The 55,703-nt window shown below is 66.2% G+C and carries 49 protein-coding genes and 4 pseudogenes (1 of these 53 running past the window's edge); 27 read left to right on the top strand and 26 right to left on the bottom strand.

What is annotated here, in order from left to right:
- The 4 genes in view from GOAMI_RS06300 to GOAMI_RS06315 are tightly spaced (at most 10 nt apart) and all read left to right on the top strand, a layout consistent with a single transcriptional unit that may run on beyond the window.
- Nucleotides 1–171: the end of an alpha-ketoacid dehydrogenase subunit beta gene (locus GOAMI_RS06300; RefSeq protein ID WP_006435582.1), read on the top strand. It extends 804 nt beyond the left edge of the window; only the last 171 of its 975 coding nucleotides appear in the window; its start codon lies beyond the left edge, outside the window; it ends in the stop codon at nt 169–171.
- 10 nt (nt 172–181) lie between these two features.
- Complete coding sequence (locus GOAMI_RS06305; protein ID WP_006435583.1) at nt 182–1,429, top strand: dihydrolipoamide acetyltransferase family protein; 1,248 nt, start codon at nt 182–184, stop codon at nt 1,427–1,429.
- A gap of 9 nt (nt 1,430–1,438) precedes the next feature.
- On the top strand, nt 1,439–1,684 hold the full coding sequence (locus tag GOAMI_RS06310; RefSeq protein WP_006435584.1) for an acyl carrier protein: 246 nt from the start codon (nt 1,439–1,441) through the stop codon (nt 1,682–1,684).
- On the top strand, nt 1,681–3,705 hold the full coding sequence (locus tag GOAMI_RS06315; RefSeq protein WP_006435585.1) for an erythromycin esterase family protein: 2,025 nt from the start codon (nt 1,681–1,683) through the stop codon (nt 3,703–3,705). Before GOAMI_RS06310 ends, GOAMI_RS06315 begins: the two co-directional genes overlap by 4 nt.
- 31 nt (nt 3,706–3,736) lie before the next feature.
- Here GOAMI_RS06315 and GOAMI_RS06320 read toward each other — a convergent pair whose 3' ends face one another.
- Nucleotides 3,737–4,594, bottom strand: a complete 858-nt coding sequence (locus GOAMI_RS06320; protein WP_006435586.1) for a slipin family protein — start codon at nt 4,592–4,594, stop codon at nt 3,737–3,739.
- A 61-nt stretch (nt 4,595–4,655) separates the two neighbouring features.
- The gene (locus tag GOAMI_RS06325; protein WP_174324709.1) at nt 4,656–5,543 is read right to left on the bottom strand and encodes a universal stress protein; all 888 of its coding nucleotides are present in this window, start codon (nt 5,541–5,543) and stop codon (nt 4,656–4,658) included.
- A gap of 245 nt (nt 5,544–5,788) precedes the next feature.
- On the opposite strand from GOAMI_RS06325, the gene GOAMI_RS06330 reads away from it, so the two are divergent.
- Nucleotides 5,789–6,382: a hypothetical protein gene (locus tag GOAMI_RS06330; RefSeq protein WP_040004606.1), complete on the top strand. Its 594-nt coding sequence runs from the start codon at nt 5,789–5,791 to the stop codon at nt 6,380–6,382.
- A 58-nt stretch (nt 6,383–6,440) separates the two neighbouring features.
- On the opposite strand, the gene GOAMI_RS06335 is transcribed toward GOAMI_RS06330, so the two are convergent.
- The 3 genes and pseudogenes from GOAMI_RS06335 to GOAMI_RS06345 form a co-directional block, all read right to left on the bottom strand.
- Nucleotides 6,441–7,166 (bottom strand): ABC transporter ATP-binding protein, encoded by a 726-nt coding sequence (locus GOAMI_RS06335; RefSeq protein WP_006435589.1) that lies wholly within the window; start codon nt 7,164–7,166, stop codon nt 6,441–6,443.
- Nucleotides 7,163–9,927: pseudogene (locus GOAMI_RS06340) on the bottom strand (ABC transporter permease subunit). Before GOAMI_RS06340 ends, GOAMI_RS06335 begins: the two are co-directional and overlap by 4 nt.
- 47 nt (nt 9,928–9,974) lie before the next feature.
- The gene (locus tag GOAMI_RS06345) at nt 9,975–11,216 is read right to left on the bottom strand and encodes an ABC transporter substrate-binding protein (protein ID WP_006435592.1); all 1,242 of its coding nucleotides are present in this window, start codon (nt 11,214–11,216) and stop codon (nt 9,975–9,977) included.
- A gap of 168 nt (nt 11,217–11,384) precedes the next feature.
- Here GOAMI_RS06345 and GOAMI_RS06350 point away from each other — a divergent pair, with 168 nt between their 5' ends.
- Nucleotides 11,385–11,630, top strand: a complete 246-nt coding sequence (locus GOAMI_RS06350; protein WP_006435593.1) for a hypothetical protein — start codon at nt 11,385–11,387, stop codon at nt 11,628–11,630.
- A gap of 81 nt (nt 11,631–11,711) precedes the next feature.
- On the opposite strand, the gene GOAMI_RS06355 is transcribed toward GOAMI_RS06350, so the two are convergent.
- On the bottom strand, nt 11,712–12,491 hold the full coding sequence (locus tag GOAMI_RS06355) for a hypothetical protein (RefSeq protein ID WP_006435594.1): 780 nt from the start codon (nt 12,489–12,491) through the stop codon (nt 11,712–11,714).
- 150 nt (nt 12,492–12,641) lie between these two features.
- A complete protein-coding gene (locus GOAMI_RS06360) occupies nt 12,642–13,187 on the bottom strand; it encodes a YceI family protein (protein WP_040004608.1) in 546 nt (181 codons plus the stop codon).
- A gap of 66 nt (nt 13,188–13,253) precedes the next feature.
- Between GOAMI_RS06360 and GOAMI_RS06365 the strand changes: the two are divergent.
- Nucleotides 13,254–14,053, top strand: a pseudogene (locus GOAMI_RS06365) (crotonase/enoyl-CoA hydratase family protein).
- A 43-nt stretch (nt 14,054–14,096) separates the two neighbouring features.
- On the opposite strand, the gene GOAMI_RS06370 reads toward GOAMI_RS06365, so the two are convergent.
- Nucleotides 14,097–15,674, bottom strand: coding sequence for an FMN-binding glutamate synthase family protein (locus GOAMI_RS06370; RefSeq protein ID WP_006435598.1), 1,578 nt, complete (start codon nt 15,672–15,674; stop codon nt 14,097–14,099).
- A 214-nt stretch (nt 15,675–15,888) separates the two neighbouring features.
- Between GOAMI_RS06370 and GOAMI_RS06375 the strand changes: the two genes are divergently transcribed.
- Complete coding sequence (locus GOAMI_RS06375) at nt 15,889–16,293, top strand: VOC family protein (protein WP_006435599.1); 405 nt, start codon at nt 15,889–15,891, stop codon at nt 16,291–16,293.
- A gap of 7 nt (nt 16,294–16,300) precedes the next feature.
- Here the strand turns inward: GOAMI_RS06375 and GOAMI_RS06380 are convergent, their stop codons facing one another.
- From GOAMI_RS06380 to GOAMI_RS23770, 3 genes and pseudogenes are all read right to left on the bottom strand, one after another.
- Nucleotides 16,301–17,071 carry a DUF6319 family protein gene (locus GOAMI_RS06380; RefSeq protein ID WP_006435600.1) on the bottom strand — a complete coding sequence of 257 codons (771 nt, stop codon included), beginning with the start codon at nt 17,069–17,071 and terminating at the stop codon, nt 16,301–16,303.
- A gap of 116 nt (nt 17,072–17,187) precedes the next feature.
- Nucleotides 17,188–17,772, bottom strand: a complete 585-nt coding sequence (locus GOAMI_RS06385) for an SDR family oxidoreductase (protein WP_312028955.1) — start codon at nt 17,770–17,772, stop codon at nt 17,188–17,190.
- 76 nt (nt 17,773–17,848) lie between these two features.
- Nucleotides 17,849–18,271 (bottom strand): annotated as a pseudogene (locus tag GOAMI_RS23770) (SDR family NAD(P)-dependent oxidoreductase); the annotation flags it as partial.
- Between GOAMI_RS23770 and GOAMI_RS06390 the strand changes: the two are divergent.
- Together GOAMI_RS06390 and GOAMI_RS06395 are read left to right on the top strand one after the other, a co-directional pair.
- Entirely contained in the window at nt 18,163–18,411 is a 249-nt protein-coding gene (locus GOAMI_RS06390; protein WP_006435602.1) for a zinc-ribbon domain-containing protein, read from the top strand. The pseudogene GOAMI_RS23770 and the gene GOAMI_RS06390 sit on opposite strands and share 109 nt — an antisense overlap.
- Nucleotides 18,412–18,501: 90 nt before the next feature.
- Nucleotides 18,502–20,007: a protein adenylyltransferase SelO gene (locus GOAMI_RS06395; RefSeq protein WP_006435603.1), complete on the top strand. Its 1,506-nt coding sequence runs from the start codon at nt 18,502–18,504 to the stop codon at nt 20,005–20,007.
- A 100-nt stretch (nt 20,008–20,107) separates the two neighbouring features.
- Here GOAMI_RS06395 and GOAMI_RS23775 read toward each other — a convergent pair whose 3' ends face one another.
- Complete coding sequence (locus GOAMI_RS23775; RefSeq protein ID WP_006435604.1) at nt 20,108–20,353, bottom strand: hypothetical protein; 246 nt, start codon at nt 20,351–20,353, stop codon at nt 20,108–20,110.
- 190 nt (nt 20,354–20,543) lie between these two features.
- Between GOAMI_RS23775 and GOAMI_RS06405 the strand changes: the two genes are divergently transcribed.
- The 4 genes from GOAMI_RS06405 (at nt 20,544) to GOAMI_RS06420 (ending at nt 24,131) form a co-directional block, all read left to right on the top strand.
- Complete coding sequence (locus GOAMI_RS06405) at nt 20,544–20,915, top strand: TraR/DksA family transcriptional regulator (protein WP_006435605.1); 372 nt, start codon at nt 20,544–20,546, stop codon at nt 20,913–20,915.
- Between the two features lie 132 nt (nt 20,916–21,047).
- Nucleotides 21,048–22,091 carry an NAD(P)-dependent alcohol dehydrogenase gene (locus tag GOAMI_RS06410; protein ID WP_006435606.1) on the top strand — a complete coding sequence of 348 codons (1,044 nt, stop codon included), beginning with the start codon at nt 21,048–21,050 and terminating at the stop codon, nt 22,089–22,091.
- A 128-nt stretch (nt 22,092–22,219) separates the two neighbouring features.
- A complete protein-coding gene (locus GOAMI_RS06415) occupies nt 22,220–22,957 on the top strand; it encodes a 1-acyl-sn-glycerol-3-phosphate acyltransferase (RefSeq protein ID WP_040004609.1) in 738 nt (245 codons plus the stop codon).
- Nucleotides 22,958–23,039: 82 nt separating this feature from the next.
- On the top strand, nt 23,040–24,131 hold the full coding sequence (locus tag GOAMI_RS06420; protein WP_006435608.1) for a YihY/virulence factor BrkB family protein: 1,092 nt from the start codon (nt 23,040–23,042) through the stop codon (nt 24,129–24,131).
- Nucleotides 24,132–24,135: 4 nt separating this feature from the next.
- Here GOAMI_RS06420 and GOAMI_RS06425 read toward each other — a convergent pair whose 3' ends face one another.
- Nucleotides 24,136–24,921: a thioesterase family protein gene (locus GOAMI_RS06425; protein ID WP_006435609.1), complete on the bottom strand. Its 786-nt coding sequence runs from the start codon at nt 24,919–24,921 to the stop codon at nt 24,136–24,138.
- Nucleotides 24,922–25,014: 93 nt separating this feature from the next.
- Nucleotides 25,015–25,443 carry a DUF1622 domain-containing protein gene (locus GOAMI_RS06430; RefSeq protein ID WP_006435610.1) on the bottom strand — a complete coding sequence of 143 codons (429 nt, stop codon included), beginning with the start codon at nt 25,441–25,443 and terminating at the stop codon, nt 25,015–25,017.
- A gap of 172 nt (nt 25,444–25,615) precedes the next feature.
- Between GOAMI_RS06430 and GOAMI_RS06435 the strand changes: the two genes are divergently transcribed.
- On the top strand, nt 25,616–26,830 hold the full coding sequence (locus GOAMI_RS06435) for a cation:proton antiporter (RefSeq protein WP_040004626.1): 1,215 nt from the start codon (nt 25,616–25,618) through the stop codon (nt 26,828–26,830).
- Nucleotides 26,831–27,287: 457 nt separating this feature from the next.
- A pseudogene (locus GOAMI_RS06440) lies at nt 27,288–28,417 on the top strand (NtaA/DmoA family FMN-dependent monooxygenase); the annotation flags it as partial.
- On the opposite strand, the gene GOAMI_RS06445 reads toward GOAMI_RS06440, so the two are convergent.
- From GOAMI_RS06445 to GOAMI_RS06455, 3 genes are all read right to left on the bottom strand, one after another.
- Nucleotides 28,376–29,851 (bottom strand): flavin-containing monooxygenase, encoded by a 1,476-nt coding sequence (locus tag GOAMI_RS06445; protein WP_006435614.1) that lies wholly within the window; start codon nt 29,849–29,851, stop codon nt 28,376–28,378. The pseudogene GOAMI_RS06440 and the gene GOAMI_RS06445 overlap by 42 nt on opposite strands.
- A gap of 100 nt (nt 29,852–29,951) precedes the next feature.
- Entirely contained in the window at nt 29,952–31,748 is a 1,797-nt protein-coding gene (locus GOAMI_RS06450; protein WP_006435615.1) for a thiamine pyrophosphate-requiring protein, read from the bottom strand.
- Between the two features lie 114 nt (nt 31,749–31,862).
- On the bottom strand, nt 31,863–32,657 hold the full coding sequence (locus GOAMI_RS06455) for a hydroxymethylpyrimidine/phosphomethylpyrimidine kinase (RefSeq protein WP_006435616.1): 795 nt from the start codon (nt 32,655–32,657) through the stop codon (nt 31,863–31,865).
- Between the two features lie 161 nt (nt 32,658–32,818).
- Between GOAMI_RS06455 and GOAMI_RS06460 the strand changes: the two genes are divergently transcribed.
- The 7 genes from GOAMI_RS06460 (at nt 32,819) to GOAMI_RS06490 (ending at nt 40,058) form a co-directional block, all read left to right on the top strand.
- The gene (locus GOAMI_RS06460) at nt 32,819–33,967 is read left to right on the top strand and encodes a zinc-dependent alcohol dehydrogenase (RefSeq protein ID WP_006435617.1); all 1,149 of its coding nucleotides are present in this window, start codon (nt 32,819–32,821) and stop codon (nt 33,965–33,967) included.
- Nucleotides 33,968–33,979: 12 nt separating this feature from the next.
- The gene (locus GOAMI_RS06465) at nt 33,980–34,561 is read left to right on the top strand and encodes a hypothetical protein (RefSeq protein ID WP_006435618.1); all 582 of its coding nucleotides are present in this window, start codon (nt 33,980–33,982) and stop codon (nt 34,559–34,561) included.
- A 183-nt stretch (nt 34,562–34,744) separates the two neighbouring features.
- Nucleotides 34,745–35,932: a lipase family protein gene (locus GOAMI_RS06470; RefSeq protein ID WP_006435619.1), complete on the top strand. Its 1,188-nt coding sequence runs from the start codon at nt 34,745–34,747 to the stop codon at nt 35,930–35,932.
- A 68-nt stretch (nt 35,933–36,000) separates the two neighbouring features.
- Nucleotides 36,001–36,654, top strand: a complete 654-nt coding sequence (locus GOAMI_RS06475; RefSeq protein WP_006435620.1) for a UdgX family uracil-DNA binding protein — start codon at nt 36,001–36,003, stop codon at nt 36,652–36,654.
- A gap of 352 nt (nt 36,655–37,006) precedes the next feature.
- Entirely contained in the window at nt 37,007–37,441 is a 435-nt protein-coding gene (locus GOAMI_RS06480) for a nuclear transport factor 2 family protein (protein ID WP_006435621.1), read from the top strand.
- A gap of 146 nt (nt 37,442–37,587) precedes the next feature.
- The gene (locus GOAMI_RS06485; RefSeq protein WP_006435622.1) at nt 37,588–38,910 is read left to right on the top strand and encodes an NAD(P)H-binding protein; all 1,323 of its coding nucleotides are present in this window, start codon (nt 37,588–37,590) and stop codon (nt 38,908–38,910) included.
- Between the two features lie 131 nt (nt 38,911–39,041).
- Entirely contained in the window at nt 39,042–40,058 is a 1,017-nt protein-coding gene (locus tag GOAMI_RS06490) for a YihY/virulence factor BrkB family protein (RefSeq protein WP_006435623.1), read from the top strand.
- 4 nt (nt 40,059–40,062) lie between these two features.
- Here GOAMI_RS06490 and scpC read toward each other — a convergent pair whose 3' ends face one another.
- The 4 genes from scpC to GOAMI_RS06510 all read right to left on the bottom strand — a co-directional run bounded on the left by scpC (nt 40,063) and on the right by GOAMI_RS06510 (nt 42,961).
- A complete protein-coding gene (gene scpC, locus GOAMI_RS06495) occupies nt 40,063–41,577 on the bottom strand; it encodes a succinyl-CoA:acetate CoA-transferase ScpC (RefSeq protein WP_006435624.1) in 1,515 nt (504 codons plus the stop codon).
- Between the two features lie 140 nt (nt 41,578–41,717).
- Entirely contained in the window at nt 41,718–42,044 is a 327-nt protein-coding gene (locus GOAMI_RS06500) for a DMT family transporter (protein WP_006435625.1), read from the bottom strand.
- A 2-nt stretch (nt 42,045–42,046) separates the two neighbouring features.
- Nucleotides 42,047–42,394 carry a DMT family transporter gene (locus GOAMI_RS06505; RefSeq protein ID WP_006435626.1) on the bottom strand — a complete coding sequence of 116 codons (348 nt, stop codon included), beginning with the start codon at nt 42,392–42,394 and terminating at the stop codon, nt 42,047–42,049.
- Nucleotides 42,395–42,496: 102 nt separating this feature from the next.
- Nucleotides 42,497–42,961, bottom strand: a complete 465-nt coding sequence (locus GOAMI_RS06510) for a DoxX family protein (protein WP_006435627.1) — start codon at nt 42,959–42,961, stop codon at nt 42,497–42,499.
- A gap of 115 nt (nt 42,962–43,076) precedes the next feature.
- On the opposite strand from GOAMI_RS06510, the gene GOAMI_RS06515 reads away from it, so the two are divergent.
- Nucleotides 43,077–43,550: a MarR family winged helix-turn-helix transcriptional regulator gene (locus GOAMI_RS06515; protein ID WP_006435628.1), complete on the top strand. Its 474-nt coding sequence runs from the start codon at nt 43,077–43,079 to the stop codon at nt 43,548–43,550.
- 59 nt (nt 43,551–43,609) lie between these two features.
- On the opposite strand, the gene GOAMI_RS23870 is transcribed toward GOAMI_RS06515, so the two are convergent.
- The 5 genes from GOAMI_RS23870 to GOAMI_RS06535 all read right to left on the bottom strand — a co-directional run bounded on the left by GOAMI_RS23870 (nt 43,610) and on the right by GOAMI_RS06535 (nt 52,309).
- Nucleotides 43,610–44,221: a hypothetical protein gene (locus GOAMI_RS23870; RefSeq protein ID WP_006435630.1), complete on the bottom strand. Its 612-nt coding sequence runs from the start codon at nt 44,219–44,221 to the stop codon at nt 43,610–43,612.
- Nucleotides 44,166–47,075, bottom strand: a complete 2,910-nt coding sequence (locus GOAMI_RS23875; RefSeq protein WP_006435632.1) for a serine/threonine-protein kinase — start codon at nt 47,073–47,075, stop codon at nt 44,166–44,168. The genes GOAMI_RS23870 and GOAMI_RS23875 overlap by 56 nt, the downstream gene beginning before the upstream one ends.
- Before the next feature lie 161 nt (nt 47,076–47,236).
- Nucleotides 47,237–48,250: an NAD(P)H-dependent flavin oxidoreductase gene (locus GOAMI_RS06525; protein ID WP_006435634.1), complete on the bottom strand. Its 1,014-nt coding sequence runs from the start codon at nt 48,248–48,250 to the stop codon at nt 47,237–47,239.
- A gap of 18 nt (nt 48,251–48,268) precedes the next feature.
- On the bottom strand, nt 48,269–49,735 hold the full coding sequence (locus GOAMI_RS06530) for a sugar porter family MFS transporter (protein ID WP_040004628.1): 1,467 nt from the start codon (nt 49,733–49,735) through the stop codon (nt 48,269–48,271).
- 177 nt (nt 49,736–49,912) lie between these two features.
- Complete coding sequence (locus GOAMI_RS06535) at nt 49,913–52,309, bottom strand: EAL domain-containing protein (RefSeq protein ID WP_247603076.1); 2,397 nt, start codon at nt 52,307–52,309, stop codon at nt 49,913–49,915.
- 319 nt (nt 52,310–52,628) lie between these two features.
- Between GOAMI_RS06535 and GOAMI_RS06540 the strand changes: the two genes are divergently transcribed.
- The 3 genes from GOAMI_RS06540 to GOAMI_RS06550 all read left to right on the top strand — a co-directional run bounded on the left by GOAMI_RS06540 (nt 52,629) and on the right by GOAMI_RS06550 (nt 55,693).
- Nucleotides 52,629–53,792: a beta-ketoacyl synthase N-terminal-like domain-containing protein gene (locus tag GOAMI_RS06540; RefSeq protein WP_040004610.1), complete on the top strand. Its 1,164-nt coding sequence runs from the start codon at nt 52,629–52,631 to the stop codon at nt 53,790–53,792.
- 94 nt (nt 53,793–53,886) lie between these two features.
- The gene (locus GOAMI_RS06545) at nt 53,887–54,777 is read left to right on the top strand and encodes a hypothetical protein (protein ID WP_006435640.1); all 891 of its coding nucleotides are present in this window, start codon (nt 53,887–53,889) and stop codon (nt 54,775–54,777) included.
- Nucleotides 54,778–54,826: 49 nt separating this feature from the next.
- Entirely contained in the window at nt 54,827–55,693 is an 867-nt protein-coding gene (locus tag GOAMI_RS06550; protein ID WP_040004630.1) for an LLM class F420-dependent oxidoreductase, read from the top strand.
- The last annotated feature ends 10 nt before the right edge of the window (nt 55,694–55,703 follow it).

The raw sequence follows: 55,703 nt of genomic DNA on the forward strand, positions 1-55,703 counted from the left end.
GAAGTGATGGCCCAACTCGTCGAGCAGGCCTTCTACGACCTCGATGCACCTCCCGCACGTGTCTGCACCGCCGAGGTACCCATCCCCTACGCGCGCCAACTCGAACAGGCCGCACTCCCACGACGAGAGACAATCGAAGCCGCGGTGCGCTCCGTCATGGGATCGGAGTAGGTGAGGCACCGTGATCGAGTTCCGGCTTCCCTCACTCGGTGCCGACATGGACGAGGCGAAGCTCACCGAGTGGCAGATCGCCCCCGGAGACACGGTTCAGAAGGGGCAAGTCGTCGCCGAAGTGGAGACCACCAAATCCGCAATCGAGGTGGAAACCTGGCACGACGGCACCGTCGCCGAGCTGAAAGTCGAAGTCGGCGAGACCATCCCGGTCGGAACGGTGATGGCCACCTTCTACGAACCGGGCGAGACACCGTCCACGGTGAAACAACCAGCGCAAGGCGATGCCGGGGCGCCATCGTCGACGCCCCCACCCGCAGCACCTGCCGAACCGGATCTGGTGACCGCTCGAACCACCCCGTCGACCGGGCCGGCCGCACCCTCCGTCCCACATACGACCACTGGCGCGGCCCCGACCGGCCCCGTGGCGCCGAACCGAGTACGCATCTCCCCCGCCGCCCGGCGTCGTGCGCGAGAGCTCGGACTCGATCCCGACCGCTTGCGCGGCACCGGACCCGGAGGCGCGATAACACTGGACGACGTCGAGCAGCATGCCCGAACCACTGCGCCCGACAGTCGATCCCCCGACAGTCGAGCACGAGAAATGCGTCGCACCATCGCTGCGGCGATGAGCCGGTCCAAAAGGGAGATACCGCACTACTACCTCGCCGAGACGATTCCGATGGAGACGGCGTCGAGGTGGTTGTCCGAACGCAACGCCCAACACCCGGTCGAAGAGCGTCTTCTCCCGGCCGTCCTGATCTTGAAGGCCGTGGCCGTAGCCGCGCGCAAATGTCCGGCGATGAACGGATTCTGGACCGACGACGAGTTCACGACGCAAACACGCGTCCACGTGGGAGTCGCGATCGCGTTACGGGGCGGCGGACTGATCGCACCCGCGATCCATGACGTGCCCGACAAGTCTCTCGACACCCTGCAGTCCGATCTCGTCGACCTGGTGGCGCGTACCCGCAGCGTTAAGCTGCGCAGCTCCGAGTTCACGGACTCGACCATCACGGTGACCAACCTCGGCGACAACGGCGTCGAGGCCGTCTTCGGCGCGATCTATCCACCGCAGGTCGCGCTGGTCGGCGTGGGCACGATGACCCAGCGTCCCTGGATCGTCGACGGCGAGATCAAACCCATCCCGGTGGTCACCGTCTCGCTCTCAGCCGACCACCGAGCCAGCGACGGACGCCAAGGCGCAAAGTTTCTCTCCACCATCCGAGAACTGCTGCTGCGGCCGCACGAACTGTGAGGAGCAACCATGGACGATGAGACGACCACCACCGCGGTCGTGGACGCACTGCTCGAGGTGGCACCCGAATTATCCGACGGGGATCTCGCTTTCGACGAGCCCATTCGCGAACAAGCCGACCTGGACTCGATGGACTGGTTGAGCTTCTTGACCGGCATCAAGAAGAGACTCGGGGTCGATGTGCCCGAAGAGGACTACGCCAAGCTCCGAACCGTCGCCGATGTCGTTCGCTACGCACAGGAGATCAGACGATGAACACGCCGGTGACAGCGAAAACGACGGCACCGCAGCTGTTTCGTGACCGTCGGGAGGCCGGGCGCGCCCTCGCCGAGCTGCTGTCCGGTTTCCGCGATCACGACGACGTCGTCGTCCTCGGCCTGGCCCGCGGTGGAGTTCCGGTCGCCTTCGAGGTCGCCGCATCGCTTCGACTGCCGTTGGACGTGTTCGTCGTGCGCAAACTGGGACTGCCCGGGAACGAAGAGTTCGCCTTCGGGGCAATCGCAGCCGGCGGACGCATCGTGCTCGACGACGACGTGGTGCGAGCCGGCCGAGTCACCCAAGAACAGTTGCGGACCGTGGTCGAACGAGAGACCCGCACGCTCGAGAAGCGAGAGAGGCTGTACCGAGGGGCTCGTCCGCCGCTGGAGATCGCAGGCACGACCGTCATCCTCGTCGATGACGGACTGGCGACCGGAGCCAGCATGCGTGCAGCGGTGAGTGCGCTACGCGAACGCGAGCCGGCCGCGATCATCATCGCGGTCCCGGTGGCCCCCGAATCCACCTGTCTCGCACTCGCCGGTGCGGTCGACGAAGTCGTCTGTGCCTCCATGCCAACACTGTTCGCAGCCGTCGGCCAGTCATACCGGACCTTCCCGCAGGTGCCCGACGACGAGGTCCGAACCCTACTGTCCACACCCACCACCACGCCCTCAGAACTTCCACACGAACAAACCCTGGCGGAAGTCGTCGCGCGATCGGCGATCGAGTGCAGATACGGTGTCCCGCCGGATGCAGTGCTGGACGACTTCATCGGCGACGCGGAATTCGTACTCATCGGCGAGAGCTCTCACGGCACCGAAGAGTTCTATGACTCCCGCGCTCGAATCACCCGGTGGCTCATCGAGAACAAAGGCTTCACGGCTGTGGCTGCGGAGGCCGACTGGCCCGACGCCTACCGAGTCAATCGCTGGGTCCAGGGGACGGGAAGTGACGGATCCACCGACGAGGCGCTGTCGGGGTTCGAACGGTTCCCGGCGTGGATGTGGCGAAATACCGTGGTCAAGGACTTCGTCGACTGGCTGCATCGATACAACGCGGGCCGAGCACAGGATCTGGACCGCGTCGGTTTCTACGGGCTCGACCTCTACAGTCTGCACCGCTCGATGCAGGATGTGATCGCCTACCTGGACACTGTCGATCGCGAGGCGGCCCGGCGTGCTCGCGCGCGATACGCATGCTTCGATCACTCCACGGCTGCGGATGGACAGGCATACGGGTACGCGGCTGCGTTCGGTGCAGGACAGTCCTGCGAACAGCAGGTCGTCACCCAACTGGTCGAGATGTACGCCGCGACCCTGGAACGTCTCCGCGGCGACGGCGCGGAGGCCGATGAACTGTTCTGTGCCCGGCGGAATGCCGTGGCGGTGAAGGACGCCGAACTCTACTACCGCACCATGTTCCGGGGTCGGGTCACGTCCTGGAACGTGCGCGACCGCCACATGGCCGAAACCCTCGACGCGCTCGCCGAACATCTGTCTTCACGTTCGTCCAGCCCGGCGAAGATCGTGGTGTGGGCACACAACTCGCACGTGGGCGATGCACGGGCGACCGAAGTCGGAGCCGACGGTCAGCTGACCCTGGGGCAGCTGGTGCGTGAACGGTATGGGCGACGCTGTCGGCTCATCGGATTCTCGACATTCGAAGGAACCGTCACCGCCGCAGACGAATGGGGCGGACCGGCTCGACGCATGACGATTCGCCGAGCACTCCCCGGTAGCGTCGAGGAAGCCTTCCACCAGGCAGGAGTGCAGTCGTTCTTCTGGTCGTCGCAGGCGACCGGAGCGGCCGATTCGGTCGACTCGATTCGCCTTGCTCGCGCAATCGGTGTGATCTACCTGCCGGAAACCGAACGCCAGAGCCACTACTTCCACGTCCGTGTTCCCGAACAGTTCGACGCGTACATTCATCTCGATCGGACAGAAGCGATACGTCCCCTCGAACCCTTCAGTATGTGGGAGGAGAGTCAACACCCCGAGACGTACCCGACCGGTCTGTGACGAAGGAGAAGATCGCCACGCAGGGTGGACGTCAGACGAATGGTCCGGACGAGATGGTGCTGTCGACCGTGTCAGATTTGTCCGAGCCGTCTCCGCGCAATCCGGGAGCGTCTCGTGCGTCGTTCTCGCGGGACAAGAAGGCGGTCAGATCGGCGAGCGAGGCCATCAGCGGCGCCGGGAACACCACCGTCGTGTTCTTCTCCACGCCGATCTCCATAAGTGTCTGAAGACTGCGGAGCTGCAGCGCGATCGGGTTCTCGGCCATGGTCTTCGCTGCGGTGGAAAGCTGATGCGCGGCAACGGCTTCCCCTTCGGCCGCGATGATCTTGGCGCGCTTCTCCCGCTCGGCCTCGGCCTCGCGGGCCATGGCGCGTTGCATCCCACCGGGCAACTGGATGTCCTTGAGTTCCACCAGTCGAACCTCGACGCCCCATTCCTGCGCGGTCATCTCGAGGATGCGAAGGATGTCGTCGTTGATCGAGTCGGTATGTGCGAGCACATCGTCGAGAGAGTGTTGCCCGACGACTTTGCGCAGCGTCGTCTGGGCGATCTGGTTGATCGCCGCATGGACGTCTTCGATTTCGACCACCGCCTTCACCGGGTCGACGACGCGGTAGTAGGCGACCGCGGAGATGTCCACGCTCACGTTGTCCCGGGTGATGATTCCCTGCGATTGGATCGGCATCGTCACCACACGCATGGAGACCTTGATCATGCGGTCGGCGACGGGGATGATCAGGCGCAGTCCTGGTTTCCGTGTGCCGGCGAGTTTGCCGAAGCGCAAGACGACGCCTCGTTGGTACTCGGGAACGATCCGGATGGCCGTGGCGGCCACGAGCAAGATCGCGACGATAACGCAGCCGATCACGACCCACGTGGTTGTGGTCATCTTCCCACTCCCCTCTGAGACGCCTCCCCACCAGTCAAGACCTCGGGCGACTCCCAACCGGTCAGGGCTTCTTGTGCACCACCATCACCGGACACGGCGCCACCTCCATGACCGCCCGGCTGGTCGATCCCAAGAGCAGACCGCGGAAACCACCGCGACCCCGCGTTCCCACCACGACCAGTTGTGCTGACTGTGCGGCGTCCACGATCTCTTCCGCCGGTGAAGCGATCCCGACCCGCCGCTCGATCTTGACGTCCGGAAAGTCCTCCGGATAGCCGGCGAGCTGTTCACCCAGCAACTCTTCGGCTTCGTCTTCGAACTGCCGAAGGGTCCTCTGATCCGCGCCGTAGAACGCGGCTCCCGACGAGCCTCCGTACGCATGCACCCCGAGCAGAGGCGTCTTCAACAGGTCCGCCTGACGAAACGCGTGGCCGATCGCAGCCGTCGACGTAGGAGACCCGTCGACACCGACGACCACGGGTCCGGTCGTCGGAGCAGGGCCGCCGACCACCACCACCGGACACTCTGCGTGCGCTGTCGCGTCATTGCTGACCGATCCGAAGAGCAGTCCGCGGACTCCACCCAGCCCACGTCTACCGATGACAAGCATGTGGGCCCAGGTAGACGCGTGCCGGAGCGCGAGCGTGGCCGATCCGCTCACGGTCTTGCCCTCGACGTCGACGTTCGGGGCGACGTCGGCCGCCACCTGCGTCGCGGCGTCGATGGCACGCGCCGCGCCGGCATGCATGGCCTCCACCACAGCCGGGGAAGTCATCGTCGGTGCCGGCGCGTATGCGCCGGGCAGGATGCCCACCGCGGAGAGCAGACGCAGATCTCGCTTCTCCCGGACGGCGGCGCCGGCCGCCCAGCGAACCGCCATCAGAGCGCAGTCCGAACCGTCCACACCGACGACGATCGGTGCCGTCGCATCGGTCACTGAATCAGTCATGGTTGTCTCCCAGGTGTGGCGCCGCCAGTTCCCCTCCGGAACCTTCATCGTCGTACCAACCCGACGAGAACGGCGGGGTCAAAAGTCACCAGTAGAACGGAAAAGGTCCTGCCGCGTCGGGCATCGTTCCGGGGCCGGAGGCCTGGTCGACCTGCGACCCTTCGTGCCGGCGAACCCGATTTCGATTTGAAAAGCTTTGTGCCGTAGTCTTTTCACCCGTGAATCCCGCTGCTGCCGATACTCTCGTGACCGATCTCACTGCCCACGCATGCGTATGGTGCTCATCCAGCGAGGACATCGCGGAACTCCGCGGGGAACCGCGATGCGGACGCTGCCGCACCGCAGAACAGACCATCGCTGCGGCTCGCGAGTTCGTCGGATTCTATGGTCTACGACCCCTGGGTGGGTCGCTGACGTCCGACGATGAAGAAGAACGCGAACACCGGGTCGCAGCTCGCGAGGCCTGGGCGGTGCTGAACCAGACCCGTACGCACACTCCACCGCGTGGTGCATCCCGGTCCGGGCAGCGTGGCGTCGCCCGATCCGCGTCCACCGCCACGAAGACAGGTGGAAAGGCTGCGCCCGTCAAGGCGCAGAACGTCAAGTCCGGGGGCACCCGACCCGCCGACGTCTCCCGACCCGACCGTGCTGCGCTCATGAACCGCGCCGAGTCCCTGCTGGCACAGCTCGCCGAGATCGAGGAACGCCTGGCAGTCGCTCAGAAGGATTCCGGTTTGAGCGGCAAGGCGAAGGTGTCCGACTTGACCGCCAAGCGCGATTCTGTGTTGCGTACGCTCGCCGCGTTGGAGAAGGCCAAGCGGGCGCTAGAGCCGGCCTGACAGTCGGCCGGTTCAGGACTGGATATCGGAAGGGTCTGACCTGCAGTTCGATTTCCGCTCAGGACGAAGCGAACGCCTCCCCCATGTACGCGTTCTCGATCACGTCGGGCGTCGCGGCGAGTTCGGCGGCATCGCCTCGGAGCACCTGGTTGCCGTGGCGCATGACCATGGCGGTGTCCGCGACCTCGAGGGCGAGCTGGACATGTTGCTCGACGAGGATGACCGCAGCGCCGGTGCTGTCGGCGACGGCACGCACCACGGGTAGGAGACGTTCGACGATGACCGGCGCCAGACCCATGCTGAGCTCATCGATCAGCAGGACCTTGGGGTGCTGAACGAGAGCCCGCCCGATCGCGAGCATCTGTTGCTCACCTCCCGACAGCGCCCCGGCCGGCACCTTGAGCCGGTCGGCCAGCTGCGGGAAGGTCTCCAGGATCGAATCGCGTTCGGCCGGCCAGGAACGTCGCGATCGGACCGAGAGCCGTAGATTCTCCTCGACGGTGAGCGAGGTGAACAACGAGCGGTCGTCGGGAACCAGGACCAGTCCGGCCTTGGCCGCGCTCCGAGCGTGTCCGGACTTCACCTGGTGTCCGTCGACGAACACCGTGCCGGCCAAGGTCGGCAGCAGGCCGGCCAGCGACATCAGCACCGTGGTCTTGCCTGCCCCGTTCGGGCCGAGCAGCGCCAGCACCTCCCCCGCGCCGAGCTCGAGATCGAATCCGCGAACGCACGGCCGACCGTTGTATCCGGCGTCCAATCCGGTGCAGCTGAGTACAGGGCTCATGCCTTCAGCTCCTCTCCGCTGTGGGTGGCGCCGAGATAGGCGCTGGTAACGGTCGGATCGCTACGGATCTCGTCCGGGGTTCCGATCGCGATCACCTTGCCGAGGTCGAGAACGACGATCCGGTCACAGACGGCGAGAACCAGTTCCATGTCGTGGTCGATCATCACGACGGTCACCCCCGCATCGCGGATCGCTCGGAGCCGGTGCCCGAGCCACAAGCTCTCGGTGCTGTCGAGTCCGGCGGCCGGTTCGTCGAGGAGGACCACCCGCGGACGCCCGGCAAGTGCGCGAGCAACCGAGACAAGCTGCCGCTGTCCCTGCGAGAGTTCCTTCACCTGCCGATCGACCACCGGGACGAGGTGCAACAACTCGAAGAGCCGGTCCAACTCGTCCTCCCCCAGCGTCGCCGTGTCCGGGCGGTGCCGGGCGGCGGTGGTGCCGACGGCCACATTCTCACGGACCGAGAGGTCGTCGTACAGTTCGATGCCCTGGAACGTGCGACCCAACCCGTGGCGGCTGCGCTGGAAGGGGCGCTGCCCGTCGAGGCTGTGGCCCTCCAGGTTCACACTGCCGGTCGAGTCCGCGAATCCGCTGATGGCGTCGATGAGGGTGGTCTTGCCGGCTCCGTTGGGTCCGATGAGGCCGATGATCTCGCCTTCGCGGACGTCGAACGACACGTTGTCGACGGCGGCCACGCCGCCGTAGCGGACGCCGATCTCCTTCGACGACAGGATCACCTCGCCGGGGGCGCGGGGTGCCTCGATAGTCGGCGAATCGGTGCCGGGTGAGATGGCCAGTTCGAGTTCGGCGACGGTGTCCTTGCGGCCAAAGGCCCTGGTGCGCAACCAGTTCGTCGCCTTGTGTACCTCGGAGATGATGCCCTCGGGGTTGGCGATGATGGTGATGACCAGGAGGATGCCGGTGATGACGTGGTAGTACGTGCCCAGGTTGACCGCACGGTCGAGCAGGACGAACAGGATGCCGCCGGCCCCCATGATCCCCGCGAGAACGCCGCCGGAGACACAGGTGACACCGGCCAGGTACACCAGTGCGAACATACCGATTCCGGCGATGGCGGCATATGACTCGGGAACCACGACGGTCTGCTGATAAGCCATGAGTGAGCCGCCGATCCCGGCGATGAACGCGCCGATGGCGAACGCCACCAGCTTCGTTCGTGACACGTTCACTCCGGCCGCCGCGGCCGATCGTTCATTCGCGCGTACCGCCAGCATCGAGGCGCCCAACCGACTGGTCCGCAGCCGGGCGACACCCAGGCCGACCAACGTCAGGACGATGAGGCACAGGACGCCGAACGCGATGTTGGGGTAGGTGTTCCCGGAACCGATGCCGAGATCCAGGCCGAACAGCGACGGATCCTTGACGGCAGCCCCGTCGATTCCTCCGTTGAACTCGTTGTTGCGGAACCAGAACGCCTCCAGGAACACCGCGAGACTGAGTGTGACGACCGCGACCGGCAGACCCCGGATACGCAGTGCCGGCAGTCCGACGACAACACCCACCACCGTCGCCGCCACGGCCGCCAGCACCGGTGCGATCGGGAACGGAACACCCCAATCGGTGGTCAGACGCGACATCATGAACGCTGCCACTCCCGCAAGGGTCAACTGCGCCAATGAGATCTGACCGGCGAACCCGGTGACCACCACCTGGGACAGGGCGATGATCGCCACCGTGAACGTGACAATGACCGCGCCCCGGACACTGCCCTCGGTGAAGATCAGGAACCCGAGTGCGACCACGACACCGGCGATGCTGGGAAGCAACAGATTTCGTGGACGAGGTGCGGCGCCCAGAGTGTTCTGGACGATGGCGCCGCGGGTGGGTAGGGGTTTGCCGCGCAGCACCAGGAAGATCAAGATCATCGCCAGGGGTATCAGCTCGGCCATCCCTGATTACGGCATCCAGCTGACCGTCGCCTGCAGGTGTGTCATCTCCGACTGCAATACTCCGATACCCAGCCCGGCCGCCACCGCCGGCCCGATCGCACTGAAGTTGCCGACCAGCGCAGCGGCCAGTGCGGCACGATGAACAGCGTGTAGGACACCGGGATCAGCGGGACGATCGGGGCGATGAGGATGCCTGACAGACCCGCGATCATCGTCGACAGTGCCCAGTTGGCGTAGGCGATGCGTTCAGGTGACAGACCTGCGACGATCGCACCTTTCTCCGATTCGGCGGCCGCTCGGGTCGCGAGACCGAAGCGGGTCAGACGGAACGCCAGGATCAACAGCACCGTCAGCACCACGACCAGCGCCGCAATCCAGACGCGATCAGCCGGGACCCGGATGTCGCCGATCTCGATGATCTCGGTGGGCAGGATCGCATCCACCGACACCGGGCTGGTGCCCACCCGCGCGGCGAGCACGGCCTGGATCACCGACATCACGGCGATCGACGCCACCGCCTTGGCCGTCGCTGGTGCGGTCCGCAACATCCGGAACACGCAGAGGTATAGGAGAGCGCCCAACCCGGCGGCGATCAGCAGAGCGATCGCCATGGCGGGCGCCAGTCCCAGGGGTCCCCCGAGATCAATTGTCTTGGGAAATCCCGGGATCGGGATGAGGAGTTCACCATCGCGCAAGTACGCGTACGTGTACGCGATGTAGAGCGCGATGGCCCCGGTGGCGAAGTTCACCACACCCGAACTCCGGTAGGTCATGACCAGAGCCAGCGCCAATGCTGCGTAGACAGCGCCGTTGCCGAGCCCTAGGAGCAAGAACTGGATATCTTGGGTCATCTACCGACTTCCGGTCATCGTGCGGGTGTGGTGAACGTTCGCCGTGTTCAGACGAGCTTCGGGTCGACGAGCTCGCCGTCCTTGAAGGTGACGATGATGCCTCCGCTGCCGCACACCGACGGCATGCCCGGCATCGCCTTGCCGTCGCAGGTGAACGTCAGCCCGTAGCCGGCTGGGAGCGGAACATCCTTGGCGCTCTTGATCGCGGCGGTAAGGGCGGCGGGTGAGGTGTCGGTGCCCTGCACCGACTCGGTTGCGCGGACCAGGCCGAGCATGCCCTGATAGCCGATGATCGCGAAGCCCTCGATGTCGGTGTCGGGCGCGTACTTGGCCATGATCGCCTTGTAGAGCTGGGTCTCCGGGTCATCGGAGTTGATGACCGAAGCGGTCGAAACCTTCGTGTCGCTGAGGTTCTCGGCACCGACCGCCTCGACGACCGCCGGATCGGAACACGGCTGGATGGTCATCTTCTCGGCGGTTGTCGACACCGTGCTCAAGGCTTTGAACACCGATGTGCAGAGGGTGGATTCACCGATGACCACCACACCGTCAGGCTTGTCTCCCAGCCCGGCACTCACCTGCGGGGTGGCGTCCGGGGTGCCCGGCGGGATCGGCACGACCTTGAGGTTGACTCCCGCGGCCTGGAAGGCGGGTGCGCCCATCGCCTGGACACCGGCAGTCGCTGCCGGGACGTCGATCACATAAGCCGTCACGTTCTTCATGCCCTGTTGGGCGGAGTACTTCGCCATCGAGGTCATGGCACCAGGCAGACCTGCGGTCCACATGAAGGCGCCCGGAGTGGTCAGCTCCGACGACGCCTGACCGGCCGCCGAAACGTAGGGGATCCCGGCACCGGTGATGATCGGAACCATCGAATTTCCCTGGCCGCTGCTGGTCATGAGGACTGCAGAGACCTTCGCCTCCACCATCTTGTTGGCGCAGTCGCGGGCCTGGTTGGCGTCTTCGCCTTGCTTGCAGGTGACCAGTTCGATGGGCCGGCCACCGATGCCACCGAGGTTCTCGTTCGCGTACTGGACGACGGCCTCGGCCGATTCCCGGTTCTCGGGCATCGAGATGGCCTGCCCGCCTTCGTTGTTGATGAGACCGATCTTCACGGGCTCGCCACTGGCCGCATTCCCGGGGAACGAACCCTCCGGCGCGGCGACGCTCTCGGACGCGGAGCCGTCACTGCCGTCGTCGCTGCTACATGCGGCTGTCGCGCTCAGCGCTACCACCGCTATCGATGCGGCCACCATCTGGGCGACGCGCGAGCCTCTGAACGGTTTCATCGGTGTCCTTTTCAGTTGGGGATAGAGACGGCGCTGCCATCCTCTGTCACTTAGATGACTAAGTGGCATTGGGTAACTATATGGCCCCGAGTGATCTGTGTCACCGAATTCGGGTCATGGTCGATTGACCTGGTTCGGTTGTCCCCGTTCCTGACGCCGAGATCGCGCATGATCCTGCGGACCCGCACCAGGGTGTGGGACCCGACCTGCGTCGGACCCGGTTCGAGCAGGCCGCCCGAGCTCCATCCGGTCCACGCATCATCGGGCCCGGCGGACAACCCCCGCCGCTACCGCAGCCGACTGGCCGCCAAACAGGTCCGCGGGCGGGCTGAACGCGCCCGCAACAGGCGGGAGCGGGAAGCACTCCGCGACGCCGAACGCCGCGACCACCTGGAAAGCCGGCTACCGTTCTGAGGCGCTGTCCGATGGTGATGACGCACGGCTACGACCCTGCCGCGAAGGGAACCCGCCGCGGGTTTCGACGGATCGGCGGGATCAGAAATCGAACCCGCCGCCGAAGTCGCCGCCGCCGAAATCGCCGCCGGCATCGCCCCCGCCGAAGTCGTCTCCGCCGAAGTCATCCCCGCCGCCGGCGTCGCCTCCGTCGATGGCGCCCAGGTCCGAACCGTCGCCGACGCCGCTCTCGAAGCCCTGTGCGTCATACGGGACGCCCGCCATCCCGGAGAACATTGCAGAGAACAGGAACATGGACCCGACGCCCCAGGCACCCGCGACGAGAGCCGGCCGCCACCAGGGCTCCGAATACCAACCGGCTGGGACCGGGCGACCGGCGACGCGGCCACCCGGGTAGTAGTTCGGCGTCCGATCAGACGGGTTGGGTGACGCCTCGACCTTGCGTCCTTCGAAGTCGACCTGCCGATCTTCGGTGACCCTGCCCGCGCTCTGCTGACCATCGAGTTCCGGGATGGCAGGACCGGGATCGAGGTCCATCGCGACCCGAGCCGCACGGATGTAATAGAGGCCTTCGAGGGCGGTCTGCTTGGCCAGTCGCGCCTGTGCGGGCGAGTTTGCCTGCTCGATCTGCGAACCGGCTGCGGTGTACCGCTCCCCCGCATCGGCGAGCGCCTGCTTCGACGCCGGACCGTCGCCGACCAACATGAACACTTGCCCGCCGAGGCGTTCGATGGCTTGCCGTGCGTCAGCCTTGGCGTCGTCGAGCGTGCGAGCGGCGTTCGCCCCGGAGCGCTGCTGTGCGATCACCACCACCCCGACGACGACCAGGACGATGACGGCGATCAGGATCAGTGCTTCCATGGTTCTCTCCAGCTCGTGCGTGTCCGACGGACTCGTCAGGCTGGAGCCTTCGCGAGGCCTCGGGCCCGGCCGACAAATCGGGCACCTTCGAGCGTACCGATCGGGAGGAGGGGCGGACCGCCGCCGAGTCGGTCGACATCCACACCACGGTCACCGAGCGCGGGCGACGTCGACGACCACTCGAACGTCGTCGGCGACCTTCAGCGTGCCCATCATCAGCGAGTACGGCTTGATCCCGAAGTCGCTCTGAGTGATCGTCGCGTCGGTGGAGATCTGCCGGCCCGCCGCGGTCTCGACGACTTCGAAGTCCAACGAAAGCGGGCGTGTACGGCCGTGGATGGTCAACGTGCCGTCGGCTCGGTACCCGTGTGCCGTCGCGGTGAGTGCCTCGGATTGATAGGAGATCTCGGGGTACTTGTCGGCGCGCATGGACTTCAAGGCGTTCATACGGGCGAGCGACTTCTCGGCTCCCGTCATCGGGGTGAGTCCGCCCTCGCCGGCTTCCACTTGCATGGAGTCCACTGAGATCGTCGCCGCGATGCGGTTGGGTACCAGGTCTTTCAAGGTCACGACCGCGGTCCATGCACGCATCGCGATCGTCAGCCGATGGCCGGTGCGTGCCGCCGGTCCGGTGACCCCGGTGTGCACCACGACCGAGCCGTCGGATTCGCTGAACTTCCAGACCGATTCCTCCACGGCCGTAGTGTAAGCGCTCGGGTACATGCCCGTGGCCCGACGACAGGTGGAGAGGTGACGAAGATGGTGACTGCACAAAGGATCCTGCTCGATGTCGACGAGGCGGGGGTCGCGACGGTCACGCTCAACCGCGCGGAGAAGCACAATGCGCTGGACCCCGCGATGTTCGACGCGTTGCTCGATGTGACCGGCGAACTGGCGGCTGACCGTCGCGTGCGGGCCGTCGTCGTTCACGGGGCCGGAAAGAGTTTCTGTTCCGGCCTCGACATCTCGTCTCTCGGTGGCGAGGGGTTGGGCGGCTCGTTGCTGGAGCGTGACGACGCCGACCGTGGAAACCATGCGCAGCGGGTGTCTCTCGACTGGCGGCGCGTGCCGGCTCCGGTGATCGCGGTGCTACACGGCAACTGCTTCGGAGGCGGACTGCAGGTCGCTCTCGGTGCCGACATCCGCTACGCGACGTCCGACGCCCGCCTGTCCGTGATGGGGTGAAATGGGGTCTGGTGCCGGACATGGGCATCACCCAGACGCTTCCCGGGCTTCTTGCGGCCGACGTGGCCAAGGAACTGACGTTCACGGGCCGCATCCTGTCGGGCGCCGAAGCCCACGAGGTCGGGTTGGTCACCGGAATTGCCGACGACCCTCTCGCCCGCGCCTTGACGCTCGCCCATGAGATCGCCGCGAAGTCGCCACATGCCGTGCGCGCCGCGAAACGCCTCTACGACGAGACCTGGAGTGGCGCCGATCCGGCGGCGGCACTGTTGCTCGAGAGCACACTGCAGGTCGAGTTGATGGGGTCGCCGAATCAGCTCGAGGCCGTGCGCGCCGGCATGTCCGGACGGGAACCCCGCTTCGCCGACCCGGAGTGAGACCGTCATCCGACCGCCGCTCCGTCGATTAGGCAGGTTCTCCTCAGCTCGCGCTCGTCGCCGAAGGCGGAGCCGAACCGCCCTGGCGCTGATCGCTCATCAGACGTGTGATCTCCGCACAGTCGGCGTCCGACGGAAGACCCATACCCGGCGAGTACCCGTACACCTCGGTCATCGGTCTGGAGCTTCGCCGGCCGTCCAGAATCTCCACCGACTCGGTGGTGATGAGTCCCGGGTGGTCGACGCCGCAGGCCTGCGCGACCCTCGCCAGGTCACGGCGTAGCGTCGTGATGTAGTTCGCCGCTCGGGGCGCCTTATCGTCGGGCACCAATCCCCTTGTGAGCCAGCTGTTCTGCGTGGCAACACCCGTCGGGCAGGTGTCGGTGTGGCATTTCTGGGACTGGATACAGCCGACGGACAGCATCGCCTCGCGGGCGACGCTGATCATGTCGCATCCGAGTGCGAAGGCCTGGACGGCGTTGTCGGGTAGGCCGAGCTTGCCGCTACCGATGAACGTGATCTGCTGATGTAGGTTCCGCTCGGCAAAGATCCGATAAACCCTGCTGAACGCGAGGAAGAACGGGAGCGAGACGGTGTCGGCGAAGAGCAACGGTGCTGCGCCCGTGCCGCCTTCTCCTCCGTCGATGGTGACGAAGTCGACTCCGCGGCCGGTCGTCGCCATCAGGTCGGCGATCTGATGCCACGAGTCGAGGTCTCCGACCGCGGATTTGATGCCCACCGGCAGCCCTGTTTCGGCGGCGAGAAGTTCGACCCAGTCGAGCATGCTGTCGGCGTCGGAGAATTCGGCGTGCCGTGATGGACTCACGCAATCACGTCCCGCCGTGACGCCGCGCGCCTCTGCGATCTCCGCAGTCACCTTGGGGCCGGGTAGCAACCCACCCAGATTGGGCTTGGCGCCCTGGCTGAGTTTGATCTCGAGCGCGCGTACCGGAGCTCCGGCGACGACGGCTTTCAGGCGGGCGAGGTCGAAACGACCGTCGGCGTCTCGACAGCCGAAATAGGCGGTGCCGATCTGGAAGACTAGGTCCCCACCGTGGCGGTGATAGGGCGAGATCCCGCCCTCGCCGGTGTTGTGGAGCGCGCCGGTCATGGCGGCCCCGCGATTGAGTGCCTCGATGGCGTTCCCGGACAGGGCTCCGAAGCTCATCCCGGAGATGTTGACAACCGACGTCGGGCGAAACGCACCTGGTCGTCCACGTGCTGCGCCGACCACCTTCGCGCAGGGCAGGACCACCTCGTGGCCGGCCTCGGGTGCCGAAGCCGGCGCAGACGACTGGCTGAACGTCCGATGTTTGATCACCGGGAATCCGCTCGTGAACTCGACGTCGTTGTCGGTGCCGAACCCGAAGTAGTTGTTCTCTTTCTTGGAGGAGGAATAGATCCACCGGCGTTGATCGCGGGTGAACGGACGCTCTTCGTCGTTGGCGGCGACAATGTACTGACGTAACTCGGGTCCGAACGTCTCGATCCAGTAGCGCGCATGTCCGACGAGCGGGAAGTTGCGCAGCAACGAGTGCTCGCGCTGAAACAGATCTCGAACGACAACGGCCGCCGCTGTGGTGGCGGCACCGACTGCGACAGCAGACCTCTTGCGGCTCATCTGTCGAGTGTTCACCAGACGGGCCGGGTAGCGCCACGAATCACAGAGCCGGGATCCCGATTCGGGGCCGGCGATATACTGATCGACGCGTTGCGCTTCTTGATCCGCTCATCGGCGCGCTGTCCCCGACGACCTCCGGTCTCGCGTAGGTCGCCGTGGAACCGGCTGTCCCTCAACGGAAAACCAAATCTTGCAACGTCAGGAGAAGGCGACGATGCCGAACTTTCCTGCACTCACCCACGTCGCGATCACTGTCAGCGATCTCGACGCCAGCACTGCGTGGTACCAGAAATTGCTCGACGCCCAGCCCGTTCTGGACGAAGACGAAGAGTCCGGCAATTTCCACCACACGGTCTTCGCGCTCGGCGGTGGAACACTGTTCGGCCTCCACACCCACACCACGAATTCTGGCGGTACGCATCCGTTCAGCGAACTGAACGTGGGACTGGACCATATCGCGTTCGCCTGCACGCAATCCGAACTCGAGGACTGGGTCGCACGCCTCGACGAGGCTGGAATCGAGCACAGCGGAATCAAACACGCGCACTACGGGTCGGGGATCTCTTTTCGCGACCCGGACAACATCGCGCTGGAGTTCTTCGCCCCACCAGCCGGCTGACCTCGCGTCAGTCGTCCGTGGAGTCTCCGTCGAGATGGGCCAGAGCAGCCCGCGCGCTCTCCAACTCGCGGGTGAGCTCATCGATCCGCTCCTGAGCCGCGGCACGTGCGGACTCGATCACGCCGTCGACTGCCGCGACCGCGGTCTCGTCACCCAGTTCGCGCATCGCACGCGCCACCCGGTCTGCGGTCACCTCGGTTGCCTTGCCCTTCCTGCTGCCGTGCGAGACGGACACCGTCCACGTGTTCTCGCCCGCCGATGCCACGGTGACGCTCACCACCGACGCGGTCTTCGGGCGTCTGGGTGCCTTGGGCGGGACGGGTCTCGGCTTCACCGTGTCCGTTTCCGGTTCAGCGCGCGATGAGTGTTCGGTGCGCACCGCAGGTGCCTGAGGTGACTCCGCCTTCGGTTTCTGCGCAACGGGTTTCGGTGCAACGGGTTTCGGTGCCTGTGCGGGTTTCGGTGGCTGCCCGGGATTCGGCGCCGGTGTCGCCCTGGCAGCTCGCTGACGTGCGGAGGACACAGAGGTCGCTGCTCGGGTCTTCTGCAGTTCGTCGGCCTCGAACGGTAGCTGGTCGTCGACGCCCTTGGGGCTCACCATCACCGTGGATCCGTCGATCGACACGACGCGTGCCGATGCTCCCGCGTCGAGCCCCAGCGACGGCATCGGATCGCGTAGGTACACGGTGGCCCGCTTGCCTGCGGCGAGCGCCGCGGAGAGAGATTCCAGATCGTCGGGAGTCAGTCCCGGCCTTCGATGCGAACTCACACCGACCATCTTCGCACACGCGTGCGAAGAGAACACCCCCAGCCGAAGCGGACGGGTGCCAGGCCCATCGAAGCGGTCGATTCAACTCGTCGGCAGGTGCGCCACACGCGGGTGCAGGTCTGGATTCAGGCGCCGCGAGTCATTGCCAGCATGCCTCTGATGCCCAGTCCGGCCTTGGTGCCGCCGTCGCACAGGATGTCGGTGCCGGTGAGATAGCCCGGTTTGTCGCCGGCGCAGAAGGCCAGCAGTTCCGCGATCTCGTCCGGGCGGCCGAATCGTTTGAGTGCGGCGAACTCCAACAGTCTGGCCGACCCGCTCTTCTCCTCGAGCCGGCCCATCTCGGTGTCGAACGATCCCGGCGAGACGGACAAGATGCGGGCACCCCGAGCACCGAACGCACCGGCTCGGTCCGCCGAGTGACGGATGACGAAGTTCTTGCTCAGCGAATACGCCGAACCGGGATGCATCCTGGCCGGACCGCGGGATGCGTTCGCGATCATCTTGCGGGTGAACTCCTCGACGTCGCGCGTCGCCAGCCGGTAGGTGCGCCGCGGCACCATGACCGACGGCAGCATGTGCCCGGCGATGGACGCGACGTTGACGAGGGCGAATCCCTCGCCTGCGGCGGCAAGGGATGCCTCGGTGATGTTGATGGTCCCGACGGCGTTGATCTTGATGATCTTCTCCGCCGACCCCATCTGTGGACTCACCCCGGCGGCGTGCACCACCGCGCGTACGGGGCGCGGAGGCGGCGGAGGTCGCGAAGAGGGCGTCCACGGATCCGCGGTCGGTGATGTCGGCGACGACGTACCGAGCGCGGATCCCGCTCGACTCGAGATCGGCCACGGCGGAGGCCAGCGGATCCTCTCTGACGTCGGTGAGCACCACATGGTGGTCGCGACCCATGATCCTGGCGGTGGCCAGTCCCATCCCGCCGGCGCCGCCGGTCACGATCACAGTCCTGTCCATCGGTGTCGGGTCCCCTCTGTTGATATTCGGCGAGCCCAAGCCTAAGGCGTCTCGGACCATGCTGCTGGTCTCCGGAAGCAGTTGTGGCATGGAACTTCTCAACGGGCGGAGCCTCCGGTTCGGGGCCCGTGATGGTGGAAACGGTCGCCACGTCCTCCTTCTGGCACGATGGCGACGTGTTCTTCCTTTTCGGATTCGGTCGCAGGCAACAACATCTCGGTGCGGGACACACGAGGACATGCCCGCGATGCCACAACACCACCCAGTGGGCCAGGATGCGGGAGTACAGCCAATTCACGCTCTTCTTCATCCCGGTGGCGCGCTGGGGCCGTCGGCAGTTCGAGGCGTGTGGCATCTGCGGTGCCACCGTCGCGGCCTGAGCGATGTCGGAATCGGACGTGATCACACGCTGAAGGCGTCCCGGACGCCAACGTGACCAGGCGATACGAGGAAGTGGTTACGCTCGGGGAGTGGCTGCCACCGACTCCCCTGCACGCACATCCGACGCGATCACCGGCTTCGAGAGCACTTTCGCCGACGAACTGACGCCTCTTACCGTCGAATGGCGAGGCGCCGACGTCCCCGATCCGCGCCTTCTCGTCGCCAACGACCAGCTCGCGGCCTCGTTGGGTCTCGACGTCGATTCCCTGCGTACAGAAGACGGGATAGCGATCCTCTCCGGCGCGGCCGTGCCCGCCGACGGCAAGCCGGTGGCGACGGCGTACAGCGGTCATCAGTTCGGTGGGTATGCACCGCTGCTGGGAGACGGACGCGCCCTCCTACTCGGCGAGCTCGTGGACGTCGAGGGCCGTCGCGTCGACCTCCAGTTGAAAGGTTCAGGGCCGACACCGTTTTCACGAGGCGGGGACGGTTTCGCGGTGGTCGGGCCGATGCTTCGCGAGTACCTGGTCAGCGAAGCGATGCATGCACTCGGCGTACCCACCACGCGATCGCTGGCGGTGGTGGCAACCGGCCGCGGGATTCATCGCAACGGCGTCGAGCCGGGAGCGGTACTCGCCCGGGTCGCGGCGAGCCACCTGCGTGTAGGGACCTTCGAGTTCGCGGCGCGGAACGGGAGTGTTCTGCAGCCGCTCGCCGATTATGCAGTCGCGCGCCACTATCCCGACCTCGCCGAAGTGCCCACGACCGGTGGCGGGAACCGCTACGCGAAGTTGCTGGAGCGTGTGGTCGAGCGGCAGGCAGCGCTCGTCGCCCAGTGGATGCTGGTCGGGTTCGTGCACGGTGTGATGAACACCGACAACACCACCATCTCCGGAGAGACCATCGACTACGGTCCGTGCGCGTTCATCGACGCCTTCGACCCCGCGGCCGTGTTCAGTTCGATCGACCACGGTGGACGCTACGCCTTCGGGAACCAGCCCGCCGTCCTGAAGTGGAACCTCGCACGTTTCGCTGAAACGCTCCTCACGCTGATCAGTCCGACGCCGGACGATGCGATCGCCGTCGCGACGGCAACGCTGTCGACCTTTGACGCGCACTACGAGCGCCATCTCTACGACGGTTTGTCGGCAAAGCTGGGCCTGGCCGACACCTTCGTCGAGCACGAGGTGATCGACGACCTCCTGACGCTGCTGGCAGCCCATCGGGCCGACTGGACAGGTGCCTTCCGGGCGCTTGCGGAGGAACTCCGTGGACGAAGCACCCCGCTCGACATCCTTCTTCCGCGAGAGGCCTCGACGCAGTGGCTCGCGCGCTGGCGGGAAGCCCTGGCCCGACACGGTCGCGACGAGGCGGCCACCGCTGATGCGATGGACCGCGTGAACCCGCTCTACATCCCACGCAATCATCTGGTCGACGAAGCGTTGCAGGCTGCGAACGGCGGTGACCTCACGTTGTTCGCGGAACTGCTCGACGTCGTGACCAACCCGTTCGAGCGCCGCGTCGAATGGGTGAAGTACACGTCGCCCGCCCCCGACGAGTTCAACTCGTCGTTCCAGACGTTCTGCGGAACCTGAGCGTCCAGGAGTGTTCCGCGGAACACTCCGGCGGTCCGAAACGGGCTCACGCGTCGGCCGGTTGCGCGACCATGGACGTCATGTGGACGCTCACGAGGGTTCAGACCAGCGTCGGCGACTCGCCGGCAACGCGGAATTCGACGGCGGTGGCCCGCTCCATCGGGACGGTGTCGAGCATTGCGGTGGCGAACTCGGCGGGCACTGTCGCCAGCGCGGCTGTCGCCAATTCGGCAGGTACGGCCTCCAGCGCGGCCGTCAGCTCCTCGGCCGGGACCGTCGCGAGTGCGATCGTCGCGGGTTCGGCGGTGACGGCCGCCAGTGCGGTCGTCGCCGGAAGTATGGGCACAGCACTCAGTTTCGGGATCGCCGGGAGCCTCGGCGTCGTGGCGAGCCTGCTGTGCCGCGGGTGCGTCGGGTGTGTCGGTTGTATCCGGTGCACCGATTGCATCGGTTGTGTGGGGTGCATCAATTGCTCCGGCCTGCGCGGTGCGGTCGGTCTTCGTGACGTGCATGCGTGATTCCCGGGGTCGGTCACGGTGAACAGACCCGACCCGACCGAATCGGAGACATCGCTGATCATCGAACGCGCCCGAACGACGGCGCTCATCGAATCGATGTCCGCTCGGTTGGCCGCCGTCATCGAGGCGACAGCGGACGCTGCCTCCGACGACGAGCACGATCCCGAAGGGACGACGCTCGCCGTCGAGCGAGGCCAGCTGGTGGCCCAGCTCGAGCGGTCACGGGTTCGTCTGGACGAGATCGACGCTGCGCTCGAACGCGTCGGTCGCGGATCGTACGGACGCTGTGAGACCTGCGGCACGGTGATCGACCCCGAGCGGCTCGAGGTTCTTCCCGCGGCCCGGCAGTGTGTGCGTTGCGCGGCGCGGAATCCGTCCCGCCGATGGTGAACCCGACGATGGTGAACTCCACGACGCCAGGTCGAGAAGTTCATGTCGAGTTCGCCGGAAGATACATGCCGTTGCGCCCGGCCGAGTAGACCGGAGGTCGGGTCACTCTCTCCCGGATCGAAAGGTATGCGCATGAAGGCCATTCAGATCGTCAAACCAGGTCAACCCCCGCAATTGCGGGAAGTGGACAAGCCGGTGCCGGGTCCGGGCCAGGTGTTGCTGAAGGTGACGGCCGCCGGAGCGTGCCATTCGGACGACTTCGTGCTCAATCTGCCCGAAGAGGGTTTCGCCTATCCCCTGCCCATGACGCTCGGCCACGAGGGTGCGGGCGTGGTGGCCGAAGTCGGCAGCGGCGTCACGGGTGTCTCCGAAGGCACATCGGTCGCGGTCTACGGGCCGTGGGGCTGCGGCGTCTGCCACTTCTGCTCGCGGGGTCTGGAGAACTACTGCAGCCGGGCGGGCGAACTCGGTATCGCACCACCGGGGCTCGGCAACCCTGGTGCGATGGCCGAGTACCTGCTCGTCGACAACCGGCGGCACCTGGTTCCCCTCGGCGATCTGGACCCGGTGGCCGCGGTACCGCTCACCGACGCCGGACTCACGCCGTATCACGCGATCAAACCGAGCCTTCCGAAGCTGGTGGGCGGCACGACTGCGGTGGTCATCGGCGCCGGCGGCCTCGGACACGTCGGCATCCAACTGCTTCGTCATCTGACCCCCTCACGGGTGATCGTGCTCGACGTGAACGACGAGAAGCTGGCCTTCGCGCGCGAGGTCGGCGCCCACGAGGTGGTGCTGAGTGACGCCGACGCCGTTGCCAATGTCCGCAAGATCACCGGCGGTGAGGGTGCGACCGCCGTCTTCGACTTCGTCGGTCTGCAGCCGACGCTCGACATCGCGATGGGCGTCGTCGGCACCATGGGCGACGTGGTGATCGTCGGTATCGGCGACGGTGTCGCGGCCGCGAAGGTCGGCTTCTTCACCCAGCCCTATGAGGTGTCGGTGCGCGCACCGTACTGGGGAGCGCGCGATGAACTCATCGAGGTGCTCGATCTGGCACGGGACGGAGTTCTCGAGGTGGCGGTCGAGAAGTTCTCACTCGACGACGGCGTCGAGGCCTACCGACGACTGGCGGCGAATGACCTGCGCGGCCGGGCGGTCGTGGTGCCGGACTGAGCACGGTCCGGCTAAACACCTTCCGGACGCCACCACGGACGTGTCACCTGCGGTTCTCGTGCTCGAGGCCGCGGGTGACTTTCGTCGTTCGTTGGGCGAAGCCGCTAACCTACGGTACCGTAACTTCCGTGGATGTAGAGCTCGCCCAGTCTGAAGCCGTATACGCGCACTACCTGGATCACCAGCAGGACCGCGTACGCGCGAGGCTGATGTACGGGGTGCTCGCCGCCAGGATTCGGCCCGTCGTGCGCTTCACGTCCCGCGATCGTCTGGTTCGTACGGTCCGAAGCGGCAAGCCGTTGCTGATCGCCGCCAACCATGTCTCCCAGCGCGATCCGCTGGTGCTGGCGGCCGCGGGGTTCCGCTCCCCCATTCGACCCCGGATCGGCCACCTGCGCGTGTTGGCGAAAGACGAACTCTTCGAGGATCCGGAGCAGCGACGAAAGATCGACACCCTGGGCGGTATCCCGGTGTTCCGTCCGAAGGACCACGGCGTCCGAGCGGCTGCGGAGGCCGGACGGCAGATGTTCGGCGTCTGCGTCGAGCGAATGGTCCGCGGTGACAGCATCGCGGTCTTCCCGGAAGGGACCTGCAACGAGGGCGACGTCACCCGTCTGCAGAAACTCGGCACCGGCATCGGTCACATCGCCTACCGGGCGCTGAAGGCGGGGGTCGACGTCTCGCTGGTGTCCGCCGGGATTGCCTACCCGGACGACGGCGACCGTGCACGTCCACGCGTGACCTTTGGGGAACCCGTTGTCCTGGCGGGCTTCAAGGACGAAACGCCGGCTGCACTGACCAGGATCATCCAGGGGGATCTACAGGGCGTCGTCGACGAGGTGAGTCGGGTCGCTGCCCGGGCCTGAGGTCAGTCCGCCGTCGCTCACCAGTCCCCACTGGTCGCGGCATGAAGGGTTTGGTCCGCGAACCCCGCGGCTACACCGGGGTATGAGCAAGGATGAGCAGACCAAGGAACCGGACCGGGACGTCGATGTCCGCGACGTTGATGTCCGCGACGACCCGGAGCATGCCGATCCCGACGATCCTCGCAAACCGGAGTCGCCCACCGACCTGACGAAACCGTCGTTGATGTTCGTCCTGCGCAAGACGGCCCGCGAGTTCTCTCGCGATCAGTGCACCGACCTCGCCGCCGCACTCACCTACTACTCGGTGCTGTCGCTGTTCCCCGCGCTCCTCGCCATGGTGTCTCTGCTCGGTGTCTTCGGGCAGGGCGAGAAGACGGTCGACGCGGTGTTGACGATGGTCGAAGACCTCGGTCCCTCGGACGCGGTGGACACCCTCCGCGCACCCGTCGAGCAACTGGTGGCCGCACCGAGTGCCGGTCTCGCGCTCGTGCTCGGTCTCGCCGGCGCCCTGTGGTCGGCGTCGGGGTACGTCGGTGCGTTCGGGCGGGCGATGAACCGCATGTACGAGGTCGACGAAGGCCGGCCGATCTGGAAACTGCGGCCCGCCATGCTGTTGGTGACGCTCCTGGCCCTCGTCCTGGCTGCGGCAGTGGCGCTGATGCTTGCCGTCAGCGGGCCGATCGCGCGGTCCATCGGTGACGCCATCGGTTTCGGCAGCACCGCGCTCACGGTGTGGAACATCGTCCGCTGGCCGGTGGTGTTGTTGTTCGTCGTGGTGATCGTCGCGGTCTTGTATTGGGCCACACCGAATGTGAAGCAACCGAAGTTCCGCTGGATCAGCGCGGGCGCGGTCCTCGCGATCGTCACCTGGATCGTGGCGTCAGCGGCGTTTGCTCTCTACGTGTCGAACTTCGGCAGCTACAACAAGACCTACGGAGCACTGGCGGGCGTCATCGTCTTCCTGCTGTGGTTGTGGCTGACGAATCTGGCCCTGCTGTTCGGCGCCGAGTTCGACGCCGAACTCGAGCGGGGTCGACAGCTCCAGGCGGGTATGGCAGCCGAAGAGCGCCTGCAACTTCCGCCCCGCGACACCACTGTCTCGGACAAGAACGAGAAGATCCACCAGGAGTACATCGAAAAGGGGCGCGAACTGCGGAACTCCCGCGGTGGCTGACGGGTCAGGCGAACACCGCGACCGTCTGTGAGGCCTGGATGATCGGCCGGGATGCGCTGTCCCAGAGCGTCATCGACTGGTGCGAGTAGCCGTCGCGGGTGAACGTGCTCGACGATTCGAGCAACAACCACTCCGTTGGCTTGGGCACCTCGTCCGTGCAGATGTGCAATGTCCAGCTCATGGTGCTGATGGGTGCCCAGTCGGTGAACACCGCGGTTGTCGCGGGCGGCAGCGCGTCGGCCAGGGCGACGAGCGCGGTCGCCGGGTCGACCCCCTCGGCGCCACGGTGGCGGACCCAGGCGAGGAATCGCGGCGGCCCGTCGTTGGACATGGGGCCGGCGCCGCCCGCCTTGCGGATGTCGAAGTTGTCCACGAACGCGGGCCGGAGCGAGGACGCCTCCGAGAATGCCTGACAGTCGTCCGGGCCCGGAACCTCGGGTGTCACGACGAAATCGTGGGCGATCGCGCTGGGCCGCGGGGCGGCGAAGATCAGCGACGCGTGGGCGGCGACCTGTCCCCCGCTGACGGTCTCCACCGCGACACTCGTGGCCGAGCGGCCCTCGCGAAGACGGCGGGCGGTGATCGTCGCGGTGTCGACGACCGGCGCGCTGAGCAGGAACTGGGCAGACTTGAGCGGCGGGAGCGGGCCCCCCTCGGTCAGCTGCGCTGCGTGCACGGACAGTGCGGCCGTCAAGCCTCCGTAGGCGGTACGACCCTGCGTCCATTCGGCGGGCACGACGAAGTCGCATGTCGGATCGAAACGGGAAACGAGTTCGGCGAGTGTGGGCACGAGCAAGCTCCCTCACGCAATTATGACGGTCGGTATACCCGGCGAACGCTACGCTATGACGGTTTGCATAGGCAACCGCACTCCATCGGTCGGCTACTCCTCGACCGGCGAATGGGCAGACCTGGCCGCGGCGGCATCGCGCGCCATTGCCTCGCGCATGAGTTGCCCCCCATTGGTGAGCACCGCACGCCGCCACGGCAGCGTGCCCTCGATCTCGATCTGGATGGACATCGACAACACCGTCCGGATGACCACGATGATGCCGAGGATGACGGCGTCCTCGATGGACGGCTTCGAGGTGATCGTCCGGATGAGATCCGCGGCGACCAGGATCTCGAGACCGAGGAGGATCGCGGACCCCAGTGTGGTTCGTAGCACCGAGAAGGCCTCGCCGCCGCCCTCCTTGCGGGAGAGCGATCGTGCGCCGAGGACGATGGCGATCACAAACCCCACGATCATCGCCAACGCGCCGAGCCCCTCGAAGGCGACGGCGACGGCGGTGAAGACGTCCTCGAAATCCATGTGCGCCAGCCTATCCACGTCCGGGCGTTTCCAGAGGATTTCAAGGCCTGCGTGCTTCACGCCTCCGATCGTGTGGTTCGGTGTGCACTTGCCACTGACCGACCTTGAGCGAGCGTGATGGCCGACAGCGGTCGGGATACGATTCGTCGGTGTTGGTACGAGAGCGGTGTCGATGACCTCCGCATTGATCGCCATTCTGGTGATCGTCGGGTGGTCGTTTGTGGCGGGCGGGTTGTCCCGGGTCAGGATCTCGGGTGCGTTGCTGATGGTGATCACCGGCATGGTCATCGGACTGACCACCAGCAACCCGATCGGCTACGCACTCGACACCGACGATGCCGAACCGGCGGTCGAGCTGATCCTGGCGTTGCTGTTGTTCGTCGACGCGATCGAGGTCCGGGGCGGCTACTTCGCCGGCGAACGCCGAACGTCGTTCCGCCTGTTGCTGATTGCGATGCCATTGTCGATCGCGGCGGCCACGCTACTCGGCCTCGCACTGCTTCCGACCATGTCGGTGGGTGTGGCACTGGCCATCGCCTGTGTCGTTATCCCGATGGACCTGACGCCCGTCTCATCGCTGGTACGTGACCAGCGAATCCCCTCCAGGGTGCGTCACCTGTTGAACATCGAAAGCGGCTACAACGACGGGATCATCGCGCCGGTCTTCATCTTCGCGCTCACGCTCGCCGGCGACCACAAACACGCCTCCTCGCCTGCCGACGCACTGGAACAGGCAGTGCCCTCGGCCCTGTGGGCCGCGCTGGCGGGCAGTGTGATCGGATTCGTCGCGGCTCGGCTGACGAACATATCGGCGCGTCGCGGGCTCGCCACGGAACAGTCGATCAGGATCAGTCTCGTCCTCATCCCGATACTCGCCTACGGATGTTCGGTGCAGCTCGGCGGCAACGGCTTCGTGGCGGCGTTCATCTGCGGTATCGCCTACAAGGCAGCCCGCGAGGACGGGCCCGGTGACGAGCAGCTGCGCCTGGTCGACGACGTCAGCGGCCTCGCCGCACTCACGATGTGGTTCGTGTTCGGTTGCGCAGCCGTCCTGGTCTTCGAGCTCGGGTTCGTCTGGCAGCTGGTCGTTCTGGGGATCGCTGCCCTGACGGTCCTGCGGATCGTTCCCGTGTACCTGGCGCTCCTGCGGACCGACCTCGGTCGTCGCGATCGATTACTGGTCGGCGTTCTCGGCCCGCGTGGCACCGCGTCGATCGTGTTCGGTCAGCTCGCATTCAACGAACTCGACGGTCTGGTCGCCGACCAGACCCTCTACGCGATGACGGTCACGGTCCTGGCGAGCGTCCTGTTCCACGGTTTCGGCGCGGCTCTCATCGCTCATCGTCTCGGCCGGCGGAACCCGGCTCCGGAGTTGAAGTCCGACTGATTCTTTGACTTGCACGGCGGGTCGATCGCCCGGAGCGGCCGGTCGCTTGCCGGACCGTGACCGTTCCCCTGGGAGCATCACCGCTGCTCGCATACGGTCTGGGCGTCCGGACGGACGCAGCGTGGTCCTCTCTGCAGTGGATGAATGGGTCGCATGTCCAGAGTTCCGCTGTCTCACAGCAGCCTTCGTGGATGTGAGAAATGCGTAGAGTTTCTGGCCTATTGGAAATCCATCCACTTCGTCCAGAGGAATACCGATGACACAGACCTCCCACGCCATCCCGCGCGACGCCTTCGGTCCCGACGCCCACAGCGTCGATACCGAGGTGCTCGACTCTCACATCCACCACATCGAGCACGGCGATGGGAATCCCATCATCTTCTTGCACGGCAGCCCCACCAGCTCATACCTCTGGCGTCACGTGTTCACGCGTCTCACCGGACGCGGTCGCCTGATCGACGTCAGCCATGGCCGATCGTCGCCAGATGAACCTCAATAACGCTGGCGACCGTCGCCGGCGGGACCGAACGCATCGGACTCATCGCGACGGCCTCCACCACCTACTCCTACCCGTGGCAGCTCGCCCGAGCCCTCTCGACACTCGACCATCTGTCTCGCGGCCGTGCCGCGTGGAACATCGTCACCACCGACTCCCCCGACGCCGCAAGGAATTTCGGGTTGAACGGGAATCCCGACGCCGCGCTGCGGTACGAACGCGCGGAAGCCTTCGTCGAGGCGGTCGAAGCGCTGTGGGACTCATGGGACGACGACGCGGTCGTGCTCGACCGAGCGGCCGGACGGTACGTGGACACGAGCCGCATCCATCATCCGAACATCGCCGGTCCCCATCTGAAAGTCGCCGGCGCGCTCACCACGCCGCGTCCGCCGCAAGGACACCCCGTCCTGGTACAGGCGGGTTCGTCCGACCATGGCCGCGTGTTCGCGGCGCGACATGCCGAGGCGATCTTCACTGCTCAGCAGCGCATCGAGGATGCGCAGGCCTTTTACCGGGACGTCAAGAGCAGAGCCTTCGATCTCGGCCGAAACCCCGACCACATCAAGATCCTGCCGGGACTCAGCCCGTTCATCGGCGGCACCGAGGAGGAGGCTCGCCGACTCGAGCGGGAGTTCAACGAACTGACGATTCCCGCTTTCGGTCTCATGCAGCTCAAGGACTTCGCCTACGTCGACCTCGACGATCTGGACCTCGACACGCCCGTACCGATCGAGGCGTTCGGCGACGCGGGCGACGTCACGAACAACAAGAAGTCACGAACGCAGGTGTACGCCGACATCGTCCGTCGCGAGAAGCCGACACTTCGGCAGTTGCTGCACAAGCTCGCCGGTGCCCGCGGTCACCGCGTCGTCGCCGGTACCCCCGAGCAGATCGCGGACACGATGGCGGACTGGTTCCACAACCGCGCGGCCGACGGCTTCAACGTCATGCCGCCATTCCTGCCCGGTGGGTTCGACGTGTTCGCCGAGACCGTGGTACCGATCCTGCGCCGCCGTGGCCTGTTCCGAGAGGGCTACGAAGGCACGACGCTACGCGAGCACCTCGGGCTGCCGCGCCCGGGCAAACCGTAGGTTCTCGTCGGCGACACCGCCTTTGAACAGACGACGGTCGGTGTAATAGCTCATCGACATCACCCACGGTGCGCGTGGTCCCTGTTTCGGCAGGGTGTCGAGAGCACGCTGGACGTAGCCGGCGCCGAAGTCGAGCAGCGGACGAGTGGGCATGTCCGGGTCGGCGACCGCCCACACCGCGTCGTGGCCGTGAGAGTCCATGTAGCCGAGCAGCTTACAGAAGTACTGGCAGAGCAACCCGATCTTCAGTGTCCAGGACGCATTGGTGTAGCCGATCGCCAGCGCGAAGTTCGGCACACCGGACAACATGATCCCGCGGTACACGACGGTGTCCGGCAGTGAGACGGGCTCTCCGTCGACGGTGAGCTCGATACCGCCGATGATCTTGATGTTGAGACCTGTTGCGGTGACGATGATGTCGGCCTCGAGTTCGGTGCCGCTCTCCAGGAGGATGCCGGTCTCGGTGAAGGATGCGATCCGATCGGTGACGATCGAGGCCTTGCCCGCCCGGATGGTGCGGAATAGATCGGCATCGGGCACCACGCACAGCCGCTGATCCCACGGGTCGTAGGGCGGATTGAAGTGCACGTCGACCGGAAAGTCGTCCGGCAGCTGAGACTCGTTGATCTTCCGGATCATCCGCCGGGCGACCCGCGGGAACCGCTGGCACAGTTCGAACAGGATTCGCTGCTGCGCGACGTTCTTCTGCCGGGTCAGTGCGTATCCGCGCTTGTCGCCGAAGATCCGCTTCAGAGCGTTGGCGAGGGCGTCCTCCCGCGGCAGCGGGATGACATAGGTGGGCGTGCGCTGCAGCATCGTCACATGCGCGGTCTCGTCGGCCATCGCCGGGAGAAGCGTCACGGCGGTCGCGCCGCTTCCGATCACCACGACTCGCTTGCCTGTGTAGTCGAGATCCTCCGGCCAGTGTTGCGGATGCACGATCTGACCGCGGAACCGATCCTGTCCGGCGAAGTCGGGACTGAACCCTTCGTCGTAGTCGTAGTAGCCGGAACCGCAGAAGATCCAACGCGCGCTGATCTGCGTCCGTTCACCGGTATCGGCCCGTTCGATGTCGACCAGCCAGCGTGCGTCGTCCGAGGACCAGGCGGCGGACACGACCTTGTGGTGGTACCGGATGTGGCCGGCGAGGCGGTTGTCCTCGATCGTCTCGTGCAGGTAGTCGAGAATCCGCGGGGCGTCGGCGATCGCCTGCTTGTCCGTCCACGGTTTGAACTCGTAGCCGAAGGTGTGCAGGTCCGAGTCCGAGCGAATGCCCGGATAACGGAAGAGGTCCCAGGTGCCTCCGGCGGCCCCGCGGGCCTCGACGATGGTGAACGTCTTCGACGGCTGCTCGGATCGCAGATAGTGGGCGGCGCCGATCCCCGAGATCCCGGCTCCGATGATGAGGACGTCGACGTGGTCTGCTGCGGTCACGGATACTCCTGGCTGTGCGGCGTGGTGCTGTCTCCAGGATGCCTCAGTCGGCCGCGCGGCAGGACCGATCCGCTCGCGTTCAAACCGGTCGGCCGAAGCTTCACGCCTTGGAACCTCTCCATGGCAGGAACTGCTCAAGGCTGTGCTTGGCGACGTTCTTCGTCACCTCCCAGGCGTCCTCGTCACCCTTCACGAGCGCTTCGCTCAAGGCCATGGCCTGCTCACGGGTGGAGTGCGGCGGAATGGGAGGCACGGTGGGATCGCACCGCACGTCGAGCAGAGCGGGACGGCCGGCGGCGAGGGCTTCGTCCCAAGCCTCACCGAGTCGATCGGGATCGTCGACGTTGATCCCGGTCAGACCGAGACCGCGCGCAAACGCGGCATAGTCGACGTCCGGAAGAGTCTGCGAGGGTGGGAACTTCGGCGACCCGGACATCGCCCGCTGTTCCCACGTCACCTGGTTGAGATCGTTGTTGTGCAGCACGGCCACGATGAATGTCGGGTTCTCCCACCGCTCCCAGTAGTGGGCAACCGTGATCATCTCGGCCAGACCGTTCATCTGCATCGCGCCGTCGCCCTCGAAGGCGATGGTCGGCCGGTCGGAGTGCGCCCATTTGGCGCCGATGGCATAGGGAACCGCCGGACCCATCGTGGCGAGCGTCCCCGAGAGCGATCCGCGCATGCCCTCTCGGAAGACGATGTGCCGCGCGTACCAGTCGGCTGCACTGCCCGAGTCGGCGGTCACGATCGAGTCGGCCGGTGCTCGCAGTGAGAATTCGTGAAAGATCCGCATGGGGTTCACCGGATCCGCGGCGGTCATCGCCTGATGCTCCGCGGTCGACCACCACCGCGTCACGTCGTTCTCGACCTTCTCCCGCCACGAACGATCAGCCTTCTTCTCCAGCAACGGGATCAGCGCACGCAGGGTGGCGCGGGCATCGCCGACGACGTTGAGCTCGTTCGGGTATCGCATGCCGATCAGCTTCGGTGAGCGATCGATCTGCACTCCCCTGGCCTGACCGAACGGTGGAAGGAACTGCGAGTACGGGAAATTGGATCCCACGGTGAGGAGTGTGTCGCAGTCGGTCATCATGCGGTGACTGGCGGTGGTCCCGATCAGGCCGATCGAACCGGTCACCCAGGGCAAGGTGTCGGGGAGGACATCCCGTCCCAGAAGGGCTTTCGCGCAGCCGGCGCCGAGGAGGTCGGCGACCTCGGTCAATTCGGGAACACAGTCGCGGGCACCTTGCCCGACGAGCATGGCGACACGCTCACCGGCATTGAGGATGTCCGCGGCGCGGGAGAGCGCCTCATCGTCGGGTACCGACGTCGCCGGCTCGACACCGAAACTCGACGGCACCTGCTTGAACGCCTGCTGCGGCGGATCGTAGTCGAGGTCGAGGACATCCGACGGAAAGATGATGGCCGTCGGCGCCCGTTCGGCGAGCGCGACCCGAATCGCTCGGTCGAGGAGATTCGGCAACTGTTCGGGCACCGTGCACATCTGCACGAAGTCACTACACACATCCTTGAACAACGCGTGCATGTCGATCTCCTGCTGATACGCGCCGCCGATCGCGGAGCGTTCGGTCTGACCGACCAGCGCGACCACGGGAACATGATCGAGCTTCGCGTCGTAGAGACCGTTGAGCAGATGGATCCCGCCCGGACCGCTCGTGGCCGCGCACACGCCGACCTCGCCGGAGAACTTCGCGTACCCGACCGCCTGGAAGGCGCTCATCTCCTCGTGCCGCGATTGCACGAACTGCGGGTCGTTGTCAGCGCGCACCCAGGCGGAGAGCAACCCGTTGATTCCGTCTCCCGAGTAGCCGAAGACCTGCCGAACTCCCCATTCGCGTAGGCGTTTCAGGACGACGTCGGCGACTGTCTTCGCCATGGTTCTCCTCTGCGTTCGACTCTGCCATCATCGGCTCGGGTGCCGAGGGCTTGTCGTCGCATACCCGGGACGCCGGGTCCCGACACGTCAACCGGGCGGCGCCGGCGGAGCCGGTTACAGCTGTCCGTGCCAGACGGCGTCGAACGGTGCGGTCGAGCCGAGGCGGCCGACGATCCCACGGTGGGTGTACTCCTTGGCCGCGCGCACCGCGTCGAGGACATCGGCCCCCTTGGTCAGCTCGGCGGTCGTCGCTGCGGCGAACACACATCCCGCACCGGAGACCCGCTCGTCGCCCACCTTGGGTGCGCGCAGGATGGTGATGTCGGTGCCGTCGAAGACGACGTCCACGGCCTCGTCGCCGGTGAGCCCGACGCCGCCCTTGACGATCACGTATTTCGGTCCGAGATCGGCGATACGACGGGCCGCCTCGGCGAGCTCGTCGACGCTGGTGAGCTCGTCCATACCGGCGAGGGTTGCGGCCTCGAACATGTTGGGTGTCACGACGGTGGCCAGCGGGAGGATCTCCGCGCGCAGCGCATTGTCCGTGTCGAGTGCGGCACCGGGTTCCTGACCCTTGCAGATGAGAACCGGGTCGACGACCACGTGTCGCCACGACCTCGACGCCAGTGCCTCGGCAACCGTCGAGATGGTCGCGGGCGTGCCCAGCATGCCGATCTTGACGACCTCGGGCTCGTGCGCGACGGTGGCGGCCTCGATCTGGTCGGCGATCACGCCGGCCTCGATCGGGACGAAACGATGACCCCAGCCGGCCTTGGGATCGAAGGACACAATGCAGGTGATGGTCCCGACGCCGTAGGTGCCGAGCTGGGCGAAGGTCCGGAGGTCGGCCTGGATTCCCGCGCCACCGGTCGCCTCGGAACCGGCGATCACATACGACACCACTGACATGCTCGATCCTTTCGTGGTTCTGGATGAACCGGGTCCTTTTGTACACCCCCGGCTCGATCCGAGGAGACGGGAGTCGGTGCCGACGGTCTCGACCGTGACGTTTGCCCGAAAAGCGATGGGGTATCCGACGCCGCATGACAGCGTCGACCAGTACCGACACGATGCGTGCAATGGTCTATCGCGGGCCGTGCAAGGTCCGCGTGGAACAGCGACCCCTGCCTCGCATCGAACATCCCAACGATGCGATCGTCCGGGTCACGCACGCGGCGATCTGCGGTTCCGATCTGCACCTCTACCACGGCATGATGCCCGACACGCGGCCCGGCATGACCTTCGGGCACGAGTTCATCGGCGTGGTCGAGTCGGTCGGCGGATCGGTGCAGAACCTGAAGGTCGGCGACCGCGTGATGGTGCCGTTCAACGTCTACTGCGGCACCTGCTACTTCTGTGCGCGGGGCCTGTACTCCAACTGCCACAACGTGAATCCCAACACGACCGCGGTCGGTGGTATCTACGGGTATTCGCACACCTGTGGGGGATACGACGGCGGGCAGGCCGAATTCGTGCGGGTTCCCTTCGCCGACGTCGGCCCCAGTGTGATCCCGGACTGGATGGACCCCGAGGACGCACTACTGCTCACCGATGCCCTGGCCACAGGCTATTTCGGTGCGCAACTCGCCGATATCCGTCAGGGCGAGACGGTCATCGTGTTCGGCGCCGGCCCGGTCGGGCTGTACGCGGCACGCTCGTCCTGGTTCATGGGCGCCGGTCGGGTCATCGTCATCGATCACCTGCAGTACCGACTGGACAAAGCCGAGACGTTCGCGCATGCGGAGACCTACAACTTCGCCGACTACGACGACATCATCGTCCACTTGAAGAACATCACCGACAACATCGGTGCCGACCGCGTGATCGATGCGGTCGGCGCCGAGGCCGACGGACACTTCCTCCAACACGTCACGGCCACCAAGCTCAAACTCCAGGGAGGATCACCGGTCGCCTTGAACTGGGCCATCGACTCAGTGCGCAAGGGTGGCACGGTCTCGGTGATGGGCGCCTACGGACCGATCTTCAGCGCCGTCAAGTTCGGCGACGCCATGAACAAGGGGCTGACGCTCAACATGAACCAGTGCCCGGTCAAGCGACAGTGGCCGCGACTGTTCGAACACATCCGGAACGGCTACTTCAAGCCGAATGACATAGTGACGCACCGTATTCCGCTCGAGCACATCGCCGACGGGTATCACATCTTCTCGTCGAAGCTGGACGGATGCATCAAGCCCATCATCGTCACCGACGCCGGCTGAGGAGACGACCATATGCCTGCCTACCCCCCAGACCGCCCCAATGACCCGGACACCTCCGACCTTGTGGACCGCATACCCGGTTGGGGCGTCGACGCCGACCCGGCCACGCGGCCCGCGGTCCCGAAGGAACTGCCGGTCGGGCCCGCGCCCGGTGTCCACTGGGACGTACCGGAGGACCAGCCCGACGGTGGGTCGAGAGAACGGTCCAATGAACATGCCTTCCTGACACCGGTTTTCGGTACGTCGACGCCGCCCAGCGGTCTGTCCGGAGTCATCCGCCGGTCCGCGTACCGATTCAGCGAGGGTCGGGCGGCACACTGGCTGATCCTGATCGGGGCCGATCGCGTCGCGGCGGTCGAGGCGCACCTCCGGTCCTTCGCCACCGGCCGACCCGACAATCCGATCACCGAGACCGGCATCGGGGCCGAGCTCAGCCACCGCGGATTGTCGTCGCGGGCCGGGCGAAAGCGCGTGGACGACAACCATGCCTGGCTCGATCCGATCCTCGTCGGGGGACCGTGGGTCGCCGCGATGGCGGCAACCGGAGTGGTGACACGCGCCGTCCTCCGGCGCGGGCGTTCGCGAGGTCGCTGACCAACTCCCGGTTTCCCGACGCCGGCGCACGGATTTTCTCAAACCCCGGACATCGGGCGCCAACATCGAACTAATTGATACATGTCCATCGGGGGTCGTCGAAGCAGCAGGTCCGTTCGCGAACACTTTCGCGGTTCATCTCCACGTCGTCGGCGTCTGTGGGCCCTGCTCGCGGCCTGCGCAGTGGCGTCGGGGGCGTCGCTCACCGGCATCGGTCCGGCGACCGCCGACCCGTACGCCGGCTTCTACGACCCACCGTCGACCTTCGACACCCGCCCCGGATCGCTGATCCGGTCGGCGCCGTCGTACGCGGCGATCATCCCGTTCACCGGCGCGAACATCGACGCCCGGACCACCACGGTGATGTACGCGAGTACCGGCGCGCGGAACCGTCCGACTGCCGTGACCGGCAGTGTCCTCGTCCCCCGATCACCCTGGGCCGGACGCGGCGAACGTCCGGTCGTGGTGGTCGGGTCCGGGACCATCGGTGCCGGCGACCAATGTGCGCCCTCGCGACTGTTGCGGTACGGGCAGGCGTACGAGGAGCTCGCGATAGGGGCGCTCCTCGCGAACGGTTATGCGGTGGCGCTGACCGACTATGAGGGACTCGGCACGCCCGGTGATCACCCCTACCTCAACCGCAGGTCGCTGGGGACGTCGATGCTGGACATGGCGCGGGTGGCACGCAACCCGAAGTTCGGGGTGAGCGCCCGGGCCCCGGTCGCGTTGTGGGGCTACTCAGAGGGAGGCTTCGCGGCCGGTTCCGCCGCCGAACTCGCCGGGTCGTACGCTCCCGAACTCCCGATCTTCGGCGCCTTCGCCGGTGCCCCGGCACCGGACCTGGCAGATCTGGCCCGACTCGGGGACGGGAGCCTCCTCGGAGGTGGCGTCGGCTGGGTGGTCAACGGCTTCATCGCCGCCTACCCCGAACGACGTGCGGAGTTCCTCTCCGTGTTCAACCCCCTCGGCCGGAACGTTCTGCGACAGGTCAACTCGTACTGTGTCTTCGATGTGCTCCGGATGAATCCGTTTGTGCCCACGACCTTCTACACCCGGGACGGCCGCCCCATCGCCACCCATCTGCGCAACGAGCCGTGGCGGACGGCGGTGAACGACCAACGTCTGGGCCGTGTCGCGCCGCGGATGCCGATCCTGGTGAGTCAGAACCGTGGCGACGACGTGGTCGATCCGCGCGGCACGGATCGGATGGTGCGGTCCTGGCGTGCACAGGGAGCGGATGTCACCGTCGAGACGATGTATCTCCCGCTGGTGCTGCCGGGGACGTTCCTCGGACACGGGATCGGATTGACCTCGGAGCTCGCGGCCCTGTCCTGGCTGAATGGCAAGGCGGCCGCCCTGCCGGCGCGATGACCGAGGTGTGAGGTCCTACGCCTCCGGGTATGTCCACTTCCGGTCGCACAGCCGCCGGAAGGAACGTCATGGCATTCCCTGGGGCAGAACGGTTCCTGCCGGACTCGCACGATCTCGGCGACCTGGTCGAGGCCGCCCGTACGTGCCGCGGCTGCGACCTCTACAAGGCGGCTGATCAGACCGTCTTCGGAGCCGGATCGCCGGGTTCGACGATCATGTTCGTCGGCGAACAACCCGGGGATCAGGAGGATCGGGCGGGTAAACCGTTCGTCGGTCCGGCGGGGCGGGTGTTCGATCGTGCCCTCGACGCCGCCGAGATCGATCGCGAACTCACCTACGTCACCAACGCGGTGAAACATTTCAAGTTCACCCGCGCGGCCGGCCAGAAACGTCGGATCCACGACAAGCCGTCGCGAACCGAAGTGGTGGCGTGCCGACCGTGGTTGCTGGCCGAACTCGACGCCGTCGCACCCCGAATCGTGGTGTGCCTCGGTGCGACCGCGGCCCAGGCGTTGCTCGGGAGCACGTTCCGGCTGACCCGGCACCGGGGCGAACGATTCGATCTGGCCGCCGACGGTGATGTCGGACCCGACTACGCCGTGGACGTGCTGGCGACCGTCCACCCGTCGTCGCTCCTGCGTGGACCGTCGGACAAACGTGACCGGGCCTTCGACGAGTTCGTCGCCGACCTACGGATGGTGCGGGAACTGCTGCAATCCTGATCTTCCATCGCCGGCCGAACGGTGACGACCGAGCGAAGCGGCCGTATCTACTGCGAAACGTCCTCCAGCACTGTGTAACTCGGGTCCTCGCGATGAAATCCATGAAGCCTGTCCCTGGAAGGTTGCGCCGAACTCCCGGACAGGAGTCTGGAGGTGTCTATAGTCGGCAGGGTGCGGCCATGACGTGGAGGAATGGCCGTCGCCCGTCGATTGGTTCGAGATGTCTGACCTGGTGGCAGATTGGCCGGGTCGACGACCGAAGTGCCTCTGCCCCACCGCGGATCGTCTTCCGTCCGAACCACTGACCACGACCCGGCATCGCCCCGTGGCGGTGCGCACAGAATGGAGAGCCGTGAACACCTCAGAGATCGCCGACCGGTTCGAGATCGCCGACACGCTCTACAGATATGCCCGTGCGGTCGACACCAAGGACTGGGATCTGTGGCGCTCCGTGTTCACTGCCGACGCCACGGTCGACTATTCCTCGGCGCCCGCCGGTCGATCGGGAAGCCGCGACGAGATCGCCGCGTGGCTGGAGGAGAGCTTCGCATTCGTCACGGTCAGCCAACACTTCATCACCAACATCGAATACTCCTTCGAGGGCGACCGCGCCCAGGTCCGCGCGATGTTCTACAACCCCATGCAGTTCGTGGGGATGGCCGAACTCAGCACGTGCGGCGGGAACTATCACCACTCGATGGTGCGCACCGAAACGGGCTGGCGGAGCGAACGCCTGCACGAAGAGAGCATCTGGTTCGTCAATTCGCCCCTTGCGCAGGACGACTGACGACGCCACGCGACGCGACGCCGTCCGGCGTTACCGACCTGTCGCCCGAGGGAACGATCCGGGACCAACACTCGGCGACGGGCCCGGCGTCGACGTTTCCACTCCTAGCGTGAGGGGTAACGCCCGAAGACACACAGAGGAGTCATGTGAACGACACGCGAACCTGTCTGGTCACCGGAGCGACCGGCTACGTCGGGGGCCGGCTGGCACCCCGGTTGCTCGACCGCGGTCACCGTGTCCGTGCGCTGGCCCGGACACCGTCGAAGCTGGCCGACGCGCCGTGGACGGCCGACCCACGTGCAGAGGTCGTCCAGGGTGACCTGTCGGACCGTGACTCACTGGTGGCGGCCTTCGCCGGCGTCGACGTCGTCTATCACCTGGTTCATTCGATGAGCACCGACGCAGACTTCGCAACCGAAGAGCGACGCTCTGCCGAGAACGTGGTGGCAGCGGCACAGGAGTGCGGCGTGTCCCGGATCGTCTATCTGGGCGGGTTGCACCCCGAGGGAACCGAACTGTCCGAACACCTGGCATCGCGGGCCGAGGTCGGCGACATCCTCATCGAGTCGCCGGTCGAAACCGTCGCGCTGCAGGCCGGAACCCTCATCGGGTCCGGATCGGCGTCGTTCGAACTCATCCGCCACCTCACCGAACGGCTGCCGGCGATGACGACACCGCGGTGGGTCAGCAACAAGATCCAGCCCATCGCGGTCTCCGACGCGATGCACTACCTCGTCGAGGCCGCGACCGCGGAGGTCCCGTCGTCTCGAACCTGGGACATCGGCGGACCGGATGTTCTGGAGTACGGCGACATGATGCGGATCTACGCACAGGTCGCCGGACTCCGCCCCCGGACGATGGTCGTCCTTCCGTTCCTCACACCGTCGGTGGCGAGTCGTTGGGTCCGCTTCGTGACACCTATCCGGGGGAAGATCGCCCGGCCGCTGATCGAGTCGCTGGAATGCGACGCCGTCTGCCGAAACCGCGACATCGACTCGATCATCCCTCGCCCACCGGGCGGGTTGACGCCGTACAGCCGCGCAGTCGCCGAGACACTGAACCGGGCCGAACGTGGCGCCGCACCGGCGACGTGGGCAAAGGCCGCCGCGGATGTGCCTGCATCCGAACCGATCCCGACCGACCCCGACTGGGCCGGAGAAGAGGTGTTCGAGACGAGTACGACGACCGTCGAAAACGGATCCGCCGACGAGATCTGGGATTCCCTCGAGCGGCGCGGGCAGGTTGTCGGCGAGAACCGTCCCGAGTTCCTGCGCGTTCGGGTGAGCGAGGACTCGCGCGGGAACGGGTTCATCGAGTACGCGTTGCGCGACCTCGGTGGCGATTCCCCACGTACCGAGGTGACCACCACCTGCCGCTTCTTTCCCCACGGGATCGTCGGACTCGCCTACTGGCGACTCGGAGGTCCGTTTCGCGCACTCGGTGTGCCGTCCGCGGATCCGTTTCACTGAGGGGCAGATCGGATTCGCTGACCGACGGACCGGGCTACCGGGGATCGGGTGACTCGCGGGATACAGTCAGCAGACCCGCCGATCGGGCGGTGCCGGCACGACCGGGCGGACGACGAGCAGAAGGTGATCGGGTGTCGCTGTCGGAACGGATCGACGACTTCCAGCGACGTCATCCGGCGACCGGATTCCCACTGGCGGTGATCTACAAGTTCGTCGACGATCAGGGCGCGTACCTGGCCGCACTCTGCACCTACTACGCGTTCATCTCCCTGTTCCCGCTGCTGTTGTTGTTCTCGACGATCCTGGGCATCGTGCTCGCCGACAATCCGGAACTGCAGGAGCGGATCCTGGACTCGGCGATGAGTCAGATCCCGGTCATCGGGAGCCAGCTCGGAGAGCCCGAGAAACTCAGCGGCGGGATCCCGGCCCTCGTGATCGGTGTGCTCGTCTCGCTGTACGGCGGTCTGGGTGTCGCCGTCGCGGCCCAGAATGCGATGAACACGATCTGGGCAGTGCCGCGCAACGAACGACCGGACCCGATCTTCGTGCGTCTGCGCGGCATGGTGCTGCTGTCGACGGTCGGCCTCGCCGTCATCGGGCTGACCGTGGTCAACGGCCTCGCCGCCGGTATCGAGCTGGGCGTCGTCGGACGCTGGTTCGCGATTCTCGGCTCCGTCGTGCTGAGCACGTCCGTCTTCATCGTGGCGTTCCGGTTCGGTACCGCTCGAGCTCTGTCGGTGCGCGACGTCCTACCCGGTGCGCTGGCGGCCGCGGCGTGCTGGCAGGCGATCCAGACCTTCGGCGCGGTGTACGTCGCACGCGTCATCGCCAACGCGAGCTCCACCAACGGCGTCTTCGCCATCGTTCTCGGGCTGCTCGCGTTTCTCTATGTGACCTCGATCGTGCTGGTGTTCTGCCTCGAAGCGAATTCCGTACGCGTGGATCACCTGTATCCGCGATCGCTGCTGACACCGTTCACCGACAACGTCATCCTCACCGAAGGCGACGAAGCCGCCTACTCGGCGCAGGTCAGGGCGCAGCGGAACAAGGGGTTTCAGGCGATCGACGTGACTTTCGACAACCCACGCGAGGACCGCACGAACGGGGAGGACGCCCCGGCTGGTCAGGGTGGAGACGATTCGCGCTGAGTCCTCAGCGCATGGAGCCGGTCTCCAGGTACCGCTGATGGAAGCTGAACGCCTCACCGAGGATGTGCGGGGTCTGGCCGGCGGCCGGCATCGCCTCGGCCCGGACGAAGTAATCGTTCAGCATGGGCCGGAACTCCGGGTGCGCACATTTCTCGATGATCAGGGGCGCGCGGCGTCGCGGCGACAGGCCACGTAGGTCGGCCAGCCCGTGCTCGGTGACGATCACCTGGCAGTCGTGTTCGGTGTGGTCGACGTGCGGCGTCATCGGCACGATCGACGAGATCGCGCCGTCGCGGGCCGTCGACGGACTCAGGAACAACGACACATAACCGTTGCGGGCGAAGTCACCCGACCCGCCGATGCCGTTCATGATCCTGGTGCCCATCACGTGCGTCGAGTTCACGTTGCCGTAGATGTCGGCCTCGAGCATGCCGTTCATCGCGATCACACCGAGACGGCGGACGACCTCGGGATGGTTGCTGATCTCCTGCGGACGCAGGGTGATGTGGTTCCGGTAGAAGTCGACGTTGGACGTCAACTCCTCGATGCCGGCCTCGCTCAGTGCCAGTGCGGTCGACGACGCGTGGGACACGGTCCCGTCCTTGATCAGCCGCAGCATGCTGTCCTGGATGACCTCCGAATAGCAGGTCAGCCCCTTGTAGGGGCCGCGGTCCAGACCGCCGAGCACGGCGTTGGCGACGTTGCCGATACCTGCTTGCAGAGGAAGCAGTGTGTCCGCGGGCAACCGGCCGTTGCGGACCTCGTAGTCGAAGAAGTCGAGGACGTGACCGGCGATCGCCTCACTGATGGCGTCGGGCGGGGTCACGGGGCTGGCGCTGTCGCGGTGATCGGTCTCCACGACGGCGACGACCTTGGCCGGGTCGACCCGGAAGGTCTGCTGGCCGATCCGGTCCTGTACGCGGGTCAGCGGGATCGGCTTGCGGTTGGGCGGAAGGGCCGTGCCGTAGTACACGTCGTGCATTCCCTCGACGCCCGCGGGTACCCACGAGTTGACCTCGAGGATGACCTTCTCGGCCACGTCGAGCCAGGTCTTGTTGTTGCCGATGGACGCGGACGGAATCAGCTCCCCCGATTCGGTGATTCCGGAAACCTCGACGACGGCGACGTCGACTTTGCCGTAATAGCCCACCCACACCTGCTGGGCCACGTGGGACAGGTGTATGTCGACGTAGTCCATCCGACCGTCGTTGATGCGTTTACGGGCGGTGGCCTCCGACTGGTACGGCATCCGCAGCGCGATGCCGTCGACCTCGGTGAGGAGGCGTTCGGTCTCGGTCGAGACCGAGGCGCCCGTCAACAGGTTGATGGTGAAATTCGAACCCGTCGCCCGGGCTCCCCTGATCTTGTCCGCGAGGGCGGGGATGATCACCTTCGGTGTTCCGGCACTGGCAAATCCGCTGATCGCCACGGTGTCGTCGGGCTGGATGAACTGCACTGCGTCGTCGGCGGACATCACCTTCGACGCGTATGCGGTGCTGCGAATACGTCCCGACGGCACGGAACTACCTACGGTGGGGGTCACGTCCCTCAGGATAAGCACAGGTCGAAATGATCACGGTCACGGATGACCGAGGCATGTCGATCGCGGCATGGTATGAGGCCTCGGGTGAGTTGGTCGGTTGACCTGTCCGGTAAGTCTCAGTGCACGGCGCCCAGCTCGACGAGCAGCACTCCCACGACGATGACTCCGATGCCGGCCAGCACCCGGGGGGGGGGGGTGAGTCGTTCCCGGAACAGGAAGTGGGCTGCGATGGCGGTCGCCGCCACACCGGCCGCCGCCCAGATCCCATAGGCGACACCGAGCGGGATTCCCTGACGGAGTGCGACTGTCAGTGCGACGAAGGCGATGAGATAGCCGACCACGACGATCCCGTAGAACCGCGGTCTCCCGTCGGTGGCGACGCGGAGTGCGAGCGTGGCACTGACCTCCGCCACGATCGCCAGGATGACGAAGACGTACCCCACGTTCATGCCTCGTCGATCATCGCGGCGACCGGTGCGTGGGACGAGGACCCGGATTCGACGAGCACGACCCCGATCATGATGCACACGATCCCCACCGCCATGACGGGACTGAACGCCTCATCGAATATCAGGGAGGCGAGCACCGCCGTCAGGGCGACGCCGGTTGCCGACCACACGCCGTACGCGACGCCGATCCCCATCCCCCGCTTCAGGACTGCGGCCAGCATGAAGGCCGTCGCGTAGCCGACGACCACCACGAGGTAGAGGGCCGGGAGTGATTCCGAGCCTTTGAGAGACAACGTCGCGGCGACCTCGGACACGATCGCGCCGATGAGGAGGATCCAGGGCAATGGGGTTCCTTCGACGGTTGAGGGACTTCGCGCGAAATCTACCCCGCCAATGGCTCGGACCCGCAGCCTGGGCTGCGGGTCCGAAAACGGGTGTGTGTGCGGTCAGTTGGCGGAGCCGACCGTCGTCGCCGGACGGTTGCCGTCGACGGCGAGCCAGGGCGCCTTGGTGCCGAGGATCGCGTCGATGCTGAAACGGCCTGCACCGACCACGGCCAGCAGAAGCGCGCCGGCGCCGAGTGCCAGCACGAGTTCATAGCCGCCGTCGGAGGCCCAGATGCCGTTGTCGATGTGGGCGATGAACAGCGCGCCCAGCATGTCGAGGAAGAACAGCAGGCCGACGACCGGGGTGAGCAGACCGGCGATCAGAGCGATACCGCCGAGGATCTCGAGCCAGGTGACGAGGAACGCCGAGATCGCGGGCAGTGGAACGTCCATCATCTCGAACCCGGCTTTGGGGCCGGCCCACCCGTTCTGCTGGAACTTCTGCAGGCCATGGGCCAGGAAAACGGCGCCGAATGCGATGCGTGCGAGGAGGATTCCCACGCTGCGGGCGATGGGACTGGACATGGAAAACCGCCTTGAGCTCGAGGATTCACTTGATGTGTCAATTGATGAATCTAGGACCTATGACTTGATGAGTCAAGTGAAGCTTCAAGTAATGGAGATCGGATAGACTGCGCGAATGTCCGGTGAGCAGGAGCCCAGATGGCTCGACGACGAGGAGATGGACGCCTGGATTCAGGTGGCCACGGCGCTGGCTCGGCTCCCCCATGCGCTCGACGCTCAGCTGCTCCGGGATGCGCAGCTCACCCACTTCGAATACGAGGTCCTCTCCGCGTTGTCCGAAGCGCCCGACCGCACGTTGCGGATGAGTGAGCTCGCCGAGATGTCCTATGGTTCCCTGTCGCGTCTCTCCCATGTGGTGGGTCGGCTGGAGAAACGTGAATGGGTGCGCCGCCATCAGTGCCCGGAGGATGGTCGCTTCACGAATGCGGTTCTGACAGAAGCGGGTTGGGACAAGGTGGTGGCTACTGCGCCCGGTTATGTCGCCAATGTGCGTCGGCTTGTCGTCGACCGCCTGACCCGTGCGCAGTTGCGTCAGGTGTCAGCGATCGGGCGGCGGGTCAACAACAACGACGAACCCGGCACGCGCTGACGGTCGTCCACGGCTCGCGTTCAACCGCTGTGTGCCGATGACACCGGGCAACTCGATCTTCACTCCGTGAGGGGCGACGTGTGCAGTCTGTCCAGGAACGGGACGACCACCGGGTCCACGTCCCTGCGAGCGGTCGTGCCCAGTTTCCGGACGATGTGTTGCACACCGGATCCCGCGTCGAGTACGGGTTGCACCAGACCCAGACGGGCACAGCGATCGAGGATCGGGAGAAGCAGTTCCTCCGCCTCGGCGAGGGACCCGCTCGCGGCCAGGCATTCGGCCAGGAGCAGCCGGGCGTCGAGCTCCGCTCTCGGCCGGGTCGTCGCGTCGATCGACCCGGCCAGGGCGCGTGCCCGTCGGCACGCGGCGTTCCGGGTGTCGGTGGTACTGACGGCCAGGAGTGCGCGGATGGCTGCCTCCTCGGTCTTCTCGGCGGTGACCTGAACGATTCCGTCCGGAAGGTCGTGGGGCATCTCGGCCGGGAACGAATCAGCGGACAGCGCTGACGCACCGATACCCGAACGGATGCGTTCGGCCGTGATGTGGGCGGCCAACCGCGGGAGATTCAGCGCCTGTGCCAGCCGTTCGCCCTCGTCCAGCCGCTCGGCGGCCTGGTCATCTTGCCCGAGAGCGTGTTTCGCGCGTGCGCCGACGACATAGGTCGCGAGCATGATCTCGACGATGCCCCCCTCGGCGCCGAGGTTGTAGGTGTCGTCGAGGAGCCGCTGGGCCTCGTCCACATTGCCGCGTTCGTACAGCAACTCCCCCGAGGAGCGCGCCACTGAGCCGGGAGCCGTAGGAGCGGTCCTCGTCGGAGGCACGAGCGAGTCCCATCGCGTGCCGGAACGATGCCTCGGCGGCGTCGAAGTCCAGTTGTTCCCGCGCCGCCACGCCGTCGAGGATGTATCCGTAGATGACGCTGAACGGTCCTTTCGTCCGGCGGTGGTGCGGACGTGCCCAGCGCTGCCATTCCCGGGCCTCGTCGTAGGCGAACCGTTGGATCTCGCGGAACGACGCGACGGCGGCGACGCCGGACAGAACCCACGGACGCAGGCGCTCGGCGCGCACCATGCAGGCCTCGACGGCCTCGTCGACGCCCTCGAGTTGATCGTCGAGAACATTCATCGAGGCACGGATGAGTCCGGTCTCCGCGCGGATGACGGCGACATCGCCATCGGGGCCGGCGCCGGCCGGGAGTGCGGCATCGATGGAGGCGAGCGCCGTGTTCGCCGGTGCCCGGTGGTGAAGAAGCGCGTGCGCCCAGGCGAGCGCCAGCTGGAGATCCGGTCGCTGCCTGCGCGTTGTCACCGGGAGCTTGGCGGCGAGGCCGAGCAGGGTGCTCATCTTGGACTGTTCGAGCAGGTCGTAGCCTTCGCGTTCGACCAGGTCGATCGCCTCGGACTCGTCGCCGGCGGCGAGGAAATGGTCGACGGCCGGGCTGAACATGCGCCGCTCGGCGAACCACGCGGCTGCTCGCCGGTGGAGATCGTCGCACCTGTCGGACTCCTGCCGTTCGAGTCGACGGCGCAGGAAGTGGGCGAACAGGTTGTGGTAGCGGAACCACTGCCCTTCGGGGTCGAGTCGGGTGAGGAACAGGTCGCGTTCCTCGATGTCCTCGAGCATGCTCTGGGTGTGGCGTCGGCCCGTCAACGCGGCCGCCAGCGACGCACAGATCCGTTCGCTGACCGAGGTCGCCAGGAGGAAGTCGAGGAGGTCCGGGTCGAGGCTGTCGAGGACGTTCTCGGCGAGGTACTCCCCCAGTTCGCGGTGGTTCGCCGAGAACTGACGGATCGCCGCGCGGGGATCGTCGTGCTCGCGCAGCGCCAGGGACGCCAGCTGCAGGGCGGCCACCCAGCCGTCGGTGGTCTCCTCGAGCTCGGCGACATCGGTGTCGTCGATCGGCAGCCCGGTTCCCCCGGTGAGTAGCTCGCGAGACTCGTCGATGTCGAAACGCAGTGCCGCGGCATCGATTTCGATGAGTTCGTTCTTCACTCGAAGACTGCTGAGCGGCAGATATCGGCGTGTGCGGCTGGTGACGACGAGCTGGAGGTGGTGGCAGCCGTTGTCGATCAGGAACTGCGCGATCGCCCGGCTCGCCGGGTTGGTGATCCGATGCCAGTCGTCGAGGACGATGCGGATGTGCTCGTCGGTCGTGTGGGCGCGATTGATCAGCGTGGTCAGCACGTAGCGCTCGGCGCCTTCGCCGTACTCCTCCAAGGTGCGGGTGAGCTCGTTTCCCAGGCCGGGAAACGTCACGCTGATCGCGTCGACGAGGTGCGACAGAAACCATGCGGGTGTGTTGTCGTCCTCGTCGATCGCCAACCACGCCGTCTTTCCGCCGGTGGTCTCGGCAGCCTGGACGTACTGGGCGGCCAGCACGGTCTTCCCGTATCCCGCGGGTCCGTGGATCAGGATCAGCCGTGCCCGATTGCCGGTGGTCAGCCGCGCGAGCAACCGGGTGCGTGGAACCGTGGCGTGGGCCAGGACCGGCGGCCGGTACTTGGCGGTGACGACGGGCGGACGCCCCGAATCCGACCCGTCGGCGCGGGTGTCGAGGTGGGGGTACTCCGAGGTGTCCGTGGACGAGTCGGTGTCGGTCGGCGCGGGACCGTCGATGTCGGCGAACAGCGGGACCGGCACCTCGGGTACGGGATATCCGAGTTCGAGGCCGGCCTGCCGCAGGGCTTCACCGAACTCGCGTGCCGTCGCATAGCGGTCTGCGGGTGTGGGGGCCATCGCCCGCGCGATGACCGTCCACAGGGGCTCCGGTATGCCTTGCGCTCGGAGGTCCGGAATCGGTTCGGTGGTGATCCGCAAGAGCTGGGCGACCAGGTCCTCGTTCTTGCGACGCCCGTACGCCGGTCGGCCGGCCAGCGCCGCGAACAGTACGGCGCCGAGCCCGTACACGTCGGAGAGCACCGATGGTGACTCACCGCGCAGCACTTCCGGCGCGGTGTAGGCCGGTGTGCCGAGGACCAGTCCGCGGGTGGTGTCGTCGCGATCGGCGAGCCGGGCGATGCCGAAGTCGGTCAGCTGTGGCTGGCCGTACTCGGTGAGAAGGATGTTCGAGGGTTTCAGATCTCGATGCAGAACGCTGGCCCGATGGGAGGTCTCCAGGGCGCCGGCGATCTTGATCCCGAGGTCGAGGACCTCGTCGACCTCGCAAGGCCCTTGGCGACGGAGCCGCGTGTCCAGCGAGCCGCGGGCGTGGAAGGGCATGACGATGTACGGGAATCCCGATCGCGTCACGCCGGCCTCGAGAATGTGGACGATGTTGGGGTGACCCGACAGACGGCCCATCGCCTGCTGTTCGCGGAGAAACCGCAGGCGATCGGTCTCGTCGCGGCCCGCCCGCAGCACCTTGACCGCCACCTCACGGTCGAGCGCAGGTTGGAGACAGCGGTAGACGACCCCGAACCCGCCACGCCCCGTGATCCGAGCGTTGGTGAAGCCCGCCGCGCTCAGATCATCCGCGATCTCCCGGGACGGGGGATCGGCTGGTCGCGTGACAGTCCGACGGGCCATCGCAGGTCCTAGAGATCGGGTCGTGTCGTCATCGATCGCGGCTGGTCGGGCGAACTCCGAAGGTCTGGTTCGGCCGACAGACGCACCGCAGGCTCATTCATGGCGTCCCCTCGTCGTCTCAGAGTCTAGGCGCCGGGGCGCGGCGAGTGCCGCGGCATGGGTCAGCCGAGACGGCGGATCGTGTCGGCCGCGGACTCGACGGCGGCGTCGCGGAATCCGCTCCCGGCCCAGAGGTTGATGCCGTCGGGGTCGGTCGCGGCGGCGCGTCGGATGCCACCGGTGAGCTTGTTGACCGCCGGATACTCGGCCACCGCGGCGTCGGTGAACTCGTCGGTGAAGCGGTTGCGCAGCGCCCGTGCGGGGCGTCCGCTGAACGCGCGGGTCACCACCGTTTCGGTGCGCGCCGGATCGGCCAGCGCATCCGCGTGCGCCGGCTTGGTTCCGGCTTCGTGGGTGCGCAGCAGCACGGTGCCGACCTGCACCGCGACCGGACCGAGGGATCGCACCTCGCCGGCTCGATCACGGGTCGACACACCGCCGGCCGCCACGAGAGGAAGGTCGACGCGTGCAAGCACCGCCCGGACGAGGTCGTCCAGCGGTTGGGTGGGCGGTTCGGTCCGACGGTCGAACACCGACCGATGACCGCCGGCGTCGGGGCCCTGTACACACAGCCAGTCGGCGCCGGCCTCGGCGGCCCTGCTCGCGTCGTCCTCGGTGGTGACGGTGACGCCCACGTTGCAGCCATGGCGTCGCAGTTCGTCGACGGTGTCGGCCGATGGGCAACCGAAGGCGAACGAGACGAAGGGAATTCGTTCGTCGCACATCAGCGCGATCTTGGCGTCGAAGCGATCGTCGTCGTCGCCGAGTTCCTCGACGGCGGGCAGTTCCACGCCGAGAGAGGCGGCGTAGTCGAGGAGGCGATCGCGGTAGCGTGCCACGGCGTCCCGATTCACCGGTTCGGTCTCGGGGACGAAGATGTTCACCCCGAAGGTGTCGGTGCCCCCGTCGCGGACGGCGGCGATGTCCGACGCGAGGCGCTCGGGAGTCAGGTATCCCGCGGCCAGCTGGCCCAGTCCCCCGGCCGTGCTCGCGGCGATGACCAGTTCGGGGGTCGTCGGACCGCCGGCCATCGGTGCCGCGACGACCGGCACGTCGAGGTCGCGCAGATCAGCCATGGACCGGTACTCCTCCGCTCATGCCTGTTCGGGGGCTCGGGCGGCGGTGATCCGGGACAGCCTGGATTCCGCGACCGAGTCCATGTCCTCGAGTTCCAGACCCTTCGTCTCCTCGACCTTCTTGAACACGTAGACGAACGATGCCGCGGCACAGAAGGCGAAGAATCCGTAGATGATTCCGAGTCCCACCGCCTCGGTCATCGGCGGGAACAGCATCGAAATCGTGAAGTTGGCGATCCAGTTCACCGCGGTGCACACGCCGAGAGCAACACCTCGGATCCGATTGGGGAACATCTCCCCCAGCATCACCCACATGACCGGTCCCCAGGTGGCGGCGAAGGCGACGACGAACAGGTTCGCGCCGATCAGCGCGATCACACCCCACGGGTCGGGAAGCGTGACGTTCTCGCCCTCACCGATCTGCTGGGTGAACGCGACACACGCCATGAGCAACCCGATGCACATCCCCACGGATCCGCCCAGGAGGAGTTTCCGACGTCCGATGCGGTCGACGAACAGGATCGCCACGAACGTCATGGCCACGTTGATGACCGCCGTGATCACCGATGTCTTGAACGAATCGCTCTCGGAGAATCCCACCGACTGCCACAGCGTCGTCGAATAGTAGAAGATCGCGTTGATGCCGACGAACTGCTGGAACACCGCGAGCCAGATGCCGACCCACACCAGCGGGTGAAGTCCGAACGACGGGCCGGTGATGTCCTTGATCGACGACTTGGACTCACGCTTGACGGTGAGCTTGATCTCCTTCACCCGATCGAGCGGGTTGTTCTCTCCGGTCACCTCCTGGAGAATGCGGGCTGCTTCCTCATCGCGGTTGCGGCCCACCAGATATCGCGGTGACTCGGGGATCATCAGAGCGAGGACGCCGTAGACGAGGGCGGGTACGACACCCACGAGGAACATCCATCGCCAGGCCTCCAGACCCCACCAGAGGTCGTTCGACGCACTGCCGGCCGTGTCGGCGAGAACGGCATCCGACAGCAAGGCGGCGAAGATGCCCATGGTGATGGCCAGTTGCTGCATCGATGCGAGTGCGCCGCGATAACGAGCGGGCGCGATCTCGGAGATGTAGGCCGGGGCGATGACCGAGGCGATACCGATGCCGATGCCGCCGAGCACGCGCCAGAGCAGCAGGTCCGGAATCGTCTGCGTGTACGCGGTGCCGATCGCCGAGATGGTGAACAATGCCGAACCGAGCAGCATCACCCGTTTGCGGCCCCACACATCGGCCAGTCGCCCGGCGAACCATGCGCCGAGGGCGCAACCGAGCAGTGCGATCGCGACGGCGAAACCCGTCATGAGCTTGCCGAGACCGAAATTCGATTCGATCGAGTCGACGGCGCCGTTGACCACGGAACTGTCGAAGCCGAAGAGGAATCCGCCGACGGCCGCGGCGACGGTGACGCCGATGACCTTCGCCGTGTGTTGTTCGGCGATCTCGCGTTGTTGCGCGTCGGCCATCACATGACCCCACTCGCCGGTGTGTCGCAGCACGAATCCTGGGACATGTCCGTGACCTCGCTGTCCGGTTGCATGGCCGTCGTTTTCGACGGTTTCGCGCCCAATCTACTCGCGGAGCGAGACCACGCGGCGCACATCCGAACACGCGTCGGTCTCGATCTGGTCTGGACCGAAAGGTCAGGAGTCGTCCCGTACCTCCTGGGGGGCCGAGCTCGCCGCGCCCTCGGTCACGATCTCGGCGAGCGGTTTCGGCCGTCCGTAGTGGTAGCCCTGTGCGAGGTCGCACCGGACGGCGGCGATTGTGGCGGCCTGCTCGGCGGTCTCGACGCCCTCGGCGATCACCCGGACGCCCATCGCGTGCGCGACGTCGACGATGCCCGCGAGGATCGTGCGGGCGCTCGGGCGTTCCTCGAGGGCGTCGACAAACGCCCTGGCCGCCTTGAGGATGCTGACCGGCAGTCGATACAGCTCACTCAGTGAGGAAGCGCCCGTCCCGAAGTCGTCGAGGGAGATGTGGATGCCGAGTGCCCGGATCTCACGCAGCAGGTTGAGCAGGCCGCCGTCGAGCGGTGCGAGCGCGCTCTCGGTTATCTCCAAGCAGAGTGATCGCGGGTTCATGCCGGTCTGCTCGCAGGTCGCCGTGAGTCGGTGGAGGAATTCGCCGTTGGTGAGTTCACGCCGGGAGGCGTTGATGCACAACATGATCTGTGCCAGCTCGGGCGTCGCTGCCACCTCGGCGCAGGCCGTTGCCAAGACGTGCGCGCCGACCTTGTCGATGAGCGTGGATTGCTCTGCGAGAGGGATGAACTCGGCCGGCGGGATCGAACCGAGGTCGGGGTGATTCCACCGCAGGAGTGCTTCGAGCGCGACAAGCGTTCCACTGTCGGTGGAGACGATCGGCTGGTAGTGGATCTCCAACTGGGAGCGGTCGGTGTCCAGGGCGCGGCGCAGTTCCTCTTCGATCCGCTGGCGGCGCTGGAGTTCTTCCCGGTGCTGCGTCCGAAACTGGACGTACGGTTCTCGAGATGCCTTGCGTGCCTGGTACAGAGCGATATCGGCATCGCGAAGGAGATCCGTGGGGGTGTACCGTTCGCCCGCCGCAACGGTGGCCACGCCGATGCTCACCCGCACCGTCAGCGGTTCGCTGCGGATGCTCACCCTTACGGGAGGTCTGATCGCGGCGCGCACCGACTCGATCTGTCGATCGATCTCGGCGGTCGTGTTCTCTTTGGTGTGGGTGGCGACCAGGACGAATTCGTCGCCCCCGATCCGCCCGACCGCACCCTCCGGGGGCGTCGCCGCCGCGAGCCGCTGGGCGACGGCGTGGAGCACCTCGTCGCCGACGGCATGACCGAGCGAATCGTTGACGAGTTTGAAGTTGTCGAGGTCGATGTAATAGATCGCCACGCAACCGGAGTCGTGTTCGGCCAGGGCATCCATGTGTGCCTCGAGCTCCTTGAGGATCCCGGCCCGGTTGTACAGCTGGGTGAGTGGATCGTGGACCGCGTCCCACGCCAGCCGGGTCCGCTCGCGATAGCGCTCGGTGATATCGGCGAAGGACACCAGTGCGACCGCGTCGGAGGTGTCGTCGTCGATCGGCCGGCAGCTGCACGACAGCCATCGCTCGCCGCCCGGCGTGTTGATCGTCGCGGTCGCATCGGTGATCGCCACCCCGGTCCTCAGACAACGGACGACCGGCGATTCGCCGTCGACGAAGTCGAGCGGCAGATCGTGGACGAGCGACCCGGGCGCGCTCTGTGGACCGAGCATGGTCGCGGCGGCCGGATTCGCCAGTTCGATTCTGCCGTCCTCTCGCACCACGATGACTGCCTGGTGCAGGGCGGCCAGGATGGTACCCAGGCGTTCGATCAGCGGTCTGCGAGTGGCTTCGGCGACGATCAGGAAGCCATCGTCCATCGACGTCACCGAGATGTGGGCCAGGAAGGTTCGATCGTTGTCGGCACGGCGGTGGAGCTGGTCCACCGTCCCACCCAGTGCCATCGCCGCCTTGATGTCGAGGGTGCCGCCGATGACCGAATCGAGTTCACGACCCAGGGCTTTGTCGGCGGTGATTCCGTACATCTGCTCGGCGGCGGGGTTCCACGACCGCACGGTCATGTTCCGGTCAACGGCGATCACGGCGTTGCTGACGTGATCGAGCAACGCCGCCTGCCGCCGTAGAGCCACCTCGATCGCCTTCTGGGCGGTGATGTCGCGCAAGATCACCTGATAGGCGGGCTTGTCGTGCCACACCGTGCGTACCGAGGTGACCTCCATCGGACGTGACACCCCGTGGGCGTCGACCATCACGACTTCCTCCGGATACGTCGACGCTCCGGCCTCCTCGCCCATGCTGACGATTCGCTCGATCATGTGCGGGAGTTCGTCAGGATGGACGAAGTCGGTGATCGGACGGCCGAGCATCTGACCCCGATCGGTCACACGAGCGAAGTCGAGCGCCGCGGAGTTCACATAGACGATGACACCGTCCTGGTGTACGGCGATCGCGTCCGGACTGAGTTCGAGGAGGAGTCGGTAGCGTTCCGCCACCGCCGCGTCGCTGGATCGGGTCATCGGCTCGGCGTGCGGCGCGACGAGATCACTGTGGCCACCGTCCGTCGGCATCGATTCCGGCACTGCGTCAGTCCTCCCCCCTACCCTGCTCCGAGCCCCCGATGTTCATATTCCCCCACACAGGGGACAAATGGAGCGCGAAAACGACGGCAGAGTCGTGCCAAAGTCAGATTCGTCGCGACCGGGCCGTGAAATCTCGTCGCGACCGGCGCAGTGAGATGGGTCGAATGCCGCTTTCTGGAGGATTCTTGTGGTGGGGTTCGGCCCGATGACCTCGACAATCGCTGTCAATTCCAAATCACGAAAAGAGAGTGCACCAATGACAAACAATAGATCGACCATTTCCGGTGTGGGAGCCGTGACCGGCTACGGATGGGGCCGGGAGGCCCTGTGGAACGGCCTCGTCTCGGGCAAGTCCGCAGCCGCGTTGCACGAGGGTTTCGGATTCGGTTCCGACGATCACGGGGGTCCGGGCTGGATTGTGCGAGTACCGGAGGGCGGCGACCAGGCGGACGGGAACACCCGGTTCGCGCGCGCGATGCGAAGTGCTGCGCGGGAGGCGATCGAGGATGCGTCGGAACGCGGCTGGCGTCCGGGCTCTCGCGTCGGGCTGGTACACGCCTGTGTGCTCGGCGATCTCGACATGTACCCGATGGTCACCTCCGGTGTCGGGCAGTACAGGGGACGTCAGTACCTGTCCGTGACACCGTCCACGCCGGTCTCGCTCCTCATGCAGGAGTATGGCTTTCACGGTCCGGCCATGAACGTGTCGGCCATGTGCACCTCGGGGTCCGCGGCGATCGTGACCGCGAAGTCGTGGCTCGACTCCGATCTCGTCGACGACGTGCTCGTCGTCGCGACCGACCTGTCGGCGAAACCCGAGGTGGTCGGCATGTTCGTGCAGCTGGGCGTCGCCGTCACCGACACCGACGCACTCGACGCCTGCCGTCCGTTCCAGACCGGCAGCCGTGGTTTCACCTTCGGCGAGGCCGCCATCGCCTTCACGATGACCAACCGCGCGATCGACGGTTATGCAGATGTGTTGGGCGGGGCCATGTCCCACGACGCCTATCACGTCACCTCGGTCGATCCGGAACTGACCAACGTCGTGGGCTGCGTGGAACAGGCGCTGTCGGCAGCCGGCGTCGCGGGCGAGGAGATCCGATATCTCAACGCGCACGGTCCGGGTACCAGGCAGTGTGATCGCGCCGAGGCGACGATCGCGGAGACGATGCTGCCCAACAGCGAGGTCTTCTCCGTCAAACCACTTGCCGGGCATTGCCAGGGAGCAGCGGGTGCGGTCGAGCTCGCCGCGTCGCTGCTCGGCTACGACCGCGGCGAGATCCCGGCGACGCCGAGGGTGTCCGAAGGTATCCCGCAACTGCTCGACGGCCTGTCCCCTCTCGATGCGGGACCCACCGTGAAGACCTCGCTGGGGATGGGTGGCCACAACGCGGCGCTGGTGATCGCGCCCCAGCGCTGACCGGAATCACGCCGACGCGGCGTGAAGTGACCCTTTTCCATACGTATTCGGCGAGATCCAAGCGGAAACCCCAGCGAAGACTCACAATTCAGAGATGCCCAACGTGCCGGAGAACTCGGCGACCGACCGACCCGCCACGGAGCACGGACCGAGGCCGGGTGCGCGTGGTGTTCTGACCGCGCTGTTGGACTCCCCCTTCGCCGGTATGTCGCCGTGGATCCTGATGGCACTGGTGACGGGACCGGGCCGCTTCGAGGAGGCAGCGGCGTCGGCCTTCGCGCTCTCGTTGTTGCTGGTCGTGGGGACCCATCGCCGCGGGAGCAGCTTCAAACTGCTCGAATTGTTCGACGTGGCCTACTTCGGGACGATGGCCGCACTGGCTCTTTTCGCCTCGGACCGTGTCATCGACTGGCTGGAAAAGTGGGGCGGCGAGATGACCAACGTCGCGTTGGTGGCCTTTGCCCTGGGCTCGATCCTCGTGCGGCAACCCTTCACCCTCCAGTACGCCCGCGAGACCACCGAGCCGGAGTACTGGACCAGTCCGCTGTTCCTGCGGATCAACTACGTCATCACCTGGGCGTGGGTCGGCGGTTTCGCCGTCGCAGCGATCTCGGGCGCCGTCGGGGACATCGTGTTGGACGACCCGAACAACTTCTGGACCGGCTGGATCATCCAGATCGGCGGCACGGTGTTCGCCATCGCGTTCACCGAGTTCTATCCCGATTACGCCACGTATCACGCCGCCGTCCGTGAGGGGTGGCCGACGGACGAGGAACCGCAGAGCATGTTCCATCTGTTCGAGTGGGTGCCCGGCTATGTCCTGGCGATCGGGATCGCCGGTCTGCTGACCGAAGAACTGAGCACAGCTGTCGGGATCGGCGTCATCGTCGTCGGGGCGGTCGGAATCAAGGTCTTCCGTCAGCTGACCGCTGCGTTCGACACCCGGCTGGCCCAGACGGTGCCGGGAACGTCGAAAGAGGCATGAACCCGGTACTCGCGCCCCGCCGCCGAGGACCGTCGGTAGTGTCGTGACCATGAATCTCGACGGGGTAGGAATCTGGAGTTCGCCACTACGATACGGAGACGCCGGGGAGGCCGCGGAAGCCGCTGCCGAACTCGACGAGTTGGGCTTCACCGCCCTCTGGATTCCCGACGTCGGCGGTCCGGTTCTCGATTCGGTGCGCAACCTGCTCGGTGCCACCGAGAAGGCGGTGGTCGCGACCGGAATCCTCAACATGTGGATGCACGAACCCGCCGATGTCGCGACCGCGCACGCGAGTTTCGCCGATGAGTTCGGTCCGCGCTTTCTGCTCGGCCTGGGTATCAGCCACGCTCCACTCATCGACGCGCAGGAAGCCGGTCGCTACCAGAAGCCGCTCGCCACCACCCGCGCATTCCTCGACAGACTCGACGCCGCGCCGCAGCCGGTCCCGGCGGACAGTCGGGTCCTCGCGGCACTCGGACCGAAAATGCTCGGTCTCGCGGCGGACCGGACACTCGGAGCCCACCCGTACCTGGTCACGCCCGAACACACTGCCACCGCTCGCGAGACACTCGGCGACCGACCGCTGCTCGCCCCCGAGCAGACCGCGATCTTCGCCGCGGACCGCGACGAGGCGCGCGCGGTCGGCACCAAGTGGCTCACGGGTTATCTCGCGATGCCCAACTACGCCAACAACCTTCGTCGTCTCGGCTTCACCGACGAGGACCTCACCACGGTCAGCGACCGGTTGTTCGACGCACTGATCGTCTGGGGCGACGAGTCGGCGATCCTGTCGCGCATCGACGAACACCGCTCCGCCGGCGCCGATCACGTGTGCGTCCAGGTACTCCAGAAGGACCACCGCGGCTTCCCGCGCGAACAGTGGCGCCGGCTCGCGGCGGCTCTCCGACAGAACTGATCGCGAACCG

The sequence above is a fragment of the Gordonia amicalis NBRC 100051 = JCM 11271 genome, from assembly GCF_000332995.1.
GTDB lineage: Bacteria > Actinomycetota > Actinomycetes > Mycobacteriales > Mycobacteriaceae > Gordonia > Gordonia amicalis.

Bases quoted from the DNA above. Each gene is read 5' to 3' on its own strand.
- GOAMI_RS06310 (WP_006435584.1), top strand. From the start codon at position 1,439: ATGGACGATGAGACGACCACCACCGCGGTCGTGGACGCACTGCTCGAG.
- GOAMI_RS06315 (WP_006435585.1), top strand. From the start codon at position 1,681: ATGAACACGCCGGTGACAGCGAAAACGACGGCACCGCAGCTGTTTCGT.
- GOAMI_RS06320 (WP_006435586.1), bottom strand. From the start codon at position 4,594: ATGACCACAACCACGTGGGTCGTGATCGGCTGCGTTATCGTCGCGATC.
- GOAMI_RS06325 (WP_174324709.1), bottom strand. From the start codon at position 5,543: ATGACTGATTCAGTGACCGATGCGACGGCACCGATCGTCGTCGGTGTG.
- GOAMI_RS06335 (WP_006435589.1), bottom strand. From the start codon at position 7,166: ATGAGCCCTGTACTCAGCTGCACCGGATTGGACGCCGGATACAACGGT.
- GOAMI_RS06345 (WP_006435592.1), bottom strand. From the start codon at position 11,216: ATGAAACCGTTCAGAGGCTCGCGCGTCGCCCAGATGGTGGCCGCATCG.
- GOAMI_RS06350 (WP_006435593.1), top strand. From the start codon at position 11,385: ATGATCCTGCGGACCCGCACCAGGGTGTGGGACCCGACCTGCGTCGGA.
- GOAMI_RS06355 (WP_006435594.1), bottom strand. From the start codon at position 12,491: ATGGAAGCACTGATCCTGATCGCCGTCATCGTCCTGGTCGTCGTCGGG.
- GOAMI_RS06370 (WP_006435598.1), bottom strand. From the start codon at position 15,674: ATGAGCCGCAAGAGGTCTGCTGTCGCAGTCGGTGCCGCCACCACAGCG.
- GOAMI_RS06375 (WP_006435599.1), top strand. From the start codon at position 15,889: ATGCCGAACTTTCCTGCACTCACCCACGTCGCGATCACTGTCAGCGAT.
- GOAMI_RS06380 (WP_006435600.1), bottom strand. From the start codon at position 17,071: ATGGTCGGTGTGAGTTCGCATCGAAGGCCGGGACTGACTCCCGACGAT.
- GOAMI_RS06390 (WP_006435602.1), top strand. From the start codon at position 18,163: ATGGTGGAAACGGTCGCCACGTCCTCCTTCTGGCACGATGGCGACGTG.
- GOAMI_RS06410 (WP_006435606.1), top strand. From the start codon at position 21,048: ATGAAGGCCATTCAGATCGTCAAACCAGGTCAACCCCCGCAATTGCGG.
- GOAMI_RS06420 (WP_006435608.1), top strand. From the start codon at position 23,040: ATGAGCAAGGATGAGCAGACCAAGGAACCGGACCGGGACGTCGATGTC.
- GOAMI_RS06430 (WP_006435610.1), bottom strand. From the start codon at position 25,443: ATGGATTTCGAGGACGTCTTCACCGCCGTCGCCGTCGCCTTCGAGGGG.
- GOAMI_RS06435 (WP_040004626.1), top strand. From the start codon at position 25,616: ATGACCTCCGCATTGATCGCCATTCTGGTGATCGTCGGGTGGTCGTTT.
- GOAMI_RS06450 (WP_006435615.1), bottom strand. From the start codon at position 31,748: ATGGCGAAGACAGTCGCCGACGTCGTCCTGAAACGCCTACGCGAATGG.
- GOAMI_RS06455 (WP_006435616.1), bottom strand. From the start codon at position 32,657: ATGTCAGTGGTGTCGTATGTGATCGCCGGTTCCGAGGCGACCGGTGGC.
- GOAMI_RS06460 (WP_006435617.1), top strand. From the start codon at position 32,819: ATGCGTGCAATGGTCTATCGCGGGCCGTGCAAGGTCCGCGTGGAACAG.
- GOAMI_RS06465 (WP_006435618.1), top strand. From the start codon at position 33,980: ATGCCTGCCTACCCCCCAGACCGCCCCAATGACCCGGACACCTCCGAC.
- GOAMI_RS06475 (WP_006435620.1), top strand. From the start codon at position 36,001: ATGGCATTCCCTGGGGCAGAACGGTTCCTGCCGGACTCGCACGATCTC.
- GOAMI_RS06510 (WP_006435627.1), bottom strand. From the start codon at position 42,961: ATGTCCAGTCCCATCGCCCGCAGCGTGGGAATCCTCCTCGCACGCATC.
- GOAMI_RS06515 (WP_006435628.1), top strand. From the start codon at position 43,077: ATGTCCGGTGAGCAGGAGCCCAGATGGCTCGACGACGAGGAGATGGAC.
- GOAMI_RS23870 (WP_006435630.1), bottom strand. From the start codon at position 44,221: ATGCTCGCGACCTATGTCGTCGGCGCACGCGCGAAACACGCTCTCGGG.
- GOAMI_RS23875 (WP_006435632.1), bottom strand. From the start codon at position 47,075: ATGGCCCGTCGGACTGTCACGCGACCAGCCGATCCCCCGTCCCGGGAG.
- GOAMI_RS06525 (WP_006435634.1), bottom strand. From the start codon at position 48,250: ATGGCTGATCTGCGCGACCTCGACGTGCCGGTCGTCGCGGCACCGATG.
- GOAMI_RS06530 (WP_040004628.1), bottom strand. From the start codon at position 49,735: ATGGCCGACGCGCAACAACGCGAGATCGCCGAACAACACACGGCGAAG.
- GOAMI_RS06535 (WP_247603076.1), bottom strand. From the start codon at position 52,309: ATGACCCGATCCAGCGACGCGGCGGTGGCGGAACGCTACCGACTCCTC.
- GOAMI_RS06540 (WP_040004610.1), top strand. From the start codon at position 52,629: ATGACAAACAATAGATCGACCATTTCCGGTGTGGGAGCCGTGACCGGC.
- GOAMI_RS06545 (WP_006435640.1), top strand. From the start codon at position 53,887: ATGCCCAACGTGCCGGAGAACTCGGCGACCGACCGACCCGCCACGGAG.
- GOAMI_RS06550 (WP_040004630.1), top strand. From the start codon at position 54,827: ATGAATCTCGACGGGGTAGGAATCTGGAGTTCGCCACTACGATACGGA.